Genomic DNA, 56,949 nt, shown 5'->3' with positions numbered 1-56,949 from the left:
AGATCAACCGTCAGTGAAGGATGCCGATTCGTGAAGTTGCATAAGGTTCGTACCTACAAATCCGCCGAAAAGCTCGCCCGTGAGGATCAGCTTGCCTGGAAGATCGCGTCCGTGGCGGCCGACAACGTGGCGCTCGACGCCGATGTGGTGGAGATGATCGGAAACCGCATCATCGACAATGCGGCCGTCGCCGCCGCATCGCTGGCGCGCCGCCCGGTCGTCAGCGCCCGGGCACAGGCAGTGGCGCATCCCTTCCTGCCGGGCGCGACCGTGTTCGGTCTTTCCACCGCGAAACGCGTTTCGCCGGAATGGGCGGCGTGGGCGAACGGCGTTGCTGTGCGCGAACTGGATTTCCACGACACTTTCCTTGCCGCCGACTATTCGCATCCGGGCGACAACATTCCGCCGATCCTTGCCGTGGCCCAACATTGCGGCCTGTCGGGCGCGGCGCTGGCCAGGGGCATCGCCACCGGCTACGAGGTGCAGGTCAATCTGGTGAAGGGCATCTGCCTGCATAAGCATAAGATCGACCACATTGCCCATCTTGGGCCCTCGGTCGCCGCCGGCATCGGCACGGCGCTCGGCCTTTCGGCAGACGTTACCTATCAGGCCGTGCAGCAGGCGCTGCATGTGACGACCACCACGCGCCAGTCGCGCAAGGGCGAGATTTCGAGCTGGAAGGCCTATGCGCCGGCGTTCGGCGGCAAGATGGCGGTGGAAGCGGTCGACCGCGTGATGCGCGGGGAGGGGGCTCCGTCGCCGGCATGGGAGGGTGAGGACGGGTTCATTGCCTGGCTGCTCTCCGGCCCGGGCGCCGAATATGTCGTACCGCTGCCCGAAAAGGGGGAGGCCAAGCGCGCCATCATGGACACCTACACAAAGGAGCATTCGGCCGAGTACCAGAGCCAGGCGCTGATCGATCTTGCCCGCCGCATGGGTCCGAAAGTCGGCGACCTGACCAAGGTGAAAGACATCCGCATCCACACCAGCCATCACACCCATTACGTAATCGGCACCGGCGCCAACGATCCGCAGAAGATGGACCCGAAGGCCAGCCGCGAAACGCTCGACCATTCGATCATGTACATCTTCGCCGTGGCTCTGGAAGACGGCGGCTGGCATCACGAGCGCTCCTATGCGCCCGAACGCGCCAACCGGCCGGAAACGGTGGCCCTGTGGCGCAATATCTCCACCGTGGAGGACCCGGAATGGACGCGCCGCTACCACAGCTATGATCCGAAGGAAAAGGCGTTCGGCGGCCGTGTCACCGTCACCCTTCAGGATGGTTCGATCATCGAGGATGAGCTGGCGATCGCCGATGCGCATCCGCTGGGCGCGCGTCCCTTCACCCGCCCGGACTACGTCAACAAGTTCCGCACGCTGGCCGAGGGTGTCGTGGAAAAGGCCGAGCAGGACCGCTTCATTGCCACCGTGGAGCGGCTGATGGAGCTGAAGCCGGTGGAACTGGCCGGCCTGACCTTCACGGTCCAGCCGGACAAGCTTGGCCCGGCTGCCGCTACCGGCATTTTCGACTGGAAGCGATAGGGAGGAGACGATGACAGCATTGAAGCCGAAGAAGTCCGTCGCCCTGTCCGGTGTGGTCGCCGGCAACACCGCGCTGTGCACGGTCGGCCGCACAGGCAACGACCTTCACTATCGCGGCTATGACATTCTCGACGTGGCCGAGACCTGCGAGTTTGAGGAGATTGCCCATCTCCTCGTCCACGGCACGCTGCCGACGCAGGCTGAACTCGCTGCCTACAAGGCGAAGCTGAAGGCGCTGCGCGGTCTGCCCGAGGCGGTCAAGCGCACCCTGGAACTGCTGCCGGCCGCTACCCATCCGATGGACGTGCTGCGTTCGGGTGTCTCGGCCCTCGGCTGCATGCTGCCGGAGGCAGCCGACCACAATCTGCCCGGCGCGCGCGACATTGCCGACCGGCTGATGGCCTCGCTCGGCTCGATGCTGCTCTACTGGCACCACCACGCCCACAACGGCCGGCGCATCGAGGTCGAGACCGATGACGACAGCATCGGCGGCCACTTCCTGCACCTTCTGCACGGCAAGGCGCCGAAGGCCGCGCATGTGAAGGCGATGCACGTCTCGCTGATCCTTTATGCGGAGCACGAGTTCAACGCCTCGACCTTCACCGGGCGCATGATCGCCGGCACCGGCTCGGACGTCTACTCGGCCATCACCGGGGCCATCGGCGCGCTGCGCGGGCCGAAGCATGGGGGCGCGAACGAGGTCGCCTTCGAAATCCAGAAGCGCTATGCCGATCCCGAAGAGGCGGAAGCCGATATCCGCCGCCGCATCGAGGCGAAGGAGGTTGTAATCGGCTTCGGCCACCCGGTCTATACGGTGAGCGATCCGCGCAACAAGGTCATCAAGACCGTCGCCCGCCAGCTTTCGGTCGAGGCCGGATCGACGAAGATGTTCGACATCGCCGAGCGCATCGAGCAGACCATGGCCGACGCCAAGAGCATGTTCCCGAACCTCGACTGGTTCAGCGCGGTGTCTTATCACATGATGGGCGTGCCGACGGCCATGTTCACGCCGCTCTTCGTCATCTCGCGCACCAGCGGCTGGGCGGCGCATATCATCGAGCAACGACAGGACAACAAGATCATTCGTCCGTCCGCCAACTATGTCGGGCAGGAGAATCTGGAATTCGTGCCGATCGAACGTCGTGGCCGACCGGCCGAAAACTCCAAGGCAGCCTGAGGAAAAGCATGCCCTATCTCGTATCTTCGGACTTTCCGCAGAAACCCGCGGGCGAGCGCTTCAGGGCGCTGGTCGAGCGCGGCGGCATCGCAAGGCTTCCCGGAACCCATAACGGCATGGCCGCCTTGCAGGCCAGAGCCGCAGGCTTCGAGGGGCTCTACCTGTCGGGCGCGGCCATGACGGCCTCGATGGGCATTCCCGACCTCGGCATCATCACCGTCGACGAGGTGGCCTTCTTCATCCGCCAGATCGCCCGCGCGTCCGGTCTGCCGCTGCTGGTCGATGGCGACACCGGCTATGGAGAGGCACTCAACGTGATGCATATGGTACGCACCTTCGAGGATGCGGGCGCCGGCGCGGTCCACATCGAAGACCAGCTCTTGCCCAAGAAGTGCGGCCACCTCAATGACAAGAAGCTGGCCGCCGCCAACGACATGGCGACCAAGGTCGCCGCCGCGGCAAAAGCCCGCCGCCACCTCTACATCATCGCCCGCACCGATGCGGCGGCCAGCGAAGGCATCGACGGGGCCGTCGCGCGGGCAAAGCTCTACATGGAAGCCGGCGCCGATGCGATCTTCCCCGAGGCGCTGACCACGGCCGACATGTTTCGCGAGTTCGCCGCGCACATGCCGGGCGTGCCGCTGCTCGCCAACATGACCGAATTCGGCCGCACGCCTTTCTTCACCGCCGACGAGTTCGAGGCCATGGGCTACAGGATGGTGATCTGGCCGGTATCGTCGTTGCGCGTCGCCAACAAGGCCCAGGAAAAGCTCTATGCCACGTTGAAACGCGACGGATCGGCAAAGGCTATGGTGCCAGAAATGCAGACCCGCGCTGAGCTCTACGACACGATCGGCCTTGCCGCCTACGAGGCGCTGGATGCCTCGATCATTGCCACTGTAGTGCCTGAGCCTGCGTAGGAACCGAAAGGCGGCGCGCTGATCTGCTTGACCCGTCCTTTCTCCCTCAATCCGACGGTGCCCGCGCCTCGCTCAGCGCGGCGGGGACCAGCCGCCTGCCAATCTGCTCCGCCAGCGCGGTCAGTTGTGGCGAGAACTGGCGGTTGCGCCGTGCGATCAGGTGGACATAGACCGCCTGTAATTGTGGGGCCTCGATGCGGACGGCGACCAGCCGGCCGCTAGACAGTTCGGAACCGACACTGAACTCCGGCAGAACCGTCACACCCCGCCGTGCGCAGGCGGTACGGATCAGCAGCGCGATGGAGTTGGTGGTCAACACCGGTGCCACCGTCTGGCCGGCATCGGTTGCCGCAATGTCGATAGTCTGGCGGATGCGGAAACCTTGGCCCATCAATGCCAGCGGCTGCGCGCAAAGCTCGGCGATCGAGATGCTGGTGCGTCCGGCCAGAGGATGCGCGACATGCATGATCGCCTTCAGCGGCACCGGTGCCCGGAAGCGCGACACGATCTGCGGATGCGACAGCGGATGAAAGCCGAGGCCGAAATGCACCTCGTCCTCCAGCAGCGCCTGCACCATGCGCGGGGTGTCGGTCACGTTCACCGACAGTGTAAAACCCGGCCAGGCATCCATGAATCCATCCAGCGTGTCGTAAAGCGCTTCGCCCAGAAATCCCTCGCCGAGCGCAAGCTGCACATGTCCCGAGCGCGCGGTGGTCAGGTCCAGAAGCTGCCCGCGCAATGCCTCGATGCTGGCCTGCCGGGTGCGGTAGTATTCGATGACCGCCTGTCCGGCTTCCGTCAGCCGGATCTCGCGCTGGCCATGCTCGATCAGGCGGGTCCCGACCTCACGCTCCAGCTGCGCGATCTGGCGGCTGATCGAGGACGGCGCCACCTCCAGCACATCGGCGGCGGCCCGCATCGAGCCGCTGCGCCATGCCTGAAACAGGAACCTCACCCGGCGGTCATCAATGGTCAAGTCAACCCCTCACGAAATTGCGTCCCAAGCACTGCTGGCGCAACATCATGCCCAATTTGACGATAAGTCGCGGAATATCCGTAAGATCGTTGCGCTGAATGCAACATTCTTGGCATGAATCCGACATTGATTGCAACCTTTGTGACGTGTCGAATGAGGGCATCGCCGCCTGCGTCCAGCGTGGAGCGGCCAAACCAGCATGGGAGGACATGATGGAAATGCGCGAAATCAATCCCTGGAACTGGCAGGCGGGCTTTGGATTTGCCCATGCCAAGGAGGTTACGAGCGCCAGCCGAATCCTGACCTTGTCAGGGCAATGCGCCACCGACGCCAATGGCGCGCCCCAGCACAAGGACGACATGGCAGGGCAGTTGCAGCTTGCCGTGGCGAACCTGGGCGAGGTGCTGAAGCAGGCTGGCATGGATTATTCCAACGTCACCGGCATCCGCGTCTATACGACCGATATGGACGCTACGCTGGCGAACTGGGCTTCGCTGATCGGCCCCTTCGCCGCTGTTGGCAACACCCCGGCCAGCACGCTTGTCGGTATCACCCGGTTGTTCTCGCCCGACCTGCTGGTCGAGGTCGAAGCCATCGCCTGCGCCTGTGGGAGGTCCACATGATCCGGGGCATCCATCATCCGGCCATAACCACCGGCGATATCGACCGCCTGCTGCCCTTTTATCGGGACCTGCTGGGCTTTACCGAGGTCTTCGGCTTCGGCTGGGAGGCAGGAACCGACATGTCCGGCTTTGCCGCAGGCATTACCGGCGTGGCGGATTCGACCGCGCGCTCGGTGTTGCTGAAGGCCGGCACTGCCTTCCTCGAACTGTTTGAATACAAGCAACCGGCCTCGACCCGAAGCGACGACCGCGCGCTGTACCAGCAAGGCTTCGCGCATGTTTGCTTCGACAGCGACGACGTGATTGCCGACCATGCGCGACTGTCGGCGGCCGGGGTGCCATTCGTCTCGGCGCCCGTGGATGTGGGGCCGATGCGGCTGTGCTATTGCCGCGACCCCGATGGCAATTTCGTTGAATTGCAGCAGATCACCGACCCGGCCAGCGACCTCGTACTGCGCGCGGCCCAGGGCTGAAACCCCAACAGGGAATTCATCATGAACAACTCGCTCCTTCGCTTCCGGGGAGGCATCGGGATGGCGTTCCTGCCCGCCCTGGTCTTCCTGTGCCTGTGCGTACTCTACTTCGTCGTCTTCAAGGCCTTCGACATGACGGCGCTGGCAATGGGAGGCTTCGTTTCGCTGCTGATCGGTGCACTCTTTGCCCGCGACTACACAAAATTCTGGGAACACGCCCTGCGCGGTATCGGCAGCGAGACCTCGGTGGCGATCATCGTCATCCTGTTTATGGTCGGCATGATCTCGGCGCTGATCAAGACCACGGGCGTTGCCTCCGGCTTCGTCTGGTTGGCTCAGGAGACCGGGCTGAACGTGGGCTACTACACCTTCTTCGTGTTCGTCGCGGTCGCCGCGATCTCGATGGCCACGGGCTCGTCGATCGGCACCATGTTCACCGCCTTCCCGATCTTCTACGCAGCCGGCATCACCATTGGTGCCGACCCGGCACCGCTGGCCGGCGCGATCCTGTCGGCGGCGATCCTGGGCGACAACCTCGCGCCCATCTCGGACACCACGATCATTTCATCCTCTTCCCAGCGTTACCGCACGAGGAATGCCGTGGCCGATATCGGCGGCGTCGTGCGGCACCGGGCGCGCTATGCGCTGACGGCGGCCGTCATTTCGGCGCTGCTATTCCTGTTCATCGGCATGTCCTCGGACAATGCCGGAACCGTGGTGGCGGAGTTTTCCGGCAATGCCAGCCCGGCGCCGTTGCTGATGCTGATCCCGGTGGCAATCATGCTGATCGTGGCGATGGTTACACGCGACATCTTCAAGGCGGTGACGGTGGGGCTGATCCTCGGCTCGATCACTGGGCTGGCCACCGGCCTGCTGACCGTCGATGCCATCATCGGCGTGACCGACGGCAATCCCAGCGGCTTCCTCTATGACGGCGTGAACTCCATGCTGGGCACGGTGGCGCTGGTGATCTCGGTCTTCGGCATCATGGGCGTACTGCGCGGCGCCGGCGTGATGGAGATGATGATCGACCGGATCACCTCCAGCGCCATGGCGTCGAGCCCGCGCGGCGTGGAATTTGCCATCGGTATCGGCGTATCGGCCACCACGCTGCTGTTCGGCGGCGTGAATTCGGCCGCGATGCTGGCCTTTGGCCCCATCGCCGACGAGTTGGGCGCACGCGTGGGCCTGCATCCCTATCGGCGCTCGAACATCATGGATTGCTTTGCCCTTGGCCTCGCCTCGGTGGTGCCGGTTCTGAGCGCCTATCTGTTCATCGGGGCGCTGCTGACCTCGGGCTATGAGGGGACGCCGGCGCAATCGACCTTCGCGCTGTTTCCTGTCACCCTTTATCCGCTGGTGCTGACGGTGGTGATGATCGTTGCCGCCTGGACGGGCTGGGGTCGCACCTTCGAGGCCGCGAACGGCGAACCGGTCAAGACACGGGCGGGCGCGTAAGCGCCCCCCTTTCATCGAAGGAGATCGACATGGATCGCAACAGCGTCGCCTGGACGGGCTATATTCCCGCCATCACCACCCCCTTCGACCGCGCTGGACGGCTGGACCTCGACTCCTTCGCGGGCCAGATGGACTGGCTGGCAGCCGAGCGCATGCATGGCGTCATACTTGCGGGCACCAGCGGGGAGTGGTTCAGCATGACCACGGCCGAACGCGCCGACCTGTTCGAGGCCGGCGCCCGCTGGCGCGGGCTGGGGCTGGTGGTGATCGGCGCCTGCAATGCCTTCACGCCGGCCGAGGCGATCACCCACGCCCGCGCCGCCGAAAAGGCCGGGCTGGACGGCATCCTTTTGACCCCGCCGCCCTATATGGTGCCGAACCGGCGCGAGATCGTGAACTTCTATCGCACGGTTTCGGACGCCACCGACATTCCGATGACCATCTACAACTGGCCCCGCGGCTGCATCGTGGACATGGACCCCGACCTGCTGGACGAACTGGCGGATATCGACAACGTTGTGGCCATCAAGAACTCTACCGGCGATTTCGCCTCGTTCCTTTCGACCATGTACCGGGTCGAGGGGCGGGTGCGCTATTTCGGCTTGCCGACCTCGGCTTTGGGTGCCGATCTCGCGCTGCTGGGGCATGGGGACGGGCTGATGGGCTCAGGCGGCGTGCTGGGCGCCGACCATCCCGATTTCTGGCGCGCGATCGCAGAGGGCGACCGCGACCGCGCCATCCGGCTGGGTGAACGGGACCGTGTGGTCATGCAGGCCTGGTTCCAGCCAAATTACGGCGCGCAGTTCGGCAACCAGCAGGCGATTATGAAGACCGCGCTGCGGCTGCGGGGGGTGCCGGCGGGCTTCGTGCGTGACCCGCTGCTGGAACTGACCGATGGCGAAGTGCAGCGCGTCGCCGATACCCTGCACGCCCTGGGCATCGAGACCCGGCCGCTCTGATGGGCCGACACTATGATGCGGTGGTGATCGGAGGCGGCCTTCTGGGCTGCATCACCGCCTGGATGATCGGGCGCGACGGCGGGCAGGTTCTGCTGGTCGAGCGCGACCAGATCAACCAGCATGCTTCCGGTCGTAATGCGGGCAGTCTGCATTTCCAGCTTGAATATCGCATGATCGAGCGCGGGCTGGATGCCGCCCGCAAGGCCGCCGAGGCCATGCCCCTGCATCTGGAAGCAGCGCGGCTGTGGTCGGAACTGCCCGCCCTGACCGGCGAAGACATCGAGGTCAAGCAGTCCGGCGGCATGATGATCGCTGAGGATGCTGCGCAGGTCGCCCTGCTGGAGCAGAAAACCGAGATAGAGCGCGCATGGGGCCTCGATATCAGTGTGATCGATCGGGCGGGGATCGACCGTATCGCGCCCTATCTTTCGCCCCGTGTGATCGCGGCCGCGTGGTGTCCGGTCGAGGGCAAGGCCGATGCCCGCACCGCCGCCCCGGCGATGGCCCGTGCCGCTTTGCGCGCGGGCGCGGAAATCCGCACCCGCTGCGAGGTCGTCGCTCTCTCGCGGCAGGGCGGGTGCTGGCAGGTGGATCTGCAGGATCGCGGGGTCGGGATGCGGGACCGGGTGACTGCGGATGCCGTGGTGATCGCCGCCGGTGTCTGGACGACGAAACTGGGCGAAATGATGGGGGCCTATCTGCCCACCGTACCACTGGCGCTGACCATGAGCGTCAGCCTGCGCATTCCGAAGCTGATGTCGCATCTGATCCAGCACGCCGGCGGGCGACTGTCGCTGAAGCAGGCGCTGGACGGCAACATCCTGATTGGCGGCGGCTGGCCGGCGCGGCTGCCGCTGGGCGCGGACGGCCATCCGGATTTCGACGCCAAGCCTGACCTTCTGCGTGACAGCCTTGCCGGCAATGCGGCGATGGCGATCCGCGTGCTCCCCGAACTCGCCGGCCTGGCGATGCTGCGCAGTTGGGTGGGCACCACGACGATCACTCCCGACCAGTTGCCGCTGGTCGGCCCGGTGCCCGGCCAACCCGGCGCCTTCGTGGCCACCGGCGGTTCGGCCTTCACGCTCGGCCCCAGTTTCGCGCAGGTTCTGGCGGGGCTGGTCGCCGGGCGTGCGCCGGCACTGGACATGAGTAAGTTCGACGCTGCCCGCTATGCGAAAGGCTGAGCCATGATGACCTGGGAACGCAAGCCTGCCCCGCGCGGCAGAGCGGTTAGCTTCACTTTCGAGGGTCGCGAGATCGCCGCCTATGAGGGCGAGACGGTGGCGGCGGCACTACTGGCCGCCGGCATCGTGGCCTTCGGCGCCACACGCGAAGGGGACGCGCGCATGCCGCTGTGCAATATGGGCACCTGCTTCGATTGCGCGCTGGTGGTGGACGAGCAGTATCTGGTGCGCGGTTGTCTTACAGACGTGCGCGAGGGACTTTGCGTCTCCCGTCACCGGGCCAGCTAGGGGGAAGCGATGATCGACCTTGCCATCGTGGGCGCCGGCCCGGCCGGCATGGCGGCCGCCCTTGAGGTTGCCGAGGCGGGGTTCTCCGTTCTGGTGGTGGACGAGCAGGCCCGCGCCGGCGGCCAGATATTTCGCCGCCCGCCGGCCGAATGGGGCATCCGCCACGGCGACTACCGACCCTATCCCTGGGCACAAGGCCTGATCGAGCGTTTCGAGGACCATCCCCGCATCGAGGCGCTATTCCGCGCCACCGCCTTCGGGGTGCTGCGCGATGCGCCAGAGGTGGGCAGCGGGCTGCAACTGGCGGTCCATACGGCGCAGGGCGGACGGCTGGTCGCCGCGCGGCGCCTGCTGATTGCTACTGGCGCTCATGACATGCCGGTAGCTTTCCCCGGCTGGACTTTGCCCGGCGTGATGACCGCCGGAGCCGTGCAATCGCTGCTGAAAAGCCAGAAGCTGCTGGCCGGACAAAGACTGGTACTGGTCGGCTCCCATCCGATCCTGCTGATCCTCGCCGCGCAATTGCTGGATGCCGGTGCCGACATCGCCGAGATCGCTTTCGCCCGCGGCTTGCCCACGCTGGCCGAGATGGTAGGTGCATTGCCGGCGGTGCCCGGTCATATGGCGCTGTTCATGGAGGTGGCGCGGGCGCTGCGCAAGATCGTGGCGCATGGCGTGCGCCTGTCGCACCATACCGTCGTGACGGGCGCCGAAGGCGGGGAGGCGCTGGCCGGCGTGCGGCTGCAAAAGGTGAATGGCGACTGGATGCCGAAGGGTGAAGCCCGGATGGTGGCGGCGGATGTGCTGGCGCTGGGCTACGGCTTTCACCCGTCGACCGAACTGGCGCGCCAGGCCGGCTGCGACCTGCATTGGCACTCGGCGGCCGGGGGTTGGCTGGTCAGCCATGACGATGCTTTCCGCACCAGCGCCGAGGGGATTTTCATCGCCGGAGAACCCACCGGCATTGCCGGTGCGGAATGCGCATGGGCTGAGGGACGGGTGGCCGGGCTGGCCATCGCTGCCTCGCTGGGCGCGAAGCCAAGCGCGGCACGGCAGGTCGAGGCCGCGCGAATGCTGGCGCGCGCGGGCCGCTTTTCCCGCGTGGTGCAGGCGATATTCGCGCCGAACCGCACGGCGCTGGCGGCGCTCTCGCTCCCCGAGGAGACCATCATCTGCCGCTGCGAACTGGTGCGCAGCGGCCAGTTGGACGCGGTGCTGGCCAACAACCCTTTCATCCTGTCGGCCAGCGCGGCGAAACTGGAATGCCGCAGCGGCATGGGCCCATGCCAGGGCCGCTATTGCGAGGCCACGGTGGCTGCGCGTATTGCCGCTGCGCGTAGAGCTCCGATCGAGGCCTCCGGCCGCTTCAGTGCTCACCTGCCAGTCAAGCCGGTGCCGCTGCAAAGCTACTGCGACCTGGGGCGCGGTGAAGAGTAAGGTTGAGAGCCCATTATCGAGGAGGGCGGGGGCTCCTTACGGGCTGTTATATGACTGCGGGGCGACTTCATGTTCGAAGTGCCCCGTCTCCACCTTGGTCAAGCCGCGTCCGGGACGTCGGAAATCTCGTCAAAGATGCCCTGGGGAAGTCCGAGGGCGCGGGCGATGCGGTCACGGTAGCCCTTATCGAAGCGGTGGCCGCGTTCCATCAATTCGACTTCCTCGACCGTCAGGCCGCTTGTGACAGCTATGTCTTCGATCGAATAACCCAGATGTTCCCGATAGGCCCGGATTACCGGGGTCCCTGCTGAAATTTTGGTCAGCACTGCTTCGGGCAGCGCGTAGGGCGTTGCAGTCGCCATTCTTGTCTCCAATACAAAGATCGGCCTTGTCAAACGCACCACAAGCGACGGCCGATATTGAAACAGGATGCCGAAAAGCCCGTGTAGGCGGCATCTAAAGCTGCGATCACTCTCAAATCACGAGAGGCGCCGGCGCAATATGGCGGCTGCGGGCCGTTCGATCAAGAACCCCGGTCGCAAAAGTCTTCCGTTCCATCGTGCCGGCCAAAACAAGCGTCAGCACCTACGGGCGGAAACCGCTCCTTTCCAGGCGTCAAATGCCGCTTTCCCGACCGCGTACCGGCAAGTGACCGTTTTGTCCGGCTGGTGTGGAAAAGTCGACTTGAAAGAGGTGTGTTGCTGGTTCAGCTTCATCGGAGGGACTGATGGCCTCAAGGCAGGAGCCCCAGTCGGCACCGAATGTGCTTACCACGCGGTTCAGGGCACGGAACAATCAATCCATGGCGGATCAGGGTTCATCGACAGCATCGATCATTCTGGCGGGCACCGCGCAAGGCCGGATCGTCTCCACCCATGAAGCGCTGAGTTTCTGGGGCGGGGTCGATCCTGCGAGCGGCCGCGTCATCGATGCCCATCATCCCTTGCACGGCGAACTGCTGACGGGCGCGATATTGCTCATGCCGACAAGCCGGGGATCATGCTCGGGCTCTGGCGTCCTGCTCGACATGGCTCTGAAAGGCAAGGCTCCAGCCGCGCTGGTCTTTTGCGAAGACGAGGATGTTCTGACGCTGGGCGGGCTTGTGGGTTCGGAAATGTTCGGGAAGACGGTTCCGATCATGCGCATTTCCCCGAACGCATTTCAGGAGCTGTCACGCGCAAGGACAGCCACGATCGGCGATGCTGCCATCAAGGCCGAAGGGCTCGCCATTCCCCTTGCCGCCAAGGCGCTGCGCTCGCTCCATCTGTCGGCGTCGGACAAGGCCAAGCTGGAAGGCGCGCATGGTGAGGCGGTGCGCCAGGCCATGCGGATCATCTGCGCCATGGCGATCCAGCAAGGAGCGGCCCGTCTCGTTTACGTCACGCAGGTCCACATCGACGGCTGCATCTATGCGGGGCCTGCCAATCTGACATTCGCGGAACACTTCGCGAAGATGGGAGCCCGGGTTTGCGTTCCGACGACGACGAATGCCATCTCGGTGGATCACGACAACTGGCGGGCGCAAGGCGTTCTCTCTTCCTTCGGCCTGCCCGCTGCGCGATTGGCCGATGCCTATGTCCGCATGGGATGCAGTTCCAGCTTCACCTGCGCGCCCTATCTGCTCGACAGCGCACCGCGAGCAGGCGACTGTATCGCCTGGGCCGAGTCCAACGCCGTCATTTTCGCCAATACGGTGCTCGGCGCGAGAACCGCAAAGCATCCGGATTTCCTCGACCTCTGCATCGCGCTTACCGGACGCGCACCGCTGGCCGGCGCCTATCTCGATGCAGGTCGCAAGGCGCGCTGCATCATCGAGGTGGAATGGCCGGACCATGCCGATGAGGCCATTTGGCCGCTCGTGGGTTATCTTGCTGGCCGCGCCTCGCCGGATCATGTTCCGCTTCTGCGTGGGCTCGCCGCGACACGGCCGTCGAGAGACAATCTGCAGGCCCTGTGCGCAGCCTTCGGCACGACCTCTGCGGCCCCAATGCTTCACATCGAGGGCGTGACGCCAGACGCGGAGAATGCGGCGGCCGACGATGCGGACAGGGTGCGGATCACGCGCGGCGACATCGGTGCAGCCTGGCTTTCTCTGAATAGCGGTCCGGAGGAGGTGGATCTCGTTGCCTTCGGCAGTCCTCATGCATCGCTCGAAGAACTGCACGCGATCGCCGATGCGTTCGGTAGTCGTCGAAAGCGGCCGGAAGTTGCCGTCATCGTGACGGCTGGCAGAGACGTCATTGCGCAAGCACGTCGCGATGGCGTTCTGGCGCGCCTTGAGAGCTCCGGCGTCCGGGTTCTGCCCGATCTGTGCTGGTGCTCCATTACGGAGCCGGTGTTTCCGCCAAAGGCGCGGACCGTGATGACCACTTCCGGGAAGTATGCCCACTACGGCCCGGGTCTCTCGGGTCGGGTAGTCCGGTTTGGCGCTCTGGCTGACTGTGTGCGGGCGGCAATCGAGGGAAGGGCGCCCTCGCGTATTCCGGAATGGATGGCGTGAGAGCGTTTAGCGGTGACGGCCCAATTCGATCGGGAGCCTTCAGCAACCCCTTTCAAGGTGGTCGTTGCCGGATGACCTGCCAAAGCAAAGGCAATTCGATTGGACCGAAGATAACAGCCTCAAAAATTCCATCTTCCATGCGGAATGCTCAATCCGCGAAAGGGGCATCGGCTATGAGTTCACCTGCATGAAATTCCTGGAGAGCATCGTCGGCCTCTTCATTGTCATTTATCTGGTGCCCACCCTTGCCTCGGCTGGCGTATGGTACATGCGCGACCGGCCACAAAGCTGGCGTGAAGCGGACTGGGGATCGGCTGGTATCCTGCCGAGGCCGCAAGACGTTTCAGAGGCGACGATCCATGTCTTCTCCGCCACGACGGGTGGTATGAAGGGCTCGGTGGCCAGCCACGCCTGGATTGTCACCAAGGCAGCCAATGCGGGCCACTACAACCGCTATGACAAGGTGGGTTGGGGCGCTCCGGTGCGCCGCAACAATTATGCGCCCGACGCCTACTGGTATTCCAACACGCCACGTCTCGTCGTCAGTCTTCAAGGTGCGGAGGCCGCGCGGTTGATCCCCCGGATCGAGGCGGTCATTGCGGCCTATCCCCATTCCGAAGCCGGCGGCTATCGCATGTGGCCCGGGCCGAACTCGAACACTTTCGTCGCTCATATATTGCGAAGCGTTCCCGAATTGGGCGTCGTGCTGCCGCCGGATGCAATTGGCCGGGACTATCTTCCCGACGGCCGTTTCTTCGCCATCGATGCGGATGGCAGGGATGTACATGCAACGCTTTATGGTCTTCTGGGCATATCTGCCGGTGCGCGCAGCGGGCTGGAGCTGCATGCCCTCGGCCTCGTCGCCGGCGTGGATATCGTACGCCCGGGACTGAAGATTCCGGCCATCGGGCGGATCGGATTCTGACGCCGCGCGACGGCGACGGACAAGGCGGCTGCACCCTGTTTGAGCATATCATGCCCAGCAATGGCCCTCTTTGGGTATGGCATTCTATTTCCAGAAATGGTTTTGGAGCCGACTTCTGAGCGTCCGCTACGCCGGCGGGGTATGATTGGAATATCGTTTCCCGGGTCTGGAGCTTCCATATGCGCCTCGCACCGATCATCGTATTTTTGCTCGCCAGTCTTCTGGCGCCTGCCGTCGCACAAGCGCAGGACGTCACTCCGCTCGTCAGCGCCGAATGGCTAAAGGCCAATGCGGACAAGGACAACATTGTCATCCTCGACATCCGCGACAAGGTCGAGGAAACCGACCTCGGCGATAAACCCTACATCGCCAACGCGGTGATTGCGCCCTATGCCACGGCAGGCTGGCGCGTCGAGGTCGACGGGGTGCCCGCCCAGCTTCCGCCGATCGAGAAGATCGTCGCACTGATCGGCAATCTGGGTATCGACGGTGACGACCATGTGGTGATCGTGCCGTGGGGTACCGATTCCAGCGAGTTCGGCGGCGCCACGCGCGTCTACTGGACCTTCAAATATCTGGGCCACGATGCGGTCTCGATCCTCGACGGCGGCTGGAGGCAATACGATGCCCAGGGTGGCGCACGCGCTGCCACTCCGCGCAAGCCGGAGCCGGCCGAGTTCGCCTATAATGTCCGCAAGGAACTGCGCGCCACGACGGATGACGTGGCCGCGGCGCTCAAGGACGGCGTCAAGCTGGTCGATGGCCGTCCGAAGGAGCAGTATGTCGGCAAGTCCAAGAGCCCGGTCGTGGCGAAGCTCGGCACCATCCCCGGCGCGGTCAATATCGAACATTCGTCGCTCTACAGCGGTGAATATGCCAGCTTTGCCCGTCCGGAAACCGTTGCGGCGCTCGCTGCCGGCGTCGGCCTGGCGGAGAACGAGAAGAACATCACCTTCTGCAACACCGGCCACTGGGCGTCGGTCGCATGGTTCGGCCTGTCGGAAATTCTCGGCAACAAGAACACCGCCATGTATGATGGTTCCATGGCGGAGTGGGCTGCCGACCCCGCGCGGCCGGTCCAGGTTCAGTAGGGCCAGGTTCGGTTAGGGCCAAGTTCGACAGGATCGACAAGACCCGTCATACTGCAAACCGCAAAGGCGGGCTTTGGATGCGGCGCATCGCGGCGGCATTCAAGGCCCGCCCTGCTTCAATCGTTAGATTCGGTAGATCATGAGCGACATAACTGCCACGACCCTCCCGCGCTTCCTCCCCGATGCCAAGACCGACAAGGCTCCGTTTCTCGTGGCCGCCGCTGCGCTGGCCGCCGGCTTTCTGCTGATTTCCGGCCTCGTCGACCTGAGGCAGGGCAGCCTGTTCCTGATCGGCGCAGCCCTCGGCGCCACACTCTATCACGGCTCGTTCGGCTTTACCGGGGGCTGGCGGCGCATGGTGGTGGAGCGGCGCGGCCGCGCCATGCGTGCGCAGATGCTGATGATAGCTGTCGCCGCGCTTGCCATGATGCCGCTGACGGCGGCCGGCAGTATCGGCAGTCAACCGCTCGTCGGTGCGCTGGCGCCCGTCGGTGTTTCCGTCCTTGTGGGCGCGGCGTTGTTCGGCTTCGGCATGCAGCTTGGCGGTGGCTGCGGCTCGGGCACGCTGTTCACCGTCGGCGGTGGCTCGGCGCGCATGCTGGTCACGTTGGTCTTCTTCATTGTCGGCGCACTGATCGGTACCGCTCACCTGCCATTCTGGCTGGCGCAGCCCTCGCTTCCCGCCATCTCCCTCGGAGGCGAGCTGGGGCTTGCCTCCGGCATTGCCGTCACACTGGTTGGCCTTGGACTTGTGGCGCTCATCACGGTGCTGATCGAACGGCGCGCGCATGGCGACCTTGAGCGCGAGCCCGCCCCGGCACGGCCGGGCTGGACATGGATCTGGCGCGGCCCATGGCCACTGGTCGGTGCTGGCCTCCTGCTTGCCCTGCTCAACATCGCGACGCTGCTGACGGCCGGCCATCCATGGTCGATCACCTACGGCTTCGGCCTGTGGGGTGCCAAGATCGCGCAAGCCGCGGGCATCGATGTGGCGAGCTGGGAATTCTGGACCTGGCCGGCACAGGCGCAAGCGCTCAATTCCTCGGTGCTGGCCGACACGGTTTCGGTGATGGATTTCGGGCTGGTGCTGGGGGCAGCACTTGCCGCCGCCATAGCCGGCAAGTTCGCGCCCAAGGCGGCCATTTCGCTCGGCTCCCTGGTTGCCGCCATTCTTGGCGGGCTGCTGATGGGATACGGTGCGCGGCTCTCCTTCGGCTGCAATATCGGCGCGCTGTTTTCCGGCATCGCCACCGGCAGCCTGCATGGGTGGCTGTGGTTCGCCGCTGCCTTCGTCGGCTCCTTTGTCGGCGTATGGGCGCGCCCGGTGTTCGGTCTTGACGGGCTTGCACGCAGATGAGCGCACGCAACACGATCCTGTTCGGCGCAGCGCTTGCCGTCACCACGGCTGCCATCGCAGTCGACCATGCCACCCATCCCGTGCCCGAGCGCCCCAAGCTGGAAGGCAACGCCGCAGCGGCGGGAGCCGCGCCTTGTGCCGCCGCACCTTGCGCGGCCGGCAGCGCTTCCGCGTCTCCCTGCGCGGCCGGTGCGCCGCCGAAGCTGGCACCGCCCCCACCACCTCCGGCGCCTCTGCCGGCTGCGTCACAGGCAAGGCCTGCACCCGCGCTCGCTCCGCCTCCACCGCCACCCTTGCCACTCCCTGAGGGTCAGGAAGCGCCCGACCTCGTAATCAAGAGCGACCTATGAGCGAGGCTCGCGAACAGGCACGGCGCGAGATCGCCTTTTGCGAGTCCATACTCGCCAAGGGCGGCCTCACCGTGCTGACCGAGATCTTCCAGGGGGTCTCGTCGCTCTCGGCATGGGAGCATTTCCCGCCCGGCGACGTCTACGATCCCCAAAGCGGCGCACAATGGTTCTATCACTGTCATCCCGCCGACGAAGGCTCGACCGAGCACGGCCATTTCCATTGTTTCCTGCGCCCGCAAGGTCCCGATGGTCCCCTGCACCATCTCGCGGCGATCGGAGTCGATCGCGACGGCCGGCCCTTGCGGCTGTTCACGGTCAACCAGTGGGTCGTGGACGATCAATGGGCGGATGCTGCGGCGACGATTGCGCTTCTTCCGCGCTTCGACCTGCAGATGCCGCGCCCCTCCTATCTGGTCAATCGCTGGCTCACTGCCATGTTCGTGGCCTGGGAGCCCGAGATCGCCGATCTCATCCGAGAACGCGATCGAGTGCTTGCCGCCCACGTCCCGCAGGGAGGCATTGCGGTGCGGCAGGACCGGACGCTCGAGGTCACCTCCGAACTGCGACTTGACGGGTAGGGCGGCAGGAGAACAAGCAGCCTGCATGAGTATCACCGCATTCGCCAGCGTGCGGGCGAATGCGCCTCAGGCCTGCGCGCGGACGACTTGGAGAACAGAAAACGGTTTCCCCCTTACGGCGTCTCGCCGGTTCCCGGTTGCTTGATATCCATGAGGGCAATCTCTTTAATCTACTAAAATTGTAGAATTAAGGAGCAGAGGGGGGCCTTCCCCGGCAAACATGGGAAAAGCCCGGTCGTCAACTCGCATTCAGGCCCCGACTCTGGCAAGGCTTCCGCCGCTGACCTCGCTGCGGACCTTCGTGGTGGCGGCGCGTCATCTCAGCTTCACGCGGGCGGCGGAAGAACTTCATGTAAGCCCGGCGGCCATTGGACAGCAAATCCGCATTCTGGAAGATTACGTCGGTGAACAGCTTTTCCACCGTAATACGGCCAGGTTGCGCCTGACCGATGCGGGGCGTCTGCTGATGCCCGGTCTGACGGACGCTTTCGAAGGCATGCTTGAGGCCGTTGCTCATCTTGCCGGAGGCGCGCGCGAGAATGTGATCAGGGTGTCCGTGGCGCCCTCGTTCGCAGCCCGATGGCTGGTTTCGCGGCTTGAGCGATTGCGCCATTCGGTTCCCGACCTGAAGGTGCAGGTCAATGCGTCCACGGAACTTGCCGATGTCGAGCGTGAAGACGTGGATTGCGTCCTGCGCTATGGCGCCGGCACCTATCCGGGTCTGTTTGTCGAACGGCTTTTTTCTGAAGCGGTTGTGCCGATATGCAGCCCGGCCTTCGCGGAAGACTATGGGCTGAATCCCCGCACGCGGTCATTGCAGGGCGTACCCCTTCTGCATGAGGAAGGGCCGGAATATGATTCATCCTGCCCGGACTGGAGCACATGGCTGCGCGGTATGGGGATGTCCTCACGCGGGCTCGATCACGGGCTGGGGCTCAACCAGTCCTCGCTGATTCTCGATGCAGCGGTTAGCGGTCAAGGCCTGGCTCTCGGCAAGCTTCGTCTGGCAGAAGCGGATTTGCGGGCAGGGCGACTGATTATTCCTTTCGGAAAGCCGCATCCCGTCGAATTTTCCTACTACTTCGTAGCTTCTTCCAGAAAGGCCAAGGCTGCTCCGGTAGAGCTTTTTCTGCAATGGATGCGTGCGGAGGCGCAGCTTGTCCGGGACGTGGCCATGGCGCATCCGCGCTCCTCGTCGCCCCAGGAGCCGGGTGAACAGCCCACCGCTTCATCGTGTCAATGACCGTGGAATCGGGACCCTGTATTTTCGCCTAAAAGGGACCCCGGTTTAGGGTGATGAAGGGCACGGCGGTTAGCGCCCGATCAGGCGAAGCTGGTCGGGGTTGCACAGCCTGATCGGGTGCGTTTCGTTGGCTTTCGGCTTTAGCTTTGAGAGCGGCTCTTGAAGCGCCAGGATTCGTTTCCGGTCTCGACGATCTCGCAGTGATGGGTCAGGCGATCGAGCAGCGCGGTGGTCATCTTGGCGTCGCCGAAGACAGTGGGCCATTCGCCGAACGCCAGATTGGTGGTGATGATGACGCTGGTGCGCTCGTAGAGTTTCGAGACGAGGTGGAAGAGCAACTGCCCGCCGGCCTGGGCGAAGGGGAGATAGCCGAGTTCATCGAGCACGACGAAGTCGAGCCGGGTAAGATGATCGGCAATGCGGCCTTGCCGACCGGCGCGGGTCTCCGTCTCCAGCCTGTTGACCAGGTCGACGACATTGAAGAAGCGGCCGCGCGCGCCGTTGCGGATGAGCGCCCGGGCAATGGCGATGGCCAGATGGGATTTGCCCGTGCCGGTGCCGCCGACCAGGACGACGTTACGCTGATCGGCGACAAAGGCTCCGCCGGCGAGATCGCGGATCAGGCTCTCGTTGACGGGCGTGCCGGTGAAGTCGAAGTCGTCGATGTCCTTGGCCAACGGCAGCTTGGCGACGGTGAGCTGGTATTTGATGGAGCGTGCCTGCTTCTCGGATATCTCCGCCTGCAGCAGATCGCCGACGATCTTCGGTGGTTCGTGCTGGCGCTTGATGGCGACGCCCATGATCTCGTCATAGGCTGATCGCATCCCGTAAAGCTTCAGCGTGCCCATCAGTTCCAGAACCTCGGTGCGTTCCATGGCTGTTCGTCCTCCTGAGACTGTCATAGCGGGCGCAGTCGGCGATCGGCTCGTGAGCCAGCTTCAGCGCCTGGGGAATGGAAAGGATCGTGCCCGGCGCCGGATCGCGGCGGCGGGCCAGGATGTTGAGGATCACCGCCGCCGACGAGACGCCGTGATCGAGCGCCTCCTGACAGGCCGCCTCGACCGCGTTCAATCCGTCGCTCAGCACACAGGTGAGGATCGACACCATCTGCCGGTCGCCATCGTCGGCCGCCTTGAGCTTGCGACGTATCTTCTCCATGGCTGACGGCAGAACCCAGCCACGGAACGGCGCACCGTTGCGCAGCCCGCCGGGCTTGCGGGCCAGCACCGGCACATAGTGCCAGGGATCGTAGATCACCTCGTTGCGGCCGAAGCAGCGGGCATGTTCGCCGACCACCACGCCGTCCTGGCGGATGACGATGCGATCGGCATAGGCATGGATCTCGACCGGCCGGCCGACGGCGCTCGACAGCACCGAGTATTTGTTGTTGTCGAAGCGCACCGTGCAGGTCTTCGACACGGAGGCCGGAACACAGTGGAAGCCGTCGAAGCGGCCGGCATAGGGAATGAAGCTGGCCCGCTCCTCCTCGAACACCTCCCAGATCGTGCGGTCACCCTGTTCGGGATGCCGGTGCGCCTTGGCGTAGGAGACGCATTTGTCGAGAAGCCAGCCGTTCAAATCCTCCAGCGTCTTGAAGCGCAGTCTCGGCGTGAAGAAACGCTCGCGCACCAGCCCGACCTGGTTCTCGACCTGGCCCTTCTCCCAACCCGACGCCGGCGTGCAGGCTTCAGGTTCGACAAGGTAATGTCCGCACATCTGCGCAAAGCGGCGGTTATAGCGGCGATCCCTGCCGATGAAGATCGCGTCAACCGCCGTCTTCATATTATCATAGATGCCGCGCGTGCACGTTCCACGAAAGAACGCGAACGCCCGGTCGTGTGCATCGAACACCATCTCCTGCGTCTCACGGGGATAGGCCCGAACGAAGAACATGCGGCTGTGGCAAAGCCGCATGTGCGCCACCTTCACGGTGACCGTCACGCCGTCCAGCAGGACGATCTCATGGCTCCAGTCGAACTGGTAGGCCTCGCCTGGCGCGAAGCTCAGCGGAATGTAGGCCTCGGCGGCAGCGCTGCCGCGGTGCTCTTCCCAATCTTGCGCATGCCGCCACACCGAGCTGTAGCTGCCGTCATAGCCGAGGCCTCGGAGTTCCTCGAAGATCCGGATCAGCGTGAGCCGCTCACGCTGCGGCTTCGCCACATTCGCCAACAACAGCCCGTCCAGCTTCTCGCGCCAGGCTCCCATGCGAGGATACGGCTGATGCTTGCGCTCGTAGCGGAACTCGGTCTCGTCCGATCGCAGCACCTTGCGAACCACCTTCCGCGAGATGCCCAGCTCCCGGCAGATCGCCTTGATCGACTTCCCCTGCACCAGCGACAGCCGACGTATCTTTGCAATCGTCTCCACAACCAACATCCAAAACACAAATGCCTCCGATCAAACCGGAGGCATCTTGATGACCCCACGTTAAGGGGTCCCGTTTGGACGAAAATCACCCCTCAAACAGGGTCCTCATTCCACGAAAAATCACACTTCATCGTGAAGCAAGCAGGCGTCTGATCTTGGCCACCTGCGAAGCGTGGTCCTCAAGGTATTCTATTCTGTCGAAAAGTTCGCCGTGGCGGTCCATGAGGTAGATGATGGCGGTATGGTCCATCGTATAATCGCCGTCCTCCAGGGGGATTTTGCGATATGTCGCGCGGAAAAGCCGGGCTGTGGCCGCCGTTTCCTCCGGTGTCCCCCGCAGTCCCACGATGCGCCTGTCGAACACGCCGAGATAGGAGGCAAGATATTCCTGCGTGTCTCGTTCCGGGTCTACCGTAACGAATATCGGCACCAGAGCGTCAGCTTCGGCACCCAGTTCGGCCAGGATGCCGGTCAACTCGAATAGCGTCGTGGGGCAGACTTCGGGGCAATGGGTAAAGCCAAAGAAAACCAGATAGGGTTTGCCCTTCACGTCGGCGTTCGTGAAGCGCACGCCATGCTGGTTCGTCAGGCTGAATGGCCCGCCAATGTCATATTGATCGTTGGCCGGTTGCGTGGCTTCGGCCTGGAGGGCGGGCGAGGCTGCCAGCACGAAGGCTGTAAGGATGGTAGCCCACTTCATGAAAAAACCGTTTCCTTTCAAAGTTGTCGGTTCAGTGACAGTCGGGCGCGTCCTGATCGAGATAGACTTCGAAGGCCACATTGCGCGCCCATTTTTCCTGCAGTTCCACCCATGTTCCGGCTGATCCGATCTGGTCGAGCACCTGCCGGACAGCATCGGACAGAAGCGGATCATCCGTATCGAGCATGGCCGCAAGGCGCACTGGAGGCGTAGGAGGGAGCGTGGCAGAAAACTTCTGCCATCCCTGTTGCTGGAACAGGCGTTCCAGCAGAGTTTCATCATGGATCGCAGCGTCGCAGATGCCGGTTCGCACCTGCACAAGCGATTTGGCGGGGGCATCCTCGATCTTCACTTGCGCTCCCGTTTGCCGGGCGAGGGCCAATGCGACCGTATTTCCACGCGCAACACAGACCGTGCGCCCGGCCAGATCCTGCCAGTTCCTGACGTCTGTATCGGTACGCATGCTTGCCGCTGCTCCGGAACTGAAACCCGTATCCACAACTATGAAATCGCGGGGCAGGCGAATCTCGTCCGGCACCCTGCCCACAATCACATCGACCTCATGGCGCTTGAGCGAAGGGGACCAGTCGACCTCCGAAAGCTGGACGAACTCCGGTTTCCTGCCCAGGCGCTCCGCGATCTTTCGCGCGATGAGCACATCGAAGCTCTCGGGCGTGTAGACGCGATACTCGGCAGGACCAGGCTCAGGCGGCACATAGCTGACGCCGATACGCAGCGGATCAGATGACGAACGGGCGCCGGCGCCGCCAGGCAGGGTGGTCAGGGTGGCAATGATCATCATAATCCGAATGCTCCAGCGCCATGTTCCCGAATGCATATGCATCCATCCCTGCTGTCCGGACATGGGGTTCAACGTCTTCATGCGGTTTGTGTAGCGTACAAACTCACGGCACGCCAAAATATAAACTTTATCCTGAATATGGATTTTCTTTAGTTACCCGTATTAGTTTTTAAATCCGATATGTATAATTATCATATTTGATATATTATTCGTTATATTTTGGGGTCAATAGGAAATATATTTATGAGAAAAATTCTCATTGGGATAATTTTGCTTTTGTTTCCCTGCATATGGCCTGTCGTTGACAGGAAGTGACCCTCAAATACCATTGCGATATTGTAGTTTCAAATTGGCGCTTTTCGTGAAAGCGACCTGATCCCGGAGAGACATGATGCGTATCCGATCGAAATTCCTGGCGCTCGCAAGCATTGCGGCCATTTCCGCTGCCGCTCTTCTGGCGCAGGGGCCGGCAACCGGCCTGGCGTTGGCCGATCAGGCCGAGACCAGGGAGCCGCTCACCTTCATCAACCTGCCTCAGGCGGCGTGGACTGTCGTGGGCCACAAGAAGGGGTTCATTCAGGAAGAGTTCGCCAAGATCGGCATCACCGATATCAATCTCATCAATCCTGGAACCGCCGAGTTGTCGGGCGCCGAGGCCGCGCTTCTGGACCGGGGCGGGCTCGCCATCGCGCAACGCATGATGTATCCAGCGACCGTTCACAAGGCCAATGGCATCGATGCGGTAATCGTCTGGCAGTCATCGCCCTCAGACAAATATCGCACGCCACTCCTCGCCAAGGCGGAATCCAGCATCAACAGCCCGACCGATCTGGAAGGCAAGAAGTTTGGTGGCAGTCGCGTTGGCTGTGGCTGGACCTCTCCGACGGAGATTCTGAACGAGGCAGGCGTCCCGCTCGATACCCGCATCCGCAAGGGCGCGGTGCGCCAGGAGACGATCACCAATTCGGCGGCCACATCGGCGGCATTGCTGAGCGGGGCCATCGATGCCACCGCAACGCATATCGCACTTCCTGCCTCAGCCGCACTGTGGCTGTCCGGCGAGGTCAAGGTAGTTGGCCGCAGCCCCGATGACGGCATCTATGTGAACGCCGCCGGCAGGGTTTCCTATTTCGCCATGCGTCCCTTCGCCGAAGCCTATCCGGAAGCCATCAGGGCGTTCCTCGTCGCGCATGAAAGGACCAAGGCATGGATTCAGGACAATGTCGACGAATCCGCTGAAATCATTGCCGAGGAGTTGCGCCTGCCCGTCCAGATTGCAAAGTTCCAGATCACCGATGCGTCTTCCTTCGAATTCATGGACGGTGAGCAGTCCGCCGAAAACGCAAGGCAAGCGATCCGCGACTTCCAGAAATACTACATCGAAGCCGGCGACGAGATCCTTGCCGAGCGCTACCTGAAAGATGAGGCGATCGAGCAGTTCGTCGACGCCCGCTTCTTCAAAGGCGGGGAATACTCCGTCTACAACTGATAGTTCGCTTCCCTTCCAGGGATAACGGACTGCCCGCACAAATAACCCTGCCGGAAGCGCAACCCGGCTGGCGGCAGGGTTATTGAACCGCAAGAAAAGTAGCGCCGAAATGGCCGGTTCACGGGCCTGCTACCGCCGCCGGCAACCGGTCGCCCTCTTCCCCGAACAGACTGGAGTACAGAATGAGCATCACCACGGTGAATGTGCAGCCGCCGGCCGTTGCCGGAAAAGATCGGCTGCGCGGCGGCAAGGAGGGCCGGCGGCTAAAGTCGCGCGATCTCGTTATCGGGCTGGTCCTGCCGCTTCTGATCCTGCTCCTGTGGCAACTGGCATCGCAGAACGAGTGGATTTCACCCGTCTTCCTGCCCCTGCCTTCGACGACCCTGCTGTCGTTCTTCGACATGGTTGGTCGGCAGAGCTTCCATGTCGATTTCCTCGCTTCGATCAACATCGTCACCCAGGCTTTCGTTTATGGGACCGTTTTGGGCATCGGGCTGGGAATTGCAGCGGGTTTATCGCAGACGGTCGAGCGCATTTTCGGGCCAACACTTGATGGTATCAGGCATATTCCGGGCATCGCCTGGTTGCCGCTTATCGTTTTATGGGTTGGCATCGGGCCGGCCGCCAAGATCGTCGTCATTACCAAGACGGTGTTTTTTCCGGTGTTCCTCAACACGCTTCAGGGCATTCGCAGCGTGGAGAAGAACTACATCGAGCTCGCCAATGTGCTGACGCTGACGCGTTGGCAACTGGTGCGCAAGGTGATCATCCCCGGCGCGATGCCGAGCATCCTCGTTGGTGTGCGCTACGGAGCCAGCCTCGCCTGGGCGCTTGTGGTGGTGGCCGAAGGGCTGAGCGGCATGGAAGGCGTCGGCTATCTGATTTTCAGGGCGCAATCGCTGCTCATGACCGACCAGCTTCTGGTCTGCATGGTCGTCATTGGCGTCGTCGGCTTCTTTATCGACCGTTCCATGGCGCTGCTACAGCGGTATCTGCTGCGCTGGAAGCAGGGTTTCGACGGCTGACCTTTGCCAGGCCTTTCACCGCTTCCCAACATTCACCTCAAGGAGAACCCACATGACGACTGCATTCAATCCCTCACCCGAAGACATCGCGGCGAGCACGACGCGCGAGTTGCTTTACACGATCTGCCCGGTTCTGGTGGCGTCCAACGTGGCGCTCGAACTTGGCTGGATTGACGACGAATTGGCGAAAGTGGGCGCTTCGGCCACCTATCTGCGTTCCGTGGCGGGCGAGGCGGCCTGGCAGGCACACTACAGCCATGCCTCGGAACGGTTGCTGCGTGACGGCGGCAACAGTCCCGCGATCTGGGCACAGGCCGATCTGCGGCCCACTGTGCTGGTAGGTTTGACGCAGGCTCAGCCAGCCGGTCGCATCATCGTGCGGGCGCAGGACGACATCTATCGCCTAGGCGACCTGAAAAGCCGCCGCATCGCCATCTATCGCAGCCTGCAATCGGGGAAGATCGACTTCAGGCGCGCAACCACGGAGCATGGCATCCTGACGGCCCTCGCGGTTCAAGGATTGAAGCGCGAGGACGTCGAGTGGGTGGATATCGAGGATCGCGACAATCACGAGGAGACGCCCTCCCGTACGCCTGCCGGTATCTGGGCACAGCGGCATGGCGACGCCGAAGCGATCATCGCCGGCGCCCACAGCCGCGAAGCGCGCGCGCTTCTCGAGGGGCGGGTTGACGCCATCTATGATTCCTCGATAGGAACCGCGCGGCTGCTTGAGGCGAGCGGGCTCTTCAAGCTCATTGAGGATCTGGACCATCATCCAGACTGGACGCTGAGGATCGCCAATGCGCCCCGCACCATTACGGTCAGCCGGGAATTCGCCGAAGCCAACCGCGATGTTGTCGTGGCCTGGTTGCGTGCCTCGATCCGGGCTGGCCACTGGATCAATGCGAACCCGGATGCGGCCTCCGAGATTTTTCTACGTACAACGATCTATCCTCACGCTGGCGACATAGCTGCAGCCCTGCGCGGCTACGATCTGGTGCCAAACCTGTCGGCCCAGAATCTCTCCGGCCTGACCATACAGAAGAATTTTCTTCTTTCGCAGGGCTATATCCGCGGCGATTTCGACGTCGCCTGCTGGGCCGACGCGTCCTATCTCGAAGAGGCACTGGCCTCGTTCTGAGCAGTTTCACCTCCAGGAAAATGAAAGAAGGAGTTATCCGATGACCGAGGTTCTGGAACGCAATTCATCGAAATCCGCCGTGTCCGTAGGGGCGAGGGAAGCCTACTATACGATCTGCCCTGTCTTTGCGGCATCCAATGTAGCGCAGGAGCTTGGCTGGATAGAGGAAGAGCTGGGCAAAGTCGGCGCGAAGCTGTCCTATCTGCGGGCCCTGCCGCCCGAACAGGGATATCTTCCCCATTTCAGCCACCAGTTCGAGCATCTTTTCCGCGATGGAGGGAATATCCCTTCCATCTGGGCGAAGGCCGACGTGACAGATACGACATTGCTGGCACTCACGGCCGAGCATCACGGCGGCCAGATATTGGTACGTAGCGATTCCGACATCCATAGGGTTGCCGATCTGAAGGGGCGCAAGTTCGGCCTCTACAAGAGCCAGAACCAAAACAAGGTGGACTGGTGGCGCGCAACCAGCGAGCGCGGTATTCTGGTGGCACTCAGACTTGCCGGCCTGGACCGCACCTTAGTTGAAATCGTCGATGCGCCACACGAAGATCGCGGCTTCGGCAACGCCAGCAAGCCGTCGCAACTGTGGGCGACACGTAGCCGGGATGATCTCGTCTACACGGCTGAAGTGAAGCTGCTGGAGGCCGGAACGGTCGATGCCGTCTATACCAGTCATGGCCGAGGTCAGGCGCTGGAGCGTACCGGCCGGTTTAAAGTGATCGAGGACTTCTCTCGCTATCCGGACTGGACGTTGCAGGTGGCCAACAGCCCTTATGCTCTGACGGTGAGCACCGATTTCGCGCGCAAGAACAGGGATATCGTGGTCGCCTTCCTGCGGGCTGTGGTGCATGCAGCGCACTGGATCAACGCCAACCGCGATGCAGCGGCATCGATACTGCAGCGGGTTACCTATCATCAGAGTCCAGCGGATGTTGCAGCTGCAATCACAGCCACCGACTTCCTGCCGTCGCTGTCCGAGCAGAATCTTGCCGGCCTCGACATTCAAAAGAAGTTCCTGGTCGAACATGGTTACGTGAAGCGCAACTTCGACAGCCGCAAATGGGCGGATGCGAGCTATCTGGAAGAAGCGCTGCGTTCGCTCTGACCCACCAGCGCAACAATGGCCTCCCGCGATGCGGGAGGCTGCAACGACAGGAATATGCCATGAGCAAACGCGGTACGCTGGACATCAGGAATGTCAGCAAGTCCTACGAGGTGGACAAGGCGGAACTGAAGGTTCTCGATCATATAAACCTCAGGGCCGACCCGGGAGAATTCATTTCCATCGTGGGTCCAAGCGGTTGCGGGAAGTCCACGCTGCTGCGTCTCGCGGTCGGGCTGGACAAGGATTACAATGGCGAGATCCTGCTCGACGGCGAGCCGATCAGTGGCACCAGCCTGAAACGGGGCATCGTCTTCCAGGATCATCGCCTGCTGCCGTGGCTGACTCTGGAAGAAAATATCGGACTCGCTCTGGAAAATTCCGGTTGGCCGGCCCAGAAGCGCGCGCAGGCGGTGGCCGATCATATCGCGCTTGTCGGCCTCAAGGGATTCGAGACCGTCTATCCGCACCAGCTTTCAGGTGGCATGTCGCAACGTGCAGCAATCGCCCGGGGGCTGGTTTCCAAACCTGAAATCCTGCTGCTCGACGAGCCGCTGGGCGCGCTCGACGCACTGACCCGCCTGCGATTGCAGGAGGAATTGCTGCGCATCTGGAAAACCGAGAAGGTCACCATGCTTCTGGTCACCCACGATGTGGAGGAAGCGATCTATCTTTCGGACCGTATCATCGTCATGCATTCGCGTCCCGGGCGCATCGCAAGCGACATCAAGGTCGATCTGCCATGGCCTCGCGACCGGGCCAGCCACCAGTTCGCAGATGTGCGGCGCGAGATCCTGCGCAGCATGGATGCTCATGCCCCGAAGGAGGCCGAGGCCGCGTGACAAAGCCTTTCACTGTTCGCGTCTCTGCCAGATGGCGCGCCGTCGCCGCGGCACTCATCTTGCTGGCTTTGCCGGGTACGGCGCGTGGTGCAGACACGCCCACATCGACCGATCTGCCCGACCTGACCGGGGTAAGATCAAAGATCTATGCCGAGCGTTACAGTGAGGCGGTTGAGGAGCTTACGGCGCTCACCACCACTGTTCAGCATGCCGATCTCTACAATCTGCTTGCTTTCAGCCTGCGCAATCTGGAGCGCTACGACGAGGCCGCGAAATGGTATCGCGAAGCGCTCTATTATGACCCCGATCACAAAGGCGCTCTGGAATATCAGGGGGAGCTTTTCCTTAAGCTCGGCCAGACGGAACGTGCCAAGGTCAATGCGCAGAAGCTGAATTTTCTCTGTCCGGACGGGTGTGATGAACTGAATGCTCTCAATCTGGCTATCGCCGAGGCGGAAGGAACACTCGGCGAATTGCCGTCTGGAGACTCGCCTCGGTCGGCCTTATCCAGATAGTCGTGCCCGTCAAAGTGCTGAGACCGGCAGCGCAGCATTGCGCCTACCGAAATGCGGCAAGCGCCCTCGCTTTTAAATTAGCGAATCTGAAACTAGGCCAATCCGAGCTTCTTCTTGAGTTCGGCGTTTTCCTTGCGAAGATGCTCGGCCAACTGCTTCTTCAAGCGCTCGTTTTCTTTTTCAAGAGCCAGGAGGTCCTGCAAGTCGGTGCCTGTCGATGCCGTGGATGTGGATGTCGCAGTCCTCTTCCATTGATAGTAGGTCTGCTCCGAGATGCCGGTCTGCTTTACAGCGTTCCTGACACTTTCGCCGCGACCGATCGATCGGTCGATCTGCGCCAGCTTCTGCGTGCGTTCCTTTTCGGAGTAGGTCTTGCGCTTGCCCTTCACCGCGGCAGTCGGAGCCTCGGCCGCTTTGGCAGCCTGTTTCGCGCTGTTCTTGCGAGCCGGCTTTTCAGAGGCCGCCGCCTTCGGCTTGTCGGCCTTGGCCCTTTTCTGGCGGAGTGCTTTCTGTTGCGGTTCAGGTGCCTCCACCTTGGGAGGTTCTCCGGTGACGACAGGTGCTGCTTCAACGTCCTGAGGGGCTGCCATTACGTGCTCCATCCTCGTGTGTTGCTCTTCACGAGCATCGTTGGTCATCCGAGCGGTGTCAACATGCGGCAAGTCTTGCTGTTGCGGCGGCGCGACTTGAGTTGTCCTGTCACCGAAAGCGGCAAGATCGACATCGCTCCACAGGGAGCGTGGCGTTCCCCGATGGCCGCGTTTGCGTTTGACTTCGACAATGAACGATGGGGCCTTGCGCCGCATGTCTGCTGCTCGCGATAGCTGAAGATGACCGGATTTTCCCCGGCGCCTTACCGCACTTGGATGCCAATAGCTAGTCCAAACGCAATAATTCCGTCCAGCTGACAGGTTGATCTGTCTCTCCGGCATGATTGTACGAAATCGATTGCCCCAAAGGCAGTGCCTGGTTGGAAGAATCTTTTGCAGGCGATGGAATAATTCCAAGGTGGTGCTCGTCTCCTCTGTCTCAACAACATCGGAGAGGACGAATGATCAGCAGGCGCCAGATACTCAAAACCGCAGGCTCGGCCGCTCTTGGAGCGGCCGGTGGCATGGCTTTCTCTGGAATGGCCGCCCGGGCCGCCGAGACGGCGGTGCTTTCCTTCGCCAATGGCGAGAGGCCATTGGTGCAATATCCGGGCAAGCGCCCGCTGATTTGCCAGACCGCACGCCCGCCGCAGCTCGAAACCCCGTTCAGCGTCTTCAACGAAGGCATCATCACGCCCAACGACGCGTTTTTCGTGCGCTATCATCTGGCCAACATTCCGCTCGACATCGATCCCGCCGCCTATCGTATCGAAGTCAAGGGCGCGGTCGAGAAGGTGCTGTCGCTTTCCCTCGACGAGCTGAAGGCAATGCACGATCCAGTCGAGATCGTCGCGGTCCACCAATGTTCGGGCAACAGCCGCGGCTTCTTCGAACCGCGCATGGGCGGCGGCCAGTCGGGCAACGGCGCCATGGGCAACGCGCGCTGGAAAGGCGTGCCGCTGAAGGCCGTGCTTGATAAGGCAGGTGTGAAGTCGGGCGCCACGCATGTGTCGTTCAACGGGCTGGACGAGCCGGCGCTGCCGGAGACGCCCGATTTCGTCAAGGCACTCGAAATCGACCACGCCCGCGACGGTGAAGTGATGATTGCCTTCGCCATGAACGGCGAGGACCTGCCCTGGCTTAATGGCTTTCCGGTGCGGGTGGTCGTGCCGGGCTGGTACGGAACTTACTGGGTCAAGCATCTCACCGAAATTACCGTCTTGGACAAGCCGCTCGACAGTTTCTGGATGAAGACCGCCTACCGTATCCCCGACAACGATTGTAGCTGTACCGAACCCGGAAAGCCGGCTGACACGACGGTTCCCATCAACCGGTTCAAGGTCCGCTCCTTCATCACCAGTGTGACGGATGGCGGCAAGGTCGATGCGGACGTGCCGCTCAAGCTTCGCGGCATCGCCTTCGATGGCGGTTCCGGCATCAAGGAGGTATCGGTTTCGAGCGACGGCGGCAAGACATGGCAGACAACCACCCTGAGCGAGGATCTCGGCAAATATTCGTTCCGCGAATGGACCGCCACCGTCAACATCGCCAAGGGCGAGCACGAATTGAAAGTGCGCGCCACCGCCAATGACGGCACGACGCAGCCGGAGGAGCAGCCCTGGAACCCCTCGGGCTACATGCGCAACGTCATCGAGACCACCAAGGTCGTCGCGGCCTGAGGAGCGTGATCATGAAGCCTGTTTCCGCAAAGATCCTGCTTGTCACTGCCGCCATGCTGGGTGGTGGGTATGCGCTGGCCGACACGCTTTCCTACGAGTTGCCGGACGAGACGGCCGAATTCAAGCCGGGTCCGGGTGTCGAACTGGCGCAGGCGAACTGTGTCGCCTGTCATTCCGCCGACTACATCAACACCCAGCCGCCTAAGAAGGGGCATGACTTCTGGGAGGCCGAGGTCAAGAAAATGAAGAACACTTATGGGGCACCCATTGACGACGCCGACATGAAGGGTATCGCCGACTATTTGTCTGCCACCTACTGAGAAAGGACAGCACAACATCGAACGTCGTAGCCCAGCTGGCCAGGACCATCGTTTCCTTTTCTCCAGGAGCGGCGGTCCAGGCGGAAAGCCAGGAGAAGGACGATGCTGACGCGCACGCGCTTCGAGACGCGGTTTGCGCGCTATCAGCAACGTCTCTATGGTTTCGCGGTCGCCATGACAGGCGATCGCGATCGCGCGCGCGATCTGTTGCACGATTGTGTGCTTCGTGCTGCTTCAGCGCGTGAGCGCCCGGTGAACGAACCGGCCTTTCGCGCATGGCTGTTTACGATCATGCGCAACTTGTGGATCGACCAGCACCGGGCGGCGGAGAGACAGTCGCGAATGCTGGAGACATTGTCCGACGCCATGCCCGTTTCCCTTGACAGCATGGCCGTCGAAAGTTTCGCGGTGCGGCAGGCTTTCGAGCTTCTGTCACACGATCATCGGGAGGTGCTGGCACTGGTCGATATTTCCGGGTTCAGTTACCAGGAAACTGCCGATCTCCTGGGCGTGCCGCGCGGCACGGTGATGAGCCGCACCAGCCGTGCCCGGCAAGCGCTGGCGGGGCTTCTGGCGGATGACAGCCCCAAGGTTGTCCCGCTTTCACGGAAAACAGGACAGGTATGACCGATACGGACCTCGAAATGCTGAACGCCTATGTCGATGGCGAACTTTCGCCCGACGCATGCGCGCTTCTGGAAGCACGCATCGTTTCCGATGCGGGGCTGGCGCAGCAGGTCGAGACGCTGCGACACATGAAGCGACAGGTTGCCGCCATAGGTTCCGAATTCGTCGTGGTGCAATCTCCGCCCGGCAGTATTCGGCCACGTGCGAGCGCCGTTGCCGCAGCGGCGGCCGTTCTCTGCTTGGTATTCCTGGGTGGATGGCTGGGCGCCCTCATGTTCGATGGCCGGGCGAAATCGCCTTCGGGCGATGCCATCGTCCAGGCACTGGCGTTGCATGACGACTGGTCGGCCAAGGTCCTCGATGTGGCCGCTCCGGCCATCGATATCCGGAGCTTCGAGGCGCCGGAGCTTGGCGCTGCGGGCCTTTCTCTGGTTTCGCTTCGTTCCGATGCCATGCTGGGCGGTCAACCGGTCGTGCAGGCAGGCTATGCGGGCCAGCATGGATGCAGGCTGAGCCTGTTTCGCATGGCGAGTTCGAACGCCGGCCAACCTCTCCGTGTCGTCAACGACGGCGACGTCCGATCAGCCACATGGGCGGACAATTCATTTCGCTACGCGATGGTTGCACGCAAGCTCGATGAGGCCCGGTTTGCGGCCTTGGCCGATGCTCTGCGCACTATGACGTTGCGCGTGGAATCGCCGTCCTCGCGGCAGGTGGTGGCAGAACTGGAGGGCGCCCATCAACCGTGCAATGGATGAGGGTAATGGAAACCGACCGAGCAGGGAAGGGCGCAAACATGAGTCAACGTGGCCTCTCGCAAGGCTGCGACCCGAGAGAAACGCGCATTCGCCTCAGCCGCCGGCCTGGGTAACCGATCGTTCGTAAAGGGTGGCGCCGGTTTGCGCGTCCACGCCCTCAAGGCTGACATCGTAGCCCCAGAGCCTGCGGACATGACGCAGTGTCGCGTCGCAGCCGGTTTCCTCCAGCAGGATGCCATCCTTGACCTTGTGCTGAAGGCGGAGGTGGCGGTCGCCAAGCAGGTCCACATCCGCGACCTGGATGTCCGGCCGGTTCGCGCCGATGTCGTAACGATCGGCCAGCGCTGACCGGATCTTCCTGTAGCCGCGCTCGTCATGGATCGACGCCACTTTATAGTGCGATTCGCCGGCGGCATCCTCCAGAAGGAAGAAGCGCCATTTGCGGATCAGGGCCGGGCTCAGATACTGGCGGATGAAGGACTCGTCGCGATGGTTGGCCCATGCATCGAGCAGGGTTTCGCGCCAGTTGCCGCTCCCTGCAATATCGGGGAACCAGTCGCGGTCCTCGGCCGTGGGTTCCGTCGCGATGCGCTGGATGTCCTGCATCAGGTCGAGACCCAGCGCATAGGGATTGATGCCGGAAAAGCGCGGGTCGTCGAAGGCCGGCTGGAAGATGACGTTCGAATGGTTCTTCAGGATTTCCAGCATGGCGCCTTCGTCGATCATGCCGCGATCGAACAGCGTGTTCATCAAGGTGTGATGCACAAAGGTGGCGCATCCCTCGTTCATGACCTGCGTCTGGCGCTGCGGATAGAAATACTGGGCGACGATCCGCACGATCCTGAGAATTTCGCGCTGCCAGGGTTCGAGCGCGGGACTGTTCTTCTCAAGGAAGTAGAGCAGGTTTTCCTCCGGAAGATTGAGCGCGCTCTTCCGCTCGGCCGCGCTGTCGTCCACCCTGCCACCCTTGGCGTCCACCGACGGCGGCAGGGTACGCCACAGGTCGTTGTAGGAGCGTTCCTGATATTCGAAGCGCTCGCGCGCGCCCTGGTCCTGCCTTTCAGAGGACAGCTTCGGCGGGCGCCGATAGCGGAACACCCCTTGTTCCATCAGGGCATGGGCTGCATCGAGAATGGCTTCCACCTGGGCAAGGCCATGGCGTTCCTCGCAACTGGCGATAAAGTTCTTCGCGAAATCCAGATAGCCCAGTATCGAGGCCGCGTCGGTCCATTGCCGGAACAGGTAGTTGTTCTTGAAGAAATGGTTATGGCCAAGCGCGGCATGAGCGGTCACCAGGGCCTGCAGGGCCATGGTGTTTTCCTCCATCAGGTAAACGATGCAGGGATTGGAGTTGATGACCAGTTCGTAGGCGAGCCCGCGCCCGGCCTTGCGATAAAGCAATTCCTGATAGAGGAAGTGCTTGCCGAACGACCAGTGGCGATACATCAGCGGCATGCCGACGGAGGAATAGGCGTCGAGCATCTGCTCCGACGAGATGATCTCCATCTGGACAGGGTAGACGTCCAGGTGAAGGTCTTCGATCGCGACTGCCTCGATTGCGTCGTAGCACTGTGACAATGTCCGAAAATCCCAGTCCGAGCCTGAAAACAGCAAGCCGGATCTGGCGCCAGCCTTGGCCATCAGCGTTTTCCCGCCGGCCGTTCCGGGGTGCCCGGCTGCCTGGTGAAAAGCTGGCGAAACACCGGATAGATGTCCGCCGCGGTGGCGATGCGGGTCATCTGGAAATTCGGCCATCGGTCACTGACCGTATCGTAGGCGTGCCAAAGGGAGGTTCCGTTTTCGGTCGAGCCGAAGATGTGGCTTTCGCGTTCGTCAATGATCTCGACATAGGCGAAATACTGACAAAGGCGCATGATCTCGCCGTCCAGCAGGGATATGCAGCGCTCGGAATCGGTGGCGAAATTGTCGCCGTCCGATGCCTGGGCCGCGTAGATGTTCCATTCGCGGCTGGGGTAGCGCTCCTCGATGATGCGGCGCATTTCCTCGAGCGCCGTGGAGACGACCGTGCCACCGCTTTGCGTGCTGTAGAAGAAGGTTTCCTCGTCCACTTCCTGTGCTTCGTGGGTATGGCGGATGAAGACGATCTCGGTGGCGTCGTAGCGCCGCTTCAGGAACAGGTGCAACAGCACGAAGAAACGTTTGGCCAGATCCTTCTCACGCTCGCCCATCGAGCCTGACACGTCCATGAGGCAGAACATGACGGCGTTGGCGTTCGGCACCGGCTGGGCGTCGAAGCGGTTGAAGCGGATGTCGACGGGATCGACATAGGCGATGAGCTTGCGCCGGCGCTCCAGCCTCTCGAGTTCCTCGCGCAGCAGCGTAATCTGCTGGCGCGCCGCGGCGTCCGGCCTGCCTGCTTCAAGCGCCGCGATCTCCCGGGCGATGGCATCGAGTTCCTCCTGCTTTGGGCGCTTGAGGGCGATACGGCGGCCCTGGCTGTTGCGCATGGTGCGGCCGACGCTGATGTTGGTCGGCGCGCCGGCCGCCGTGAAGCCGGCCCGGCGCGGCTTGAAGGCAAGGATCTCCTTGAGGTTGACCTTGACCAGATCGGGCAGTTCCAGATCCTCGAAGAAGAGATCCAGCACTTCCTTGCGCGACAGCACGAAGCGAAAGTCGTCCTCCGACTCCTTCAATCCCGGACTGGAAGCGCCGGCGCCCTGGCCGGGCTTGGGCAACCGGTCGCCGGGCACGAACTGCTTGTTGCCCGGCAGGACATGACGGCGCTGGCCGCTGTCCCCGGCATGGCTGAAGCTTGGCTCGCTCGTGCCTGTGGCCGGCATGGAAACGACATGGTCGGCATCGACATCGGCAATCCTGCCGGCACGTATCTGGTCCCGGATGCTTCGCTTGAGTTCGTTGCGCACACGACGGAGAAAGCGCTGGCGGTTGCCGAGGCTCTTGTCCTTCGGGTTCAGGCGGCGGTCGATGAAGATTGGCATGACGAGCCCCCGCTGGCCTCAGCCGGCCTTGTTGACCCGCATGTACCAATCCACAAGCCGGCGAACCTGCCGCTCGGTGTAGCCGCGCTCGACCATGCGCTGGACGAATTCCGTATGCCGCTTCTCGGTCACGCTGTCCTGCTTGGAGCCGAAGCTGATCACCGGAAGCAGGTCCTCGACCTGGCCGAACATCCGTTTCTCGATCACCTCGCGCAGCTTTTCGTAGCTGGTCCATGCCGGGTTGCGGCCGTTGTTCCTGGCTCGCGCCCGCAGCGTGAATTTCACCACCTCGTTGCGGAAGTCCTTCGGGTTGGCGATCCCGGCCGGCTTCTCGACCTGCGACAACTCGTTGTCGAGAACGTCCCTGTTGAGGATCTGGCCGGTATCGGGGTCCTTGTAGTCCTGATCCTCGATCCAGGCGTCGGCATAGGCGATATAGCGGTCGAACAGGTTCTGGCCGTATTCGCTGTAGGATTCCAGATAGGCTTTCTGGATTTCGTGGCCGATGAACTCGGCATAGCGCGTCGCGAGTTCCGACTTGATGAAGTCGAGATAGGCGGCTTCCGCTTCCTTCGGAAACTGTTCGCGCTTGATCGCCTGTTCGAGGATATACATCAGATGGACCGGATCGGCCGCCACCTCCTTGGTGTCGTAGTTGAACGTCTGCGACAGGATCTTGAAGGCGAAGCGTGTGCTGACGCCGGTCATGCCCTCATCGACGCCGGCGGCATCGCGGTATTCCTGGACCGATTTTGCCTTGGGATCGATTTCCTTAAGATTTTCACCGTCGTAGACGCGCATCTTCGTGTAGAGCGGCGAGTTGTCGTGCTCTGCCAGCCGGGTCGAAACCGTGAACCTGCTGAGAATGTCGAGCACCTCCGGCGCGCAGGGGCTACCGGCCAGTTCGCTCTCGCGCAACAGCTTTTCATAGATCTGCCGCTCTTCTGTGATGCGCAGGCAATAAGGCACCTTGACCACCAGGATGCGGTCGAGGAATGCCTCGTTGTTCCTGTTGTTCTTGAACTGGAGCCATTCCGATTCATTTGAGTGGGCCACCACGATGCCCTGATACGGAAACGCGCCGAAATTCTCGGTGCCGTTGTAGCTGCCTTCCTGCGTCGCGGTCAGCAGGGGATGCAGAACCTTGATCGGGGCCTTGAACATCTCGACGAATTCGAGCAGCCCCTGCGTGGTGCGGTTCAGGCCGCCGCTGTAGGAATAGGCGTCCGGATCGGACTGGCTGAAATTCTCGAGCTGCCTTATGTCGACCTTGCCGACCAGCGCCGAAACGTCCTGGTTGTTTTCGTCGCCGGGCTCGGTCTTGGCGATGGCGATCTGGCGAAGCCGCGACGGCATCAGCTTGACCACGCTGAACTTGGAGATATCGCCGGACAGTTCGTCCAGGCGCTTGGCCGCCCATGGCGAAATCAGGCCGTTCAGCCGCCGCCGCGCGATCCCGTATTTGTCCTCCAGGAGATCGGCCATGCGCTCGGGATGGAACAGACCGAGCGGCGATTCGAAGATGGGGCTGACCGCATTGCCGACCTTCAACGTGTAGATCGGCCGCTCCTCCATGAGCTTCTTCAGCCGCTCCGCCAGCGATGACTTGCCGCCGCCGACCGGGCCGAGCAGGTAGAGGATCTGCTTGCGTTCCTCCAGCCCCTGCGAGGCGTAGCGGAAATAGCCGGCGATGCGTTCGATGGTGTCTTCCATGCCGTAGAAATCGGCGAAGGAGGGATAGAGCTTGATCGTCCTGTTCGAGAAAATCCGGCCCAGCCGCTCATCCTTGCTGGTGTCGACCAATGTCGGTTCGCCGATCGCCTCGACCATTCGCTCCGGTGCGGAGGCATACAGGGATTTGTCTTCACGGCAGGCCAGAAGGTATTGCTGGAGGCTCATCTCCTCTTGGGCCGCATTGGCATAGATCTCCGAGAAAAGTTCGAAGACGTCGGTATTTTTCTGGGTCATGGCTGCCTCACATCAAGCCGGTCCGGAAGCCGGCCTCCCATCCTATCAACTACAGGATACCCCCAGTGGTTCCCTTCACAAAACGGAGATCGCGTCAGGTGACGGTGGAATGACGTTCAGTTGATCATGGATCGGCCAATTGACATCAGTCTGTGAACATCGCACATGGTGTCGGAAGGTTCGCGAGCAGCATGATGTGTGCTGCGTTCGACTTTCGGATCCCGCATGGGGCGGCCTTACATCACAACAAAATGTATGGATACACCTATCGGGGTCCGTGATGTTCACCATTTGGCATTAACCTGCCCTGTTGAGGCGATCACCATCAGCATTGCAGCCGATCTGGCACAGACCGATGGCTTGCTTATGCGGGCCTTCTTAGGCCGAGGGTCAATTCGCGCTAATCGTCATTGTGATGAGTCGCGCTCAGTCTGTTTCCAGCGACATCACCGAGGAGGGGCGCAGCACCAGGCTTGGGGGTGAAATAACGGCTGGTTCGGCGCTGGTCTGCCCCAGGCGGGCCAGGAGCAGGTCGACCGCTGCAGCCGCCACATGGTCCAGATGGAGATCGACCGCGGTGAGGGGAGGCGTGGCCAGCTTGGCGCGCATGCCGTCATAACGGGTGGCGAGCCGAAGGTCTTCGGGGACCCTGCGCCCCATGGTGCGCGCCGCACTCAAGACGCCGGTCGCAAAGGCGTCGACCGGCACGCATAGGGCCGAAATGGTGGGCTCTGCCCGCAGCAGGCGTTCGGCTGCCTCGGCCGCGGCCTGTTCGCCGCCCCGTTCATCGACGCGGATGGCAAGGGGTGAGGAGCCGGCTTGCGCCATGCGCTCCGCATAGGCGGCTTCCATCTCGATATAGGAATTGCGCCTTTGCAGACCTGTGATCAGGCCGACGCGGCCGCCACCTGAAAACAGGTGGTCGAGCAGAAGATGCGCCGTCGCTCCGCTCTGCAAATCCACGAAGGGAAGGTCGTCTCGCCCGGGCGCGCGTCCGATGCAGACGACATTCACACCGCGATCAGAAAAGAAATCCAGCACCGGATCGTCGCGTTCCGGCTCGACGACGATGGTGCCATCCACTTCGAGCGCCTCGAGGCTGTCGCGCGGCCCGAGCGGCGGCACGAGGCAAAGGGAAATGCCACGCGAAAAGGCAGTGACGGCGGCGGCGGCCGCGATCTCCATCAAGAAACCCAGCCGCGAAGGGCCGGCAGCCACGGCGAAAGGCATGGATGAGACGAGGGCGATCGACCCTGCCCGGCCGGTTCGCAAACGCTGAGCCCGGTGATTGGGGCGGTAGCCGATCTCGTGGGCGAGCGCCTCGATGCGCTTGCGTGTTTCCGGTTCGACATAGCGCCGGCCGCTGAACGCGTGCGATACGGTGGTAACGGATACGCCTGCCGCCTTGGCAAGGTCGGCGATTGTCGGTTTCCCCATGATGCCTCCAGCGAAATTTGTCCTAGCACGCCGTTGGCAGCTACGCAAAACGATTTGCACGAGGCAAAAACTGTGCTACGGAATCTGCTATGCAAAACGATTTGCATACACGGCTTGAGGAGGCCGGGAGGAGGAAACATGCATAATAAAATGAATGGAGTTGTCGATCCGGCCGACGAAAGACTGCCATTACGCAGCCTTGTGCTGTTCGGCCTGCAACATGTGCTGGTGATGGCGGCGTCGCCCATCACTGCCGTCTTTCTCGTGAGCAAGGCGCTTGGCTTTTCCGATGCCGTGACGGTTTCGCTCATCAGCGCCACTTTCTTCGTCTGCGGCGTAGGCTCCATGTTGCAGAGTTTCGGGCCGAAGGGTTTTGGTGCGCGCTTGCCTTTCATCATGGTGCCCGGCGGGGCGCCGATCGCCATTTTCCTGGCGATCGCGCAGCAGACAGACGTTCAGACGGCTGTGGGCGCCGTCATTATGACGGCACTGTTTTATTTTATCGCGCTGCCGGTGTTTCGCCGGCTCCTGCGCTATTTCCCGCCCATCGTCGTGGGAACGATGCTGCTGCTGGTCTCGGTCAACCTAGTGCGCATCTACGGCGTGACGATCACTGGCAAGCCCGGAACCGAAGGCTTTGCCGCGCCGGTTGAGGTCGGGCTGGCCCTGCTCACCATCGTTCTCACCATTGTCGCTGCGCGCGTCTTTTCCGGCACGCTCAGACGCCTTGCTGTCATGCTGGGCCTCGTGGCGGGCTCGCTCGTGGCGCTTGCCCTCGGCCATATGGATTTGTCCGGCGTGCTTGCCGGTCCGGTTATTGCCGTTCCGCAGCTTTTCCCCTTCGGCATGCCGAAATTCGATGTCATCGCCGCCATTCCGCTCATCGTGTTCTCGATCATTTCCATGGCGGAAGCGACCGGTCAGACCATCGCGACGGCCGAAATCGCCGGCCGCCGCGGCGATGCGCATGCGATCGTCCCGGCGACCATTCGTGGTGATGCGCTGATGTCGCTGGTCGGCGGCCTGTTCGGCACCTCCCTGATCATCACCAGCGGCGAGAATGTTGGCATCGTGCGGGCGACCAACGTCAAGTCGCGCTACGTGACGGCGATGGCCGGCGCCATCCTGGTGCTGATCGCCCTGGTCGCGCCGATCGGACGGATGGCGACGGCCTTGCCGGAACCCGTCGTCGGCGGTACGGCGGTCATTGTCTTCTCCATCATCGGCGTCATCGGCATTGATCTTCTGCGCCGTGTCGACCTGCGCGAGCACGGGCCGATGTTCACCCTGGCTGCGGCCCTGTCGATCGGGCTTCTCCCGATCCTGGTGCCCGGCGTCTACAGCCAGTTCCCGCAATGGGTCCAGATGATCCTCGGCAACGGGCTTGCCGCCGGCACCATCACAGCCGTCATCGTCAATGCCTTCTTTTCCCATAACGGTGTCGACAAGCATCGCGCAGAGGCGGTGCCCTCCCTGCGATCCACCGCCCAAGGAGCAAACGAGTGAGCGCAATCCGCGAGAAACTGTCCGGAGCCGGTGACCTTCTCCTGCGCCCCGGCCGTGTCCTGCTGCCGGAAGGCCCCCGCACCGGCATGGCGGTCGTCGTGCGTGCCGGAATGTTCCACCGGGTCGACACGGCGGAAGCCGTGGTCCGGGATCATCCGGAGCTTGCGCCGGTCGATCTGCCCGACCATCTGCTGATGCCCGGCTTTGTCGACACCCACACGCACCTGACCCAATCGCTCGGCAAGTCGCTGGTCTTCGGGGAGCCGTCGGAGATCTTCCGGCGGATCTGGGTGCCGCTGGAGGGCAGCCTGGACGAGCGTATGGTCTATCTCTCGGCAAAGCTCGCGGCGCTGGAATGCCTGCGCGGCGGCTTCACCGCCGCCGTCGACGCCGGCACCCGTTCGGAAGGCCATATCGGCGCGCTGGTGCGGGCTGCAAAGGAGGTCGGGCTTCGCAGCGTCGTCGGTTTCATTTGCAACGATCTTGGCGGAACCGCGCAGATCCCGGAACCGGATGTCATCCTGCGCCAGGCCGAGGACCACCTGTCGGCCTACCGGCATGACCCGCTGATCCACCCGTCGTTGGCGATCTCCATTCCGGAGGCGGCGAGCAACGGGATGCTGAAGGCGGTCTCCGACATGGCGGCGGCAAACGGCGTGGTCTTCCAGACCCATGTCAACGAACATCTCGTCGCCGTCGAGCGCTCGCTCGTGGCGCGGGGGCGCCGGCCGATCGAGCATCTGGCACATCTCGGGGCGCTCGGCCCCCAGGTCCTGCTGGCGCATTCGACGCTCATCACGCCGCACGAACTCAATCTGCTGCGGGAGACCGATACCGCCATCGCCTACAATCCGGTGGCCAGCCTGTGGAAGGGCAACGCGGTCGCCCCGGCGCTCCAGATGGCGGCGCTCGGCATCCGCTTCGGGCTCGGCACGGACGGAACGCGCGCCGACGGCTTCCGGCTGATGGATGCCGGCGAAGGCTTGCAGCGTGCCGGCTTCGGCCTTGCCACGGGGGACTCGTCCTGCGGCGGCGGCTGGCTCTGGCTCGACCGGGCGACGACAGGCGCCGCGCATGCCGCGGGCCTGTCCGGTGTGACCGGCTCGATCGCCGAGGGCCTTGCCGCCGATTTCCTGCTCGTCGATCTCGATCGGCCGGAGTTCACGCCCTCGCACGATCTGATGTGGGAACTCGTCCGCTACGGCAACCGCGACCAGATCGACGCCGTCTTCACGGCCGGGCAGCTTCGGCTTTGGCAAGGCTGGCCTGTTGATTGGGATGCGCGGGCCTTGTTGGCGGAGGTGCGCGGCGATACGGCCGCGGCCATCGCCAAGGCGCCGATCCAGCGCATCCACCCGGTTTCGCAAGCCCATCGCGGTCTCGGACACTATCAATGAGCTTGAGCCTTATCGCCATCCTGGCGGCCGTGACCTTCGTCTCCGCCTTCATCCAGGGCACGCTTGGCATCGGCTTCGCGCTGATCGTCGCGCCGGTTGTCGGCATGCTGAAGCCTGACCTGCTGCCGGTCACCCTGCTTCTCCTGATGCTGCCGCTCAACCTGCATGTCGCGGCGCGCGAGCGCGAGCATGTCGACTGGTCGGGCGCGACATGGATCACGATCGGCCGCTTCGCGGGAACATTCGCCGGTCTCTGGCTGCTGGCCGCCCTATCGCTCGACCAGCTCGATCTTGCTGTCGGCGCCTTCACCGTAATCGCTGCCGGGGCTGCCCTGGTCGCCCCGCCTTTTTCGCCCAACAAGCCGAGCGCGCTGGGTGTGGGCCTGTTCACGGGCGTCACCGAGACCGCCACCGGCATCGGTGGCCCGCCGCTCGCCTTGCTCTACCAGCACGCCGGGGCACCGGTCTTGCGGGCAACAGTGGCGCTCTGCTTTTTCGTCGGCGAGGTCATGTCGCTGATCGTCCTGGCCATTTCCGGGCGCATCGGCTCCGAGCAGCTTCTGGCCGCGCTCTACCTGACACCGCCGGTCCTGCTTGGAAGCGCCGTCTCCCGGTTGGCACACCATCGCATCGGCGGACGCGGGCTCCGGCTTGGCGTCCTGACCTTCGCCATTGCCAGCGGATTGTTTCTCATCGTTCGATGAACCCAGAAACCGATCTCCGGGAGACGCAATCGGCGGCGTGGCGGCGACCACGAAGGTCGCGCCGGGACCGCATTTTTCGGCGTGTCAGACCTGTGGCGGGAAGGGCGGGGCCACAGGCTCAGTGAACGTACGTTGCAATTGCCCCCAGCCTGGTTCGTGCATGTGCGCCTGCAGGCCGGCTCGCTCCATGAGGGCTTTTGCTTCCGCCTCGCCGAATGCCAGGGCTTCATGCATGTCGGCGGTCAGGACAATGCCGTCTTCCATGAGGATTTTTCCATTGACGAAAACCGTATCCACATCGCTGCCGAGAACCTGATGAACCAGCCGGTGAACCGGCATCCAGTTGGGCGTCAGATGCGGCTTGCGCATGTCGATAACGACGATGTCGGCCTTCTTGCCGATTTCGAGGGAGCCGATCTCGTCATCCATGCCGATGGCCTTGGCCGCATCGATGGTTATCATTTCGAAGATCTTGCCGGGCGGCAGGATGTAGCGGTCATGATTGTGCAGGATATGCTGGGTGGATTGTGCTGAGCGTGCGATCTGGAACATGTCGAAATGCCGGCTTGGTGCCGCCCCGTCCGAAGTGATCGCGACCGGTACGCCGCGCGCCATCATCTCCATGATCGGAGTTGAACGCCCGGGCGGCGCATGGGTGACGTGGGTGCCCGTTTCGGCCAGTATGTCTATCTCTTCATGCGAAATGCCCCAGCAATGCTGCAAATGCACATCGGAGCCCAGCAGCGCATTCTCCTTGTCCTGCCAAGCCATGCGGATCTGGCCGGCGAAGGCATCGGAATGGATGCGTACCCCCCATTTGCGCGCGGTTTCACGAATTCGCCGCGCCTGCATCCGGTCGTTTTCGGTCAGCTTGACCGCCCAGTCGGGCGTCGAAGCGTTGGAAGGTTCAACAGAAGGTACGATGGTGAACGGCGTTAGGAAGACCTTGATGCGGCCTTCCGAAGTGCCGTTCAGCGTCTCTATGACGGATTCCGCACCTTCGATCATCTCCTCGAACGAAACGGCATGCCTTTCGGGCTTGCCGCTTTCCCAGCGTGTTACGCTCTGCGGCCAGGGCAGGCCGGCAGGGCCTACACAGATGATTTCGCGCAAGCCCAGTTCCGAATAGGCGCGTGCGTGGTTGATCGCGAAGGCCGGATCGTCGCTGCGTGGCATGGATGTGATGATGCTGGCCGACGTCGTCACGCCTGCGCACAGCCTTTCCAGACCCGATACAAGGCCGTCCGCATACCAGTAGTCACGGGTGACGTAATGGTAGTACATTGGGGTGACGATGTGCATCCATAGCGCATTGGTATCGGCGGCGACGCTGCGGATGAGCGAATGTCCGGCATGGCCGTGGGCATCGATGAGGCCCGGGATGATCATCTTGCCGCGGCAGTCGAGCACCCTCTTTCCGGGATGGCGCGCGACCAGTCGATCCGATGATCCGATATCGACAATCCTGGTGCCGGATATCGCCAGCGCCCCGTCACCGATGATGCGGCGTTGGCCGTCGACCGTTACGATCGTGCCATGCAGCAGAAGATAGCCATCCATCCTGTTCTCCTCTTCCCCAACTTCCATCTGGCGTGGCAGAGCTTTGGCTGCCTCCCTGCTTGTCGATGTTTGTAACGATAATTGCCAACAATTTCGTTGACAATAAAATTTATGGCCTCGATACTTCGATCCATCCGCCCCATCAGTGAACCAGGATTGTTATCGATATGAGGGAGAGGGCATGTCGCGCTTGAACAGGTTTGTTGCTTCCATGCTGACGGCGGCGGCCATCGCGTTGCCAGCGATCGCAACGCGGGCCGATGCGGCCACGCTGAGGTGGGGCAGTCGCGCGGATATCTATTCGCTCGATCCGGATTCGGTTCCCTCCACGTCCAATCTGGCTTTCCTCAATCACATCTACGAGGGCTTGATCCGTTACGGGCCCAATTTCGAGATCGAGCCGGCGCTGGCGACCGAGTGGAAGCTGGTCGACAACAAATATTGGCGCTTCACGTTGCGTAAGGGCGTAAAGTTTCACGATGGGGCGGACTTCAACGCAGACGATGTGGTCGCATCGATGAATCGCGTTTCCGACCCGACTTCGCCGTTGCGCGGCAACATTCCGCTCTATGTCGGCGTCAAGAAGATCGACGACTATACGGTCGATGTCGAAGTCTCGGCCCCTACGGCGCTGTTTCTCAACGACATGACCAACATCTTCATGTTCGACGCTCAGTGGCTGAAGGACAACGACGCTGAGAAGCCGACCGATATCGCGTCCAATACGGAAAACTACGCCACGCACAACACGAACGGCACCGGTCCGTTCAAGCTGGAAAGCCGCGTTCCGGATTCAAAGACCGTTCTGCTGGTCAACGACCAGTGGTGGGATGAGAAGAAACACAATCTGGAGCGTATAGAGTACATCCCGATTTCTTCGGCAGCGACACGCGTGGCCGCACTTCTTTCCAACGAGATCGACCTGGTGGATTCCGCTCCGGTTCAGGATCTGCCGCGTCTGGAGTCGTCTCAGGGCATCAAGGTGAGCAAGCGCACAGAACTGCGCACCGTCTTCATCGGATTCAACGGCAAGGAGAAGCTTGAGGACGGTCGTCCAAACCCGTTCCTGGACGTCCGGGTGCGACAGGCAGTGGAGGCATCCATCGACCGCGACCTCATCAACCAGAAGGTGATGCGAGGTCTGGCGCGGCCATCGGGCTCGCTCATTGCACCGGAAATCTCCGGTTATGCGGCGGCGCTCGATACCTACCAGCCGGTAGATGCGCAACGTGCCCAGAAGCTTCTCGAGGAAGCTGGCCAGACGGGGCTCGCCTTCACCTATCTATGCATGAACGACGAGAGCATCAACGAGGAAGATTTCTGCTCGGGCATCGCAAACATGCTCAAGCGCAGCGGTTTCCAGCCAACAATCGACATGGGACCGCGTGCCGTGCAGCAGCCGAAGCGCACCAACGGCAAGGCCGATATGTTCAATCTGAGCTGGGCAAACGAGCCGACGCTCGATGCCTATTCGCTGCTGTCGCAGGTTCTCTCGACGCGCAGCGGTTCGACCGGTGTCTCCAATTATGGCGGCTGGTCCTATCCCGAGCTTGACGAACTGGTAAAGAAGGCTGCCCAGGAGCCGGATAACGCCAAGCGCCTCGCCCTGGAGGAGCAGGCCCTCAAGATCGCCAAGGACAAGGCGATCCTGATCCCGCTTCACCAGCAGCCGATTGCCTGGGCGATGCTGGACAAGATTGAAAGCGTCGACTTCCGTGCCGATAACAAGCCGCGCCATTGGCACACGCAAATGGCTGAGTAGGCCGCGCCCTTCGCATCTCCGACAAGGAGCGCCTTGCCCCGGTAAGGCGCTCTTTTGTTATGCGGCACGACATGAAACTGGTTTTTCAGCCAGCCCCTTTTTGGACAGGGGCATGTTGTCAACATAGGAGACAATCAAATGGCATAAGATTGTCAACAATCTAGTTGACAACTTTTTGTTGGCTGCCATACTGACTGCATAAAGAAGCAGACCTCCGCAAAGGAGGCGCAGGTTTCCAGAAGCGGAGCAAATCGATGTTGAAGAAGCTGGGCCTCGCGGCCACGATACTGGCGGGGCTTACCCTGTCGAGCCACGCAGAAACGCTGAAATGGGGGGCGGCCCGCGATATTTATTCGCTCGATCCCTACTCATACGGTGACAGCTATACGCTGGCCTTTCTCAACCATGTCTACGAAGGCCTGGTGCGATACGATGCCGAGTTGAAGATCGAGCCGGCGCTGGCGGAATCCTGGGAGAACATCTCTGAAACCGTCTGGCGCTTTCATCTGCGCAAGGGCGTCAAGTTCCACGATGGCGCGGATTTCACCGCCGACGACGTGCTGGCTTCGCTGAAGCGGGTAAGCGACCCGGTTTCGCCGCTCCGCGGCAACCTGCCGGCCTACAAATCTTCGAGCAAGGTCGATGACCATACGATCGACATAGAGCTGAGCGGGCCTTATCCGCTGCTTCTCAACGACCTCACGAACATCCACATTTTTGATGCCGGATGGCTGAAGGACAACAATTCCGAAAAGCCGACCGATGTGGGCGCGAAGATTGAGGGCTACGCAACCTACAACACCAACGGCACCGGCCCGTTCAAACTGGAAAGTCGCTTGCCGGATTCCAAGACCGTTCTGGTGAAGAGCGCTGACTGGTGGGACAAGTCTTCGAATTCCAACATAGATCGCATCGAGTTCACGCCGATCACCTCGGCGGCGACGCGCGTGGCGGCGCTTCTTTCCGGTGAGATCAACTTTACCGAAAGCGCGCCATCCCAGGATCTGCCGCGCTTGCAGGCGCAGCCCGATCTCAAAGTGATGGAACGCACCGATTTGCGCACGATCATGGTCGGTTTCAACCGCAAGCCCAAGCTGGCCAATGGCGCGGACAACAAGTTCAATGATCTGCGCGTGCGTCAGGCTTTCGCCCATGCGCTCGATCGTGACCTGATCCAGAAGCGCGTCATGCGTGGCAAGTCGCGCACGGCAGGGGCCATCGTCGCGCCCGAAATCCCGGGCTATGTGGCGGAGCTGGACACCACGCTGCCTTATGATCCGGATCTGTCGAAGAAGCTCCTGGCGGAGGCTGGCGCTGCCGATCTGCCGTTCACGCTGGTCTGTACGACCGACGCCTATGTGAATGAGGAAGAATTGTGCCAAGGGCTTGTAAACATGCTGAGCCGCGCCGGCTTCAAGCCACAGCTCGACATCGCGCCGACCGCCGCGCAGGCGCCCAAGCGCACCGGCGGCCTGGCCGATGTCTATCTCATCGGCTGGGCGACGGAGCCTATGCTGGACAGCTATTCGATCCTTCTTCAGATGATCCAGACCAAGTCTGCAAACGCCGGCGTCTTCAACTGGGGCGGCTGGAGCTACCCAGAAATTGACAAGCTGATCGTGCAGGCTTCAACCGAAATGGATCGCCCCAAGCGTCTGGCGCTTCAGACCGAGGCCCTGCATAAGGTGAAGGAGGAGATCATCATGCTGCCCTTGCATCAACAGCCCATGGCATGGGTCATGTCGGGCAACATCGCTCACATCGTGCAACTGCCGGACAACAAGCCGCGTCATTGGCTGACGCAGTTCGCCGACTGATCCAATCACGGAGCTCCGGGGGCAAGGAGACTTACCAAGCCCCCGTTACCCGAGGACTTCCATGCTGGTTTTCATCATCAAGCGTATGGCGAACGCCGTCATGGTCATGCTGGCCGTTGCCTTGCTCGCCTTTCTGATCTTCCGGCTGGCCGGCGATCCCGTCGAAATGATGGCCAATGAACAGATGACGCAGGAGGATCGCGACAATCTGCGCGAGCGGCTTGGCCTGAACGACGGCTTGTTGACGCAATATACGCGGTTCGTGGTCAATGCGGCGCAGGGCAATTTCGGTATTTCCTACCGCAACGGTCAGGACGTGCTTGCCCTCATCGGAGAGCGTTTTCCCGCGACGCTGGAGCTTGTTCTGGTCGCAACCGTCATTTCATTGCTGTTCGGCATGCCGCTTGGCGTGCTGACAGCGATCAAGCGCGGAAAATGGTATACGGAAAGCCTACAGTTTCTTTCCATTGTCGGCGTGTCCCTGCCGAGCTTCGTTGTCGGCATTCTGCTCATTCTGGTCTTTTCCGTGTCATTGGGCTGGTTCCCGGCCTTCGGGCGGGGTGATGTCGTCCAGTTCGGCTGGTGGTCGACGGGCCTGCTCACCCCTTCGGGCCGCGCGGCGATCCTGCTTCCGGCTATCGCGCTCTCTCTCTATCAGGTCACGCTGGTGATGCGCCTTGTGCGCGCTGAAATGCTGGAAGTGCTGCGCTCGGACTATGTGAAGTTTGCCCGCGCCCGCGGCATTCCACGCTGGCGCATCTATTTCCGCCATGCGCTGCGCAATTGCCTGATGCCGGTCGTGACCATGACCGCCATGAACGTCGGTTCATTGATCGCCTTCGCGCTCATCACTGAAACCGTGTTCCAGTGGCCGGGCATGGGCATGCTGTTCATACAAGCCGTCACCTTCCTCGATATTCCGGTGATGGCGGCCTACCTGTGCATTATTTCCTTCATCTTCGTTGTGCTCAACACGCTGGTGGACATTGCCTATGCGGTAATCGATCCCCGCTTGCGCACTGCACGTTGAAACGAACGGCGAGTCCATTTCCATGAGCAGCCAAGTTTCCCGCACCCCAGCCGCCACCCGGCCTTCGCGCCCCCCACTCCTGCAGCGTATTCGCAATAGCGACCTATGGTGGTCATTCACGCACAGCAAGACGGCAATGGCCAGCGCTGTGCTGCTTGCAATCCTGATCCTGACCGCGCTGCTGGCACCGTTGATTGCACCGCAGAATCCCTATGACGGCGCGGCGCTCGATATGTGGAAGGCGGAGCTGCCGCCGGTCTGGGAAGAGACCGGGGAATGGCCCTATCTCCTCGGCACCGACACGCAAGGGCGTGACATGCTGTCGGCCATCCTCTACGGAACGCGCATCTCCATCGTCATCGGTATCGCCTCGGTGGCCCTGTCGCTGCTGATCGGCATGAGCGCCGGCCTGATATCCGGTTATTTCGGCGGGTTCCTCGACAACCTGCTGATGCGCATCGGTGACATAACCCTGTCGATCCCCACCATTCTTGTCGCCATTCTGGTTTCGACGGTTGTACGCCAGATGCTGCCGGTCAGCCTGCGCGAGGTCGGCGCGTCGGCCGTGCTCATTCTGGCCATCGCGCTCTCTGCCTGGGTTCAGTATGCCCGCACGGTTCGCGCGCAAGCCATTGTGGAAACCGGCAAGGACTATGTGTCGGCTGCGCGGCTGATCGGTGTCACGGCCCGCCGCATCATGGCCCGGCATATCCTGCCCAATACGTTGACCCCGATCATGGTGGCGGCGACGCTCAATTTCGGCATGGCGATCCTCACCGAGGCGACCTTGTCGTTCCTCGGCATCGGCATGCCGCCCAGCCAGCCTTCACTCGGCACGCTGATCCGTATCGGCAACCAGTTCCTGTTCTCCGGTTCCTGGTGGATCGTGCTCTTTCCCGTTGTCCAGCTCTGCCTGCTGGTGGTGGCGGTGAACATGCTCGGCGACTGGCTGCGCGATGCTCTCAACCCGAAACTGAGGTAGTTCCATGCACGATCTGTTGCTCCGCAATGTCCGGCCCATGGCGGGCAAAGTCTGCGACGTCCTGATCAAGGACGGCAAGATCGCCGGTTTCGGGCGGTTTGAAGCAGACCCGGGCATGGCGGTGGAAGATGGCGGCTATGCCATCGTCGTTCCCGGACTGATCGATGCGCATACTCACCTGGACAAGACGACATGGGGCATGCCCTGGCATGTCAACAACCGCGCCGCGATCCTGCGCGAGCGTATCGATTTCGAACGCGAGCATCGCCTCGAGATCGGCATCGATCCACATCGCCAGTCGATGCGCCACGCCATCGGCCTGGTTGCCCATGGCAGCACGCATATCCGCAGCCATGTCGACATCGATCCGACCCACGGCCTTTCGCTGGTCGAGGGTGTGTGGGAGACACGCGAGAAACTGAAGGGCATCATCGATATCGAGATTGTCGCCTTTCCGCAGTCGGGCGTGATGGTCATGCCCGGTATGGTGGAACTGCTCGACGAGGCGTTGCGGCAGGGCTGCGAAGTGCTCGGCGGCATCGACCCCTGCGGCATCGACCGCGATCCGAAGGGCCAACTCGACATCCTGTTCGCGCTCGCCATGAAACACGGCGTGCCGATCGACATTCACCTGCATGAGACGGGTGACCTCGGCGCGTTTACGATGGAGCTGATCTTTGAGCGCATCCGTGCCAATGGGATGGAGGGCCGGGTCGCGATCAGCCACGCCTTCGCGCTGGGCATGAACGATTACCTGCGCGTCGGCCAACTGATCGAGCAGATCGCACTTCTCGATGTTGCAATCCTCACCACCGGTGCGCCTTCGGCCACGGTGCCGTCGATCAAGCGGCTGAAGGAGGCCGGCGTTCGCATCGGCGGCGGCTGCGACGGCATTCGCGACACATGGGGCCCCTGGGGGCAACCCGACATGCTGGATCGCGCCAAGGTCATCGGCATGAAGAACGGCGTGCGCTCGGACCAGGATCTGGAACATGTGCTGCGTATCGTCTCGCAGGGCGGGGCAGATGTGATGCGGCTGAAGAATTACGGCCTGGATGTCGGCTGCAACGCCGATTTGACCCTGCTGACCGGCGAGACGCTGGCCCATGCGGTGGTCGATGTCGCGCCACGCCCGCTGGTCGTGAAAGGCGGCCAGGTCACGGCCCGTCAGGGCGTTGCCGTGATGGGGATGCCGTGATGACGCAGGGTTTCGACGGTCTCGTGCCCGGCCGCAGGCCTGAAGGACGTACGCTGATTACGGCAAGCTGGGTGGTCGGCCACAAGGATGGCGGTCACCGGCTTCTGAAGAAGGGCGAGGTCGTCTTTGAAAATGGCGAGGTTCTGTTCGTCGGGCATGGTTTCCCCGGAGAGGTGGATCGTCGCATCGATTTCGGCAATGCGCTGATCAGTCCGGGCCTGATTGATCTCGATGCGCTGTCCGACCTCGACACGACGATCCTCGGCATCGACAACCATCCCGGCTGGGCCAAGGGTCGTGTCTGGCCGCGGTCCTACGTCGAGGCCGGCCCATACGAAATGTACACGCAAGCGGAGCTGGCTTTTCAGAAGCGCTTCGCTTTCGGTCAGCTTCTGTTGAACGGCATCACCACCGCCGCGCCGATCGCCTCGCTGTTCTACCGCGAATGGGGTGAGACGGTCGCCGAGTTCGATGCCGCAGCAGAGGCTGCGGGCGACCTCGGCCTGCGCGTCTATCTCAGCCCCGCCTACCGCTCCGGCGGCATGGTGCTGGAGGAGCCGGGCCGGATGGTGCCGGTCTTCGACGAGGAACGCGGCTTTCAGGGCCTGAAGAATGCTATTGCCTATATCGAACGCCAGAACGGACGCCATGGCGATCTGGTGCGCGGCATGCTGGCGCCCGATCGGGTGGAAACCTCGACGCTGGCGCTGTTGCAGCGTACCGACGCGGCCGCACGCGATCTCGGCTGCAAGTTCCGCCTGCATATGGCACAGGGCGCGATGGAGGTCGATACGGTGCGCGCGCTGCATGGATCGACCGCGCCGGTCTGGCTGGCGAAGCACGGGCTTCTCTCCGACCGCCTCATCGCACCGCATGCCACCAACGCCACTGACGAAGACCTCGGCCTCTATGCTGAGAACGGCGTTTCCATCGTGCATTGCCCACTGGTGTCCGGCCGTGGCGGCTCGATCCTGCGTTCCTTCTCCACCTGCCGCGCGCGCGGCATCAACATCGCCATGGGCACCGACACCACGCCCCCCGACATGCTGATGAACCTCCTGACTGGTCTCATCACGGGCCGGGTCGCCGATGCCGCCCCGGACGGTCTGCGATGCGCCGATCTGTTCGACGCGGCGACCGTCGGCGGTGCGAAGGCGCTGGGCCGTGCCGATCTCGGCCATCTGTCGCCGGGTGCCCGGGCCGATATCGCCGTCTTCAGCCTCGACGATACGGCGATGGCCCCTTCCATCGACCCGATCACCACCATTGTAACCGGCGGTTCGGGCAAGATCACCCGCGCCGTCTTTGTGGATGGACGCCTCTCCATGTTCGACCGCAAGCTTGCTGGTTTCGACATGGACGAGGCCCGCCGTCAGGCGCAGGCGCAATATGACGGGCTGGTCGCGAAATACCCCGAGCGTAGCTTCAACCATCCTCCGGTCGCCGAGATCTTTCCGCCCAGCTATCCGGTAGAAGGAGGCGTCAATGGGTAATTTGCAGGAACCCGTCGTCGAGGTCCGGGACCTTCGTGTGGACTTCCCCGGTCGCCACGGCACGGTCACGGCTTTGTCGGATGTGAGCCTGTCGATCCGGCCGGGCGAGATTCTTGGCGTCGTGGGCGAATCCGGTGCCGGCAAATCCATGACCGGGCTGGCCATTCAAGGGCTGCTCGAAGCGCCGGGCCATATCGCCGGCGGCGAGATTTGGCTCGGTAAGCGCCGTATCGATACACTTGACGACCGTGCCATGGAGCAAATTCGCGGCCGTGAGATTGGGGCGATATTTCAGGACCCACTCACATCGCTCAATCCACTGTTCACCGTGGGTGCGCAGTTGACCGAAACCATCCGGCAGCATCTGCGACTGGGCAAGACGGAGGCGCGTGCGCGCGCTGTGCAGTTGCTGCGCGATGTCGGCATTCCCTCGCCGGAAGAGCGGGTCAACCAATATCCGCACCAGTTCTCCGGCGGCATGCGCCAGCGCGTCGTAATCGCACTTGCGCTTGCGGCTTCACCAAAACTGGTCATCGCCGATGAGCCAACCACGGCGCTCGACGTTTCCATCCAGGCGCAGATCATCTCGCTCCTGCGCAAGCTGTGCAAGGAGAAGCAGACCGCCGTCATGCTCGTCACCCATGATATGGGCGTTATCGCGGAGGCGGCGGACCGTATCGCGGTCATGTATGCCGGCCGGCTGATCGAGATCGGACCTGTCGAGCAAGTGCTGCATCAGCCGCGCCATCCCTATACGCAGGGGCTGATGGCCTCGATTCCGTCGCTCGGCGCCCGTGTCGAAAAGCTCCACCAGATCGACGGTTCCATGCCGCGACTGGATGCCATCCCTGACGGATGCGCCTTCAACCCGCGCTGCAAGATGGCCGGCCCGCGCTGCCGGCGTGAACGGCCGGAACTCATTATCGTTGGCGACAGCACGAGTGCCTGCTGGCTGAACGCAGGAGGGACTGCATGATGAACCCGTCGCGAAAGACAGCGGCCCTGACTGTCTCCGGGCTGGTCAAGACCTTCGATGTTTCGGCCCCCTGGCTGAACCGGGTGGTGGAGCGCAAGCCAAGGCAATACCTGCAGGCCGTGAACGATATCAGCTTTACGGTGCCCGCTGGCGGCTGTCTCAGCATCGTCGGCGAAAGCGGTTGCGGAAAATCCACCGTTGCGCGTCTTGTCACCGGTCTGCACAGGCCGACAAGCGGCGAAATGCGGTTCGCTCCGGGAAAGAAGGGCGTGTCGCTGACGGCGCAGATGATCTTTCAGGATCCTTATGCCTCGCTCAATCCCCGCTGGCGGGTGAAGAACATCATTGCAGAACCGCTGCGGGAACTGAAATTGCGCAAGACCGTGGCCGAGGTGACGGACCGCGTGGAGGAGCTACTGCGGACCGTGGGACTTTCGCCGTCAGATGGCCAGAAGTTCCCGCATGAGTTCTCGGGCGGCCAGCGGCAACGCATCTCGATCGCCCGCGCTTTGGCGAGCGAGCCCGAATTTCTCGTCTGCGACGAGCCGACGTCCGCTCTCGACGTGTCGGTGCAAGCACAGGTGCTGAACCTGATGCGCCGTCTGCAGGACGAACTGGGCTTGACCTATCTCTTCATTAGCCACGACATGAGCGTGGTGCGCCATATGTCGGACCGCATCGCAGTGATGTATCTGGGGCGCATCGTCGAGGAAGGGGATACGGAGGAGCTGTTCGCGCGGCCGCGCCACCCCTATACGCAGCTTCTGCTGCAGACGATCCCGAACATCGAGGCGCCGAACCGTAACCGGGAACCGGCAGTCGGGGAAGTGCCCAGCCCGCTTAAACCGCCATCCGGCTGCACTTTTCATCCACGCTGCCCCTTCGCCCTGGCTCGCTGTTCGGCGGAAGCGCCGGAAATGCAGGCCTTGCCCAATGGCACACGCGTCGCCTGCCATCTGGTCGGGGAGGGAACGGATGCGAATTGATTGAACCCGATGCCGGAAGCCGATAACCGGCCTTCCCGCATTCATGCCAAGGCGGCGCGCAGATCGTGTGAAAGATCGCGTATTTCGCTCAGATCCAGTTCGGATTCAACATGCTCCAGATGATGCGCCATGAGATGTGCTGCCTTCGCGGCCTGTTTCGCCGAGATCGCCTCGACAATGTCGGCGTGCTCGTCCGGACCGCAATTGAACCGCGTGGTGTTGCGGTAAACCGCCGTGATCAGCGAGCTGCGTGCGATGAGGTCGCGCATGGTTGCGAACAGGAAATCGGAGCCCGTCAGTTCGGCCAGCAGAAGATGGAAGCCGCCGGAAAGCTTGATGATGTCCTTGGTGCTGTCCTCGGCATTGGCGATCCGTTCGCGCGCGACGTGGTCGTGGAGCCGCTTGAGGTCGGCCTTCGACACAGAGGCGCAAAGCCGCTCCACGGTGCATCTTTCGACGGCGTGGCGCACGAAGAACACATCGCGTGCTTCCTCGACGGAAGGCTTGCAGACGAAAGCACCGCGATTCGGGATGATCGTAACCAGTCCGTCCCGCTCCAGAGCGGCAAGAGCCTGGCGGATGCGGGCCCGGCTGACACCGAATATCGTGGCCATCTGCTCCTCCTTGAGCTGCACGCCGGGACGCAGCCGCCGTTCCGCGATGGATAGCCACACTTTCTCGACAATCTGTTCAACCGGGACTGCTGGTTGTTCGCTCATGCTCTGTTCTCCTTGCACGATAGCCAAGTGCGATACGCACGAAAATGTCAACTCTGGCGATTTATTCTGGTTGCAAGATTGTCGACAATATAGAAAATTATTGTAGATTATAAAATCGACATTTGAGGCCGTCATGGAATTCGATTTTGAAGTGCTTGAGCCGCAGGACCGCTACCGGCTGCTGACGAATTTCATCGGGCCGCGTCCGATAGCCCTTGTCACGACCCGGTCGGCGACTGGGCGCAGCAACGCCGCGCCCATGAGCTTCTTCAATGTTTTTTCCCACGATCCCGCCATCGTCGTGCTTGGCATCCAGCCGCGTTTCAATGGCGAGCAAAAGGACACGATGGTCAATGTCCGCCGGACCGGCGAATTCGCCATCACCATGGTGGACATGGCGTTATCGCAGCAGATGCTGGTCTGCGGGCTCGGCTTCGACAGCGAGGTCGATGAACTGGAAATGGCCGGATTGAAGTCCGCCTCGTGTTGCAAGATCGACGTCGCCTATCCATCGGAAGCGCCTTGCACGTTCGAATGCCGGGTGGAGCGTCTGATCGACTATCCCCGCCGCACGCTGGTTCTGGGTGAGGTGGTGCACATGCATGTGCGTCGTGACTGCCTCGATACGAACGGACGCTATGTCAACGCCGAGCACTATCAGCCTATCGCCCGGCTTCATGCCGACAACTACATCGCCTCAGATCGGCAGTTCGTTTTGAAGGCCCCACCAATCGCCGAAGTCGTTCAGGCGCGGAAATAGGCGTCCACGACAGGCATTCGGGAATTCATCATGCATATTCATCTCATCAATCCGAATTCGACCCCTTCGATGACCGCGCAGGCACTTGAAAGCGCGCTGTCGGTGAAACATGCCGACACCCGGCTTTCGGCCTCCAACCCCACCGATACGCCGGTCAGCATCGAGGGCGGTGCCGATGAGGCCATGGCGGTTCCCGGCATGCTGGCAGAAATCAGGAAGCGGGAAGGGCAGGGTGTAGACGCCTATATTATCGCTTGCTTCGACGATCCGGGCTTGCATGCCGCGCGCGAGGTCGCCCGGGGGCCGGTCATCGGTATCTGTCAGGCCGCGGTACAGGTGGCGATGACAATCAGCCGTCGTTTTTCCATCGTCACCACTTTGCCGCGCTCAGTCCCGATCATCGAAGATCTGGTAAGCGATTACGGCGCGGAGCGCCATTGCCGGAAGGTGCGGGCCATCAATCTGCCGGTACTCGGTCTCGAGGAAGACCCGGTGGAGGCCGAACGGCTGCTGAGACAGGAAATCGAACTCGCCAAACAGGAGGACCGCGCTGAGGCTATCATCCTCGGCTGCGCCGGCATGTCCCTGCTATGTACACGTCTGAACAAGGCGACGGGTATTCCGGTGATCGACGGCGTAACTGCGGC

General features: G+C 62.2%; 52 protein-coding genes (1 of these 52 running past the window's edge). 39 read left to right on the top strand and 13 right to left on the bottom strand.

From position 1 onward, the window contains the following. Positions 1–30: 30 nt before the first annotated feature. The 3 genes from ACVCNR_RS20930 to prpB are packed head-to-tail and all read left to right on the top strand — an operon-like array spanning position 31 to position 3,642. On the top strand, positions 31–1,545 hold the full coding sequence (locus ACVCNR_RS20930; RefSeq protein WP_447076329.1) for an MmgE/PrpD family protein: 1,515 nt from the start codon (positions 31–33) through the stop codon (positions 1,543–1,545). 10 nt (positions 1,546–1,555) lie between these two features. After that, positions 1,556–2,722, top strand: a complete 1,167-nt coding sequence (gene prpC / locus ACVCNR_RS20925; RefSeq protein ID WP_447076328.1) for a bifunctional 2-methylcitrate synthase/citrate synthase — start codon at positions 1,556–1,558, stop codon at positions 2,720–2,722. Positions 2,723–2,730: 8 nt separating this feature from the next. After that, on the top strand, positions 2,731–3,642 hold the full coding sequence (gene prpB / locus ACVCNR_RS20920) for a methylisocitrate lyase (protein ID WP_354198866.1): 912 nt from the start codon (positions 2,731–2,733) through the stop codon (positions 3,640–3,642). 46 nt (positions 3,643–3,688) lie between these two features. Here the strand turns inward: prpB and ACVCNR_RS20915 are convergent, their stop codons facing one another. Beyond that, entirely contained in the window at positions 3,689–4,618 is a 930-nt protein-coding gene (locus ACVCNR_RS20915) for a LysR family transcriptional regulator (RefSeq protein WP_447076327.1), read from the bottom strand. Positions 4,619–4,830: 212 nt separating this feature from the next. Between ACVCNR_RS20915 and ACVCNR_RS20910 the strand changes: the two genes are divergently transcribed. From ACVCNR_RS20910 to ACVCNR_RS20880, 7 genes are read left to right on the top strand one after another with little or no spacing between them, the layout of a single operon-like run. Further along, positions 4,831–5,241 (top strand): RidA family protein, encoded by a 411-nt coding sequence (locus ACVCNR_RS20910; protein WP_447076326.1) that lies wholly within the window; start codon positions 4,831–4,833, stop codon positions 5,239–5,241. Further along, positions 5,238–5,714 (top strand): VOC family protein, encoded by a 477-nt coding sequence (locus ACVCNR_RS20905; RefSeq protein WP_447076325.1) that lies wholly within the window; start codon positions 5,238–5,240, stop codon positions 5,712–5,714. Before ACVCNR_RS20910 ends, ACVCNR_RS20905 begins: the two co-directional genes overlap by 4 nt. A gap of 21 nt (positions 5,715–5,735) precedes the next feature. After that, positions 5,736–7,172: a Na+/H+ antiporter NhaC family protein gene (locus ACVCNR_RS20900; RefSeq protein WP_447076324.1), complete on the top strand. Its 1,437-nt coding sequence runs from the start codon at positions 5,736–5,738 to the stop codon at positions 7,170–7,172. Between the two features lie 29 nt (positions 7,173–7,201). After that, positions 7,202–8,131 (top strand): dihydrodipicolinate synthase family protein, encoded by a 930-nt coding sequence (locus ACVCNR_RS20895; RefSeq protein ID WP_447076323.1) that lies wholly within the window; start codon positions 7,202–7,204, stop codon positions 8,129–8,131. After that, the gene (locus ACVCNR_RS20890; protein WP_447076322.1) at positions 8,131–9,315 is read left to right on the top strand and encodes an NAD(P)/FAD-dependent oxidoreductase; all 1,185 of its coding nucleotides are present in this window, start codon (positions 8,131–8,133) and stop codon (positions 9,313–9,315) included. The genes ACVCNR_RS20895 and ACVCNR_RS20890 overlap by 1 nt, the downstream gene beginning before the upstream one ends. Positions 9,316–9,318: 3 nt before the next feature. Continuing rightward, positions 9,319–9,603: a (2Fe-2S)-binding protein gene (locus ACVCNR_RS20885; RefSeq protein WP_447076321.1), complete on the top strand. Its 285-nt coding sequence runs from the start codon at positions 9,319–9,321 to the stop codon at positions 9,601–9,603. A 9-nt stretch (positions 9,604–9,612) separates the two neighbouring features. Further along, positions 9,613–11,040 (top strand): FAD-dependent oxidoreductase, encoded by a 1,428-nt coding sequence (locus ACVCNR_RS20880; RefSeq protein WP_447076320.1) that lies wholly within the window; start codon positions 9,613–9,615, stop codon positions 11,038–11,040. A gap of 98 nt (positions 11,041–11,138) precedes the next feature. On the opposite strand, the gene ACVCNR_RS20875 is transcribed toward ACVCNR_RS20880, so the two are convergent. Then, the gene (locus ACVCNR_RS20875; protein WP_354198884.1) at positions 11,139–11,402 is read right to left on the bottom strand and encodes a helix-turn-helix domain-containing protein; all 264 of its coding nucleotides are present in this window, start codon (positions 11,400–11,402) and stop codon (positions 11,139–11,141) included. A 440-nt stretch (positions 11,403–11,842) separates the two neighbouring features. On the opposite strand from ACVCNR_RS20875, the gene lhpI reads away from it, so the two are divergent. From lhpI to gcvA, 6 genes are all read left to right on the top strand, one after another. Further along, the gene (gene lhpI, locus ACVCNR_RS20870; protein WP_447076319.1) at positions 11,843–13,540 is read left to right on the top strand and encodes a cis-3-hydroxy-L-proline dehydratase; all 1,698 of its coding nucleotides are present in this window, start codon (positions 11,843–11,845) and stop codon (positions 13,538–13,540) included. A 187-nt stretch (positions 13,541–13,727) separates the two neighbouring features. Further along, a complete protein-coding gene (locus tag ACVCNR_RS20865) occupies positions 13,728–14,465 on the top strand; it encodes a DUF3750 domain-containing protein (RefSeq protein ID WP_447076676.1) in 738 nt (245 codons plus the stop codon). Between the two features lie 179 nt (positions 14,466–14,644). After that, positions 14,645–15,556 carry a sulfurtransferase gene (locus tag ACVCNR_RS20860; RefSeq protein ID WP_447076318.1) on the top strand — a complete coding sequence of 304 codons (912 nt, stop codon included), beginning with the start codon at positions 14,645–14,647 and terminating at the stop codon, positions 15,554–15,556. Positions 15,557–15,695: 139 nt separating this feature from the next. Continuing rightward, positions 15,696–16,913, top strand: coding sequence for a YeeE/YedE family protein (locus ACVCNR_RS20855; protein WP_447076317.1), 1,218 nt, complete (start codon positions 15,696–15,698; stop codon positions 16,911–16,913). Between the two features lie 346 nt (positions 16,914–17,259). Beyond that, positions 17,260–17,841 (top strand): DUF6969 family protein, encoded by a 582-nt coding sequence (locus ACVCNR_RS20850; RefSeq protein WP_447076316.1) that lies wholly within the window; start codon positions 17,260–17,262, stop codon positions 17,839–17,841. A gap of 220 nt (positions 17,842–18,061) precedes the next feature. Next, complete coding sequence (gcvA, locus tag ACVCNR_RS20845) at positions 18,062–19,084, top strand: transcriptional regulator GcvA (protein WP_447076315.1); 1,023 nt, start codon at positions 18,062–18,064, stop codon at positions 19,082–19,084. A 140-nt stretch (positions 19,085–19,224) separates the two neighbouring features. On the opposite strand, the gene istB is transcribed toward gcvA, so the two are convergent. The 4 genes from istB to ACVCNR_RS20825 form a co-directional block, all read right to left on the bottom strand. Beyond that, a complete protein-coding gene (gene istB, locus ACVCNR_RS20840; protein ID WP_035033516.1) occupies positions 19,225–19,959 on the bottom strand; it encodes an IS21-like element helper ATPase IstB in 735 nt (244 codons plus the stop codon). Next, the gene (gene istA / locus ACVCNR_RS20835; RefSeq protein WP_447075681.1) at positions 19,892–21,460 is read right to left on the bottom strand and encodes an IS21 family transposase; all 1,569 of its coding nucleotides are present in this window, start codon (positions 21,458–21,460) and stop codon (positions 19,892–19,894) included. Before istA ends, istB begins: the two co-directional genes overlap by 68 nt. Before the next feature lie 118 nt (positions 21,461–21,578). Then, complete coding sequence (locus tag ACVCNR_RS20830) at positions 21,579–22,151, bottom strand: SCO family protein (RefSeq protein WP_354198896.1); 573 nt, start codon at positions 22,149–22,151, stop codon at positions 21,579–21,581. A 31-nt stretch (positions 22,152–22,182) separates the two neighbouring features. Continuing rightward, positions 22,183–22,953, bottom strand: a complete 771-nt coding sequence (locus ACVCNR_RS20825; RefSeq protein WP_447076314.1) for an amino acid ABC transporter substrate-binding protein — start codon at positions 22,951–22,953, stop codon at positions 22,183–22,185. 388 nt (positions 22,954–23,341) lie between these two features. Here ACVCNR_RS20825 and ACVCNR_RS20820 point away from each other — a divergent pair, with 388 nt between their 5' ends. From ACVCNR_RS20820 to ACVCNR_RS20795, 6 genes are all read left to right on the top strand, one after another. Further along, positions 23,342–24,442, top strand: a complete 1,101-nt coding sequence (locus ACVCNR_RS20820) for an ABC transporter substrate-binding protein (protein ID WP_447076313.1) — start codon at positions 23,342–23,344, stop codon at positions 24,440–24,442. A gap of 182 nt (positions 24,443–24,624) precedes the next feature. Then, positions 24,625–25,467, top strand: a complete 843-nt coding sequence (locus ACVCNR_RS20815; RefSeq protein ID WP_447076312.1) for an ABC transporter permease — start codon at positions 24,625–24,627, stop codon at positions 25,465–25,467. Between the two features lie 52 nt (positions 25,468–25,519). Next, complete coding sequence (locus ACVCNR_RS20810; protein ID WP_447076311.1) at positions 25,520–26,608, top strand: ABC transporter substrate-binding protein; 1,089 nt, start codon at positions 25,520–25,522, stop codon at positions 26,606–26,608. A gap of 40 nt (positions 26,609–26,648) precedes the next feature. Next, positions 26,649–27,719: an ABC transporter substrate-binding protein gene (locus tag ACVCNR_RS20805; RefSeq protein WP_447076310.1), complete on the top strand. Its 1,071-nt coding sequence runs from the start codon at positions 26,649–26,651 to the stop codon at positions 27,717–27,719. Positions 27,720–27,778: 59 nt separating this feature from the next. Continuing rightward, positions 27,779–28,558 (top strand): ABC transporter ATP-binding protein, encoded by a 780-nt coding sequence (locus ACVCNR_RS20800; protein WP_447076309.1) that lies wholly within the window; start codon positions 27,779–27,781, stop codon positions 28,556–28,558. Beyond that, the gene (locus ACVCNR_RS20795) at positions 28,555–29,073 is read left to right on the top strand and encodes a tetratricopeptide repeat protein (RefSeq protein WP_447076308.1); all 519 of its coding nucleotides are present in this window, start codon (positions 28,555–28,557) and stop codon (positions 29,071–29,073) included. The genes ACVCNR_RS20800 and ACVCNR_RS20795 overlap by 4 nt, the downstream gene beginning before the upstream one ends. A 92-nt stretch (positions 29,074–29,165) precedes the next feature. Here the strand turns inward: ACVCNR_RS20795 and ACVCNR_RS20790 are convergent, their stop codons facing one another. Continuing rightward, the gene (locus ACVCNR_RS20790) at positions 29,166–29,879 is read right to left on the bottom strand and encodes a transposase (protein ID WP_447076307.1); all 714 of its coding nucleotides are present in this window, start codon (positions 29,877–29,879) and stop codon (positions 29,166–29,168) included. A 245-nt stretch (positions 29,880–30,124) separates the two neighbouring features. On the opposite strand from ACVCNR_RS20790, the gene sorA reads away from it, so the two are divergent. The 4 genes from sorA to ACVCNR_RS20770 all read left to right on the top strand — a co-directional run bounded on the left by sorA (position 30,125) and on the right by ACVCNR_RS20770 (position 33,047). Then, positions 30,125–31,342, top strand: a complete 1,218-nt coding sequence (gene sorA, locus ACVCNR_RS20785; protein ID WP_447076306.1) for a SorA family sulfite dehydrogenase catalytic subunit — start codon at positions 30,125–30,127, stop codon at positions 31,340–31,342. 11 nt (positions 31,343–31,353) lie between these two features. Continuing rightward, a complete protein-coding gene (gene sorB / locus ACVCNR_RS20780; RefSeq protein ID WP_447076305.1) occupies positions 31,354–31,662 on the top strand; it encodes a SorB family sulfite dehydrogenase c-type cytochrome subunit in 309 nt (102 codons plus the stop codon). Positions 31,663–31,764: 102 nt separating this feature from the next. Next, positions 31,765–32,289: an RNA polymerase sigma factor gene (locus tag ACVCNR_RS20775; protein ID WP_447076304.1), complete on the top strand. Its 525-nt coding sequence runs from the start codon at positions 31,765–31,767 to the stop codon at positions 32,287–32,289. A 17-nt stretch (positions 32,290–32,306) separates the two neighbouring features. Beyond that, the gene (locus ACVCNR_RS20770) at positions 32,307–33,047 is read left to right on the top strand and encodes an anti-sigma factor family protein (protein ID WP_447076303.1); all 741 of its coding nucleotides are present in this window, start codon (positions 32,307–32,309) and stop codon (positions 33,045–33,047) included. A 93-nt stretch (positions 33,048–33,140) separates the two neighbouring features. Here the strand turns inward: ACVCNR_RS20770 and ACVCNR_RS20765 are convergent, their stop codons facing one another. The 4 genes from ACVCNR_RS20765 to ACVCNR_RS20750 all read right to left on the bottom strand — a co-directional run bounded on the left by ACVCNR_RS20765 (position 33,141) and on the right by ACVCNR_RS20750 (position 39,412). Then, positions 33,141–34,688: a SpoVR family protein gene (locus tag ACVCNR_RS20765; RefSeq protein ID WP_447076302.1), complete on the bottom strand. Its 1,548-nt coding sequence runs from the start codon at positions 34,686–34,688 to the stop codon at positions 33,141–33,143. Next, complete coding sequence (locus tag ACVCNR_RS20760; RefSeq protein WP_447076301.1) at positions 34,688–36,007, bottom strand: YeaH/YhbH family protein; 1,320 nt, start codon at positions 36,005–36,007, stop codon at positions 34,688–34,690. The genes ACVCNR_RS20765 and ACVCNR_RS20760 overlap by 1 nt, the downstream gene beginning before the upstream one ends. 18 nt (positions 36,008–36,025) lie before the next feature. Beyond that, complete coding sequence (locus ACVCNR_RS20755; protein WP_354199399.1) at positions 36,026–37,975, bottom strand: PrkA family serine protein kinase; 1,950 nt, start codon at positions 37,973–37,975, stop codon at positions 36,026–36,028. A 426-nt stretch (positions 37,976–38,401) separates the two neighbouring features. Then, positions 38,402–39,412 (bottom strand): LacI family DNA-binding transcriptional regulator, encoded by a 1,011-nt coding sequence (locus ACVCNR_RS20750; protein WP_447076300.1) that lies wholly within the window; start codon positions 39,410–39,412, stop codon positions 38,402–38,404. Between the two features lie 150 nt (positions 39,413–39,562). Here ACVCNR_RS20750 and ACVCNR_RS20745 point away from each other — a divergent pair, with 150 nt between their 5' ends. Genes ACVCNR_RS20745 through ACVCNR_RS20735 form a run of 3 tightly spaced genes read left to right on the top strand, consistent with a single transcriptional unit; the run spans position 39,563 to position 43,019 of the window. After that, on the top strand, positions 39,563–40,918 hold the full coding sequence (locus tag ACVCNR_RS20745; protein ID WP_447076299.1) for a uracil-xanthine permease family protein: 1,356 nt from the start codon (positions 39,563–39,565) through the stop codon (positions 40,916–40,918). After that, the gene (locus tag ACVCNR_RS20740) at positions 40,915–42,315 is read left to right on the top strand and encodes an amidohydrolase family protein (RefSeq protein ID WP_447076298.1); all 1,401 of its coding nucleotides are present in this window, start codon (positions 40,915–40,917) and stop codon (positions 42,313–42,315) included. The genes ACVCNR_RS20745 and ACVCNR_RS20740 overlap by 4 nt, the downstream gene beginning before the upstream one ends. Continuing rightward, positions 42,312–43,019, top strand: a complete 708-nt coding sequence (locus ACVCNR_RS20735) for a sulfite exporter TauE/SafE family protein (RefSeq protein ID WP_354199427.1) — start codon at positions 42,312–42,314, stop codon at positions 43,017–43,019. The genes ACVCNR_RS20740 and ACVCNR_RS20735 overlap by 4 nt, the downstream gene beginning before the upstream one ends. Before the next feature lie 84 nt (positions 43,020–43,103). Here the strand turns inward: ACVCNR_RS20735 and ACVCNR_RS20730 are convergent, their stop codons facing one another. Then, positions 43,104–44,579, bottom strand: coding sequence for an amidohydrolase family protein (locus ACVCNR_RS20730; RefSeq protein WP_447076297.1), 1,476 nt, complete (start codon positions 44,577–44,579; stop codon positions 43,104–43,106). Positions 44,580–44,760: 181 nt separating this feature from the next. Here ACVCNR_RS20730 and ACVCNR_RS20725 point away from each other — a divergent pair, with 181 nt between their 5' ends. From ACVCNR_RS20725 to ACVCNR_RS20690, 8 genes are all read left to right on the top strand, one after another. Continuing rightward, a complete protein-coding gene (locus ACVCNR_RS20725; RefSeq protein WP_354199431.1) occupies positions 44,761–46,341 on the top strand; it encodes an ABC transporter substrate-binding protein in 1,581 nt (526 codons plus the stop codon). Between the two features lie 254 nt (positions 46,342–46,595). Beyond that, entirely contained in the window at positions 46,596–48,158 is a 1,563-nt protein-coding gene (locus tag ACVCNR_RS20720; protein WP_447076296.1) for an ABC transporter substrate-binding protein, read from the top strand. A 61-nt stretch (positions 48,159–48,219) separates the two neighbouring features. Beyond that, the gene (locus ACVCNR_RS20715) at positions 48,220–49,188 is read left to right on the top strand and encodes an ABC transporter permease (RefSeq protein WP_354199435.1); all 969 of its coding nucleotides are present in this window, start codon (positions 48,220–48,222) and stop codon (positions 49,186–49,188) included. Positions 49,189–49,210: 22 nt separating this feature from the next. Further along, entirely contained in the window at positions 49,211–50,170 is a 960-nt protein-coding gene (locus ACVCNR_RS20710) for an ABC transporter permease (protein ID WP_447076295.1), read from the top strand. A gap of 4 nt (positions 50,171–50,174) precedes the next feature. Continuing rightward, a complete protein-coding gene (locus ACVCNR_RS20705) occupies positions 50,175–51,368 on the top strand; it encodes an amidohydrolase family protein (protein WP_447076294.1) in 1,194 nt (397 codons plus the stop codon). Continuing rightward, a complete protein-coding gene (locus ACVCNR_RS20700; RefSeq protein WP_447076293.1) occupies positions 51,368–52,861 on the top strand; it encodes an amidohydrolase family protein in 1,494 nt (497 codons plus the stop codon). Before ACVCNR_RS20705 ends, ACVCNR_RS20700 begins: the two co-directional genes overlap by 1 nt. Further along, complete coding sequence (locus tag ACVCNR_RS20695) at positions 52,854–53,837, top strand: ABC transporter ATP-binding protein (RefSeq protein ID WP_354199443.1); 984 nt, start codon at positions 52,854–52,856, stop codon at positions 53,835–53,837. The genes ACVCNR_RS20700 and ACVCNR_RS20695 overlap by 8 nt, the downstream gene beginning before the upstream one ends. Continuing rightward, entirely contained in the window at positions 53,834–54,823 is a 990-nt protein-coding gene (locus tag ACVCNR_RS20690; RefSeq protein ID WP_354199445.1) for an ABC transporter ATP-binding protein, read from the top strand. The genes ACVCNR_RS20695 and ACVCNR_RS20690 overlap by 4 nt, the downstream gene beginning before the upstream one ends. A 41-nt stretch (positions 54,824–54,864) precedes the next feature. Here the strand turns inward: ACVCNR_RS20690 and ACVCNR_RS20685 are convergent, their stop codons facing one another. Further along, positions 54,865–55,542 carry a GntR family transcriptional regulator gene (locus ACVCNR_RS20685; protein WP_354199447.1) on the bottom strand — a complete coding sequence of 226 codons (678 nt, stop codon included), beginning with the start codon at positions 55,540–55,542 and terminating at the stop codon, positions 54,865–54,867. A 133-nt stretch (positions 55,543–55,675) separates the two neighbouring features. Here ACVCNR_RS20685 and ACVCNR_RS20680 point away from each other — a divergent pair, with 133 nt between their 5' ends. Together ACVCNR_RS20680 and ACVCNR_RS20675 are read left to right on the top strand one after the other, a co-directional pair. After that, positions 55,676–56,302, top strand: a complete 627-nt coding sequence (locus tag ACVCNR_RS20680) for a flavin reductase family protein (RefSeq protein ID WP_447076292.1) — start codon at positions 55,676–55,678, stop codon at positions 56,300–56,302. A 30-nt stretch (positions 56,303–56,332) separates the two neighbouring features. Then, on the top strand, positions 56,333–56,949 hold the 5' portion of the coding sequence (locus tag ACVCNR_RS20675) for an aspartate/glutamate racemase family protein (protein ID WP_354199451.1). 106 nt of this gene lie beyond the right edge of the window; the window shows 617 of its 723 coding nt (coding positions 1–617); the start codon lies at positions 56,333–56,335; its stop codon lies off the right edge, out of view.

It is taken from the genome of Aquamicrobium terrae, from assembly GCF_052978165.1.
This window is presented reverse-complemented; position numbering and strand designations above follow the sequence as displayed.

Coding starts and splice junctions, on each gene's coding strand:
- prpC (WP_447076328.1), top strand. CDS start 1,556: ATGACAGCATTGAAGCCGAAGAAGTCCGTCGCCCTGTCCGGTGTGGTC.
- prpB (WP_354198866.1), top strand. CDS start 2,731: ATGCCCTATCTCGTATCTTCGGACTTTCCGCAGAAACCCGCGGGCGAG.
- ACVCNR_RS20910 (WP_447076326.1), top strand. CDS start 4,831: ATGGAAATGCGCGAAATCAATCCCTGGAACTGGCAGGCGGGCTTTGGA.
- ACVCNR_RS20905 (WP_447076325.1), top strand. CDS start 5,238: ATGATCCGGGGCATCCATCATCCGGCCATAACCACCGGCGATATCGAC.
- ACVCNR_RS20900 (WP_447076324.1), top strand. CDS start 5,736: ATGAACAACTCGCTCCTTCGCTTCCGGGGAGGCATCGGGATGGCGTTC.
- ACVCNR_RS20895 (WP_447076323.1), top strand. CDS start 7,202: ATGGATCGCAACAGCGTCGCCTGGACGGGCTATATTCCCGCCATCACC.
- ACVCNR_RS20890 (WP_447076322.1), top strand. CDS start 8,131: ATGGGCCGACACTATGATGCGGTGGTGATCGGAGGCGGCCTTCTGGGC.
- ACVCNR_RS20885 (WP_447076321.1), top strand. CDS start 9,319: ATGATGACCTGGGAACGCAAGCCTGCCCCGCGCGGCAGAGCGGTTAGC.
- ACVCNR_RS20880 (WP_447076320.1), top strand. CDS start 9,613: ATGATCGACCTTGCCATCGTGGGCGCCGGCCCGGCCGGCATGGCGGCC.
- ACVCNR_RS20875 (WP_354198884.1), bottom strand. CDS start 11,402: ATGGCGACTGCAACGCCCTACGCGCTGCCCGAAGCAGTGCTGACCAAA.
- lhpI (WP_447076319.1), top strand. CDS start 11,843: ATGGCGGATCAGGGTTCATCGACAGCATCGATCATTCTGGCGGGCACC.
- ACVCNR_RS20865 (WP_447076676.1), top strand. CDS start 13,728: ATGAAATTCCTGGAGAGCATCGTCGGCCTCTTCATTGTCATTTATCTG.
- ACVCNR_RS20860 (WP_447076318.1), top strand. CDS start 14,645: ATGCGCCTCGCACCGATCATCGTATTTTTGCTCGCCAGTCTTCTGGCG.
- ACVCNR_RS20855 (WP_447076317.1), top strand. CDS start 15,696: ATGAGCGACATAACTGCCACGACCCTCCCGCGCTTCCTCCCCGATGCC.
- ACVCNR_RS20850 (WP_447076316.1), top strand. CDS start 17,260: ATGAGCGAGGCTCGCGAACAGGCACGGCGCGAGATCGCCTTTTGCGAG.
- gcvA (WP_447076315.1), top strand. CDS start 18,062: ATGGGAAAAGCCCGGTCGTCAACTCGCATTCAGGCCCCGACTCTGGCA.
- istB (WP_035033516.1), bottom strand. CDS start 19,959: ATGGAACGCACCGAGGTTCTGGAACTGATGGGCACGCTGAAGCTTTAC.
- istA (WP_447075681.1), bottom strand. CDS start 21,460: ATGTTGGTTGTGGAGACGATTGCAAAGATACGTCGGCTGTCGCTGGTG.
- ACVCNR_RS20830 (WP_354198896.1), bottom strand. CDS start 22,151: ATGAAGTGGGCTACCATCCTTACAGCCTTCGTGCTGGCAGCCTCGCCC.
- ACVCNR_RS20825 (WP_447076314.1), bottom strand. CDS start 22,953: ATGATGATCATTGCCACCCTGACCACCCTGCCTGGCGGCGCCGGCGCC.
- ACVCNR_RS20820 (WP_447076313.1), top strand. CDS start 23,342: ATGATGCGTATCCGATCGAAATTCCTGGCGCTCGCAAGCATTGCGGCC.
- ACVCNR_RS20815 (WP_447076312.1), top strand. CDS start 24,625: ATGAGCATCACCACGGTGAATGTGCAGCCGCCGGCCGTTGCCGGAAAA.
- ACVCNR_RS20810 (WP_447076311.1), top strand. CDS start 25,520: ATGACGACTGCATTCAATCCCTCACCCGAAGACATCGCGGCGAGCACG.
- ACVCNR_RS20805 (WP_447076310.1), top strand. CDS start 26,649: ATGACCGAGGTTCTGGAACGCAATTCATCGAAATCCGCCGTGTCCGTA.
- ACVCNR_RS20800 (WP_447076309.1), top strand. CDS start 27,779: ATGAGCAAACGCGGTACGCTGGACATCAGGAATGTCAGCAAGTCCTAC.
- ACVCNR_RS20790 (WP_447076307.1), bottom strand. CDS start 29,879: ATGCGGCGCAAGGCCCCATCGTTCATTGTCGAAGTCAAACGCAAACGC.
- sorA (WP_447076306.1), top strand. CDS start 30,125: ATGATCAGCAGGCGCCAGATACTCAAAACCGCAGGCTCGGCCGCTCTT.
- sorB (WP_447076305.1), top strand. CDS start 31,354: ATGAAGCCTGTTTCCGCAAAGATCCTGCTTGTCACTGCCGCCATGCTG.
- ACVCNR_RS20775 (WP_447076304.1), top strand. CDS start 31,765: ATGCTGACGCGCACGCGCTTCGAGACGCGGTTTGCGCGCTATCAGCAA.
- ACVCNR_RS20770 (WP_447076303.1), top strand. CDS start 32,307: ATGCTGAACGCCTATGTCGATGGCGAACTTTCGCCCGACGCATGCGCG.
- ACVCNR_RS20765 (WP_447076302.1), bottom strand. CDS start 34,688: ATGGCCAAGGCTGGCGCCAGATCCGGCTTGCTGTTTTCAGGCTCGGAC.
- ACVCNR_RS20760 (WP_447076301.1), bottom strand. CDS start 36,007: ATGCCAATCTTCATCGACCGCCGCCTGAACCCGAAGGACAAGAGCCTC.
- ACVCNR_RS20755 (WP_354199399.1), bottom strand. CDS start 37,975: ATGACCCAGAAAAATACCGACGTCTTCGAACTTTTCTCGGAGATCTAT.
- ACVCNR_RS20750 (WP_447076300.1), bottom strand. CDS start 39,412: ATGGGGAAACCGACAATCGCCGACCTTGCCAAGGCGGCAGGCGTATCC.
- ACVCNR_RS20745 (WP_447076299.1), top strand. CDS start 39,563: ATGAATGGAGTTGTCGATCCGGCCGACGAAAGACTGCCATTACGCAGC.
- ACVCNR_RS20735 (WP_354199427.1), top strand. CDS start 42,312: ATGAGCTTGAGCCTTATCGCCATCCTGGCGGCCGTGACCTTCGTCTCC.
- ACVCNR_RS20730 (WP_447076297.1), bottom strand. CDS start 44,579: ATGGATGGCTATCTTCTGCTGCATGGCACGATCGTAACGGTCGACGGC.
- ACVCNR_RS20725 (WP_354199431.1), top strand. CDS start 44,761: ATGTCGCGCTTGAACAGGTTTGTTGCTTCCATGCTGACGGCGGCGGCC.
- ACVCNR_RS20720 (WP_447076296.1), top strand. CDS start 46,596: ATGTTGAAGAAGCTGGGCCTCGCGGCCACGATACTGGCGGGGCTTACC.
- ACVCNR_RS20715 (WP_354199435.1), top strand. CDS start 48,220: ATGCTGGTTTTCATCATCAAGCGTATGGCGAACGCCGTCATGGTCATG.
- ACVCNR_RS20710 (WP_447076295.1), top strand. CDS start 49,211: ATGAGCAGCCAAGTTTCCCGCACCCCAGCCGCCACCCGGCCTTCGCGC.
- ACVCNR_RS20705 (WP_447076294.1), top strand. CDS start 50,175: ATGCACGATCTGTTGCTCCGCAATGTCCGGCCCATGGCGGGCAAAGTC.
- ACVCNR_RS20700 (WP_447076293.1), top strand. CDS start 51,368: ATGACGCAGGGTTTCGACGGTCTCGTGCCCGGCCGCAGGCCTGAAGGA.
- ACVCNR_RS20695 (WP_354199443.1), top strand. CDS start 52,854: ATGGGTAATTTGCAGGAACCCGTCGTCGAGGTCCGGGACCTTCGTGTG.
- ACVCNR_RS20690 (WP_354199445.1), top strand. CDS start 53,834: ATGATGAACCCGTCGCGAAAGACAGCGGCCCTGACTGTCTCCGGGCTG.
- ACVCNR_RS20685 (WP_354199447.1), bottom strand. CDS start 55,542: ATGAGCGAACAACCAGCAGTCCCGGTTGAACAGATTGTCGAGAAAGTG.
- ACVCNR_RS20680 (WP_447076292.1), top strand. CDS start 55,676: ATGGAATTCGATTTTGAAGTGCTTGAGCCGCAGGACCGCTACCGGCTG.